The 57,671-nt window shown below is 66.7% G+C and carries 51 protein-coding genes and 1 pseudogene (1 of these 52 cut by a window edge); 25 read left to right on the top strand and 27 right to left on the bottom strand.

Features of this window, described 5'->3' with window-relative positions; genetic code table 11:
- Window positions 1-602: 602 nt before the first annotated feature.
- From ACQPW1_RS48755 to ACQPW1_RS48740, 4 genes and pseudogenes are all read left to right on the top strand, one after another.
- Window positions 603-680 (top strand): annotated as a pseudogene (locus ACQPW1_RS48755) (transglutaminase); the annotation flags it as partial.
- A gap of 850 nt (window positions 681-1,530) precedes the next feature.
- Entirely contained in the window at window positions 1,531-2,487 is a 957-nt protein-coding gene (locus ACQPW1_RS48750) for a ParA family protein (RefSeq protein ID WP_433665571.1), read from the top strand.
- A gap of 70 nt (window positions 2,488-2,557) precedes the next feature.
- Window positions 2,558-3,607, top strand: coding sequence for a ParB/RepB/Spo0J family partition protein (locus ACQPW1_RS48745; RefSeq protein ID WP_433660710.1), 1,050 nt, complete (start codon window positions 2,558-2,560; stop codon window positions 3,605-3,607).
- Between the two features lie 359 nt (window positions 3,608-3,966).
- Window positions 3,967-4,704: a GNAT family N-acetyltransferase gene (locus ACQPW1_RS48740; RefSeq protein WP_433665570.1), complete on the top strand. Its 738-nt coding sequence runs from the start codon at window positions 3,967-3,969 to the stop codon at window positions 4,702-4,704.
- A 63-nt stretch (window positions 4,705-4,767) separates the two neighbouring features.
- On the opposite strand, the gene ACQPW1_RS48735 is transcribed toward ACQPW1_RS48740, so the two are convergent.
- The 6 genes from ACQPW1_RS48735 to ACQPW1_RS48710 all read right to left on the bottom strand — a co-directional run bounded on the left by ACQPW1_RS48735 (window position 4,768) and on the right by ACQPW1_RS48710 (window position 13,209).
- Window positions 4,768-5,961 (bottom strand): N-acetylmuramoyl-L-alanine amidase, encoded by a 1,194-nt coding sequence (locus ACQPW1_RS48735; protein WP_433660709.1) that lies wholly within the window; start codon window positions 5,959-5,961, stop codon window positions 4,768-4,770.
- A 188-nt stretch (window positions 5,962-6,149) separates the two neighbouring features.
- A complete protein-coding gene (gene trxA / locus ACQPW1_RS48730) occupies window positions 6,150-6,488 on the bottom strand; it encodes a thioredoxin (RefSeq protein WP_433660708.1) in 339 nt (112 codons plus the stop codon).
- Between the two features lie 63 nt (window positions 6,489-6,551).
- On the bottom strand, window positions 6,552-7,538 hold the full coding sequence (gene trxB, locus ACQPW1_RS48725) for a thioredoxin-disulfide reductase (RefSeq protein ID WP_433660707.1): 987 nt from the start codon (window positions 7,536-7,538) through the stop codon (window positions 6,552-6,554).
- A 153-nt stretch (window positions 7,539-7,691) separates the two neighbouring features.
- Window positions 7,692-8,483 (bottom strand): hypothetical protein, encoded by a 792-nt coding sequence (locus ACQPW1_RS48720; protein ID WP_433660706.1) that lies wholly within the window; start codon window positions 8,481-8,483, stop codon window positions 7,692-7,694.
- 102 nt (window positions 8,484-8,585) lie between these two features.
- Window positions 8,586-9,146 carry an RNA polymerase sigma factor SigM gene (gene sigM, locus ACQPW1_RS48715; RefSeq protein WP_433660705.1) on the bottom strand — a complete coding sequence of 187 codons (561 nt, stop codon included), beginning with the start codon at window positions 9,144-9,146 and terminating at the stop codon, window positions 8,586-8,588.
- A 328-nt stretch (window positions 9,147-9,474) separates the two neighbouring features.
- A complete protein-coding gene (locus ACQPW1_RS48710; protein WP_433660704.1) occupies window positions 9,475-13,209 on the bottom strand; it encodes a lipid II flippase MurJ in 3,735 nt (1,244 codons plus the stop codon).
- Between the two features lie 104 nt (window positions 13,210-13,313).
- On the opposite strand from ACQPW1_RS48710, the gene ACQPW1_RS48705 reads away from it, so the two are divergent.
- Window positions 13,314-13,772, top strand: coding sequence for a hypothetical protein (locus ACQPW1_RS48705; protein ID WP_433660703.1), 459 nt, complete (start codon window positions 13,314-13,316; stop codon window positions 13,770-13,772).
- A 424-nt stretch (window positions 13,773-14,196) separates the two neighbouring features.
- Here the strand turns inward: ACQPW1_RS48705 and ACQPW1_RS48700 are convergent, their stop codons facing one another.
- Entirely contained in the window at window positions 14,197-16,851 is a 2,655-nt protein-coding gene (locus ACQPW1_RS48700) for a DUF6049 family protein (protein ID WP_433660702.1), read from the bottom strand.
- Window positions 16,848-17,384, bottom strand: coding sequence for an NUDIX hydrolase (locus tag ACQPW1_RS48695; RefSeq protein WP_107659875.1), 537 nt, complete (start codon window positions 17,382-17,384; stop codon window positions 16,848-16,850). The genes ACQPW1_RS48700 and ACQPW1_RS48695 overlap by 4 nt, the downstream gene beginning before the upstream one ends.
- Before the next feature lie 99 nt (window positions 17,385-17,483).
- Between ACQPW1_RS48695 and ACQPW1_RS48690 the strand changes: the two genes are divergently transcribed.
- Entirely contained in the window at window positions 17,484-18,944 is a 1,461-nt protein-coding gene (locus ACQPW1_RS48690; protein WP_433660701.1) for a CCA tRNA nucleotidyltransferase, read from the top strand.
- On the opposite strand, the gene ACQPW1_RS48685 is transcribed toward ACQPW1_RS48690, so the two are convergent.
- Window positions 18,941-19,756 carry a hypothetical protein gene (locus ACQPW1_RS48685; RefSeq protein ID WP_433660700.1) on the bottom strand — a complete coding sequence of 272 codons (816 nt, stop codon included), beginning with the start codon at window positions 19,754-19,756 and terminating at the stop codon, window positions 18,941-18,943. The two genes, ACQPW1_RS48690 and ACQPW1_RS48685, sit on opposite strands and share 4 nt — an antisense overlap.
- A 165-nt stretch (window positions 19,757-19,921) precedes the next feature.
- Between ACQPW1_RS48685 and ACQPW1_RS48680 the strand changes: the two genes are divergently transcribed.
- Window positions 19,922-20,677 (top strand): LamB/YcsF family protein, encoded by a 756-nt coding sequence (locus tag ACQPW1_RS48680; RefSeq protein ID WP_433660699.1) that lies wholly within the window; start codon window positions 19,922-19,924, stop codon window positions 20,675-20,677.
- Between the two features lie 37 nt (window positions 20,678-20,714).
- Window positions 20,715-21,419: a 5-oxoprolinase subunit B family protein gene (locus ACQPW1_RS48675; RefSeq protein ID WP_433660698.1), complete on the top strand. Its 705-nt coding sequence runs from the start codon at window positions 20,715-20,717 to the stop codon at window positions 21,417-21,419.
- Here the strand turns inward: ACQPW1_RS48675 and ACQPW1_RS48670 are convergent.
- On the bottom strand, window positions 21,416-22,987 hold the full coding sequence (locus ACQPW1_RS48670; RefSeq protein ID WP_433660697.1) for a DUF4185 domain-containing protein: 1,572 nt from the start codon (window positions 22,985-22,987) through the stop codon (window positions 21,416-21,418). The genes ACQPW1_RS48675 and ACQPW1_RS48670 overlap by 4 nt on opposite strands.
- A 181-nt stretch (window positions 22,988-23,168) precedes the next feature.
- On the opposite strand from ACQPW1_RS48670, the gene ACQPW1_RS48665 reads away from it, so the two are divergent.
- Complete coding sequence (locus ACQPW1_RS48665; RefSeq protein WP_433660696.1) at window positions 23,169-23,705, top strand: hypothetical protein; 537 nt, start codon at window positions 23,169-23,171, stop codon at window positions 23,703-23,705.
- A gap of 28 nt (window positions 23,706-23,733) precedes the next feature.
- On the opposite strand, the gene ACQPW1_RS48660 is transcribed toward ACQPW1_RS48665, so the two are convergent.
- Window positions 23,734-25,056 carry an MFS transporter gene (locus tag ACQPW1_RS48660; RefSeq protein ID WP_433665569.1) on the bottom strand — a complete coding sequence of 441 codons (1,323 nt, stop codon included), beginning with the start codon at window positions 25,054-25,056 and terminating at the stop codon, window positions 23,734-23,736.
- 64 nt (window positions 25,057-25,120) lie between these two features.
- Window positions 25,121-25,585 (bottom strand): NUDIX hydrolase, encoded by a 465-nt coding sequence (locus ACQPW1_RS48655; RefSeq protein WP_433660695.1) that lies wholly within the window; start codon window positions 25,583-25,585, stop codon window positions 25,121-25,123.
- A gap of 338 nt (window positions 25,586-25,923) precedes the next feature.
- On the opposite strand from ACQPW1_RS48655, the gene ACQPW1_RS48650 reads away from it, so the two are divergent.
- Entirely contained in the window at window positions 25,924-26,685 is a 762-nt protein-coding gene (locus tag ACQPW1_RS48650; RefSeq protein WP_433660694.1) for a pirin family protein, read from the top strand.
- Window positions 26,686-26,862: 177 nt separating this feature from the next.
- On the top strand, window positions 26,863-27,351 hold the full coding sequence (locus tag ACQPW1_RS48645) for a DUF4190 domain-containing protein (RefSeq protein ID WP_433660693.1): 489 nt from the start codon (window positions 26,863-26,865) through the stop codon (window positions 27,349-27,351).
- On the opposite strand, the gene ACQPW1_RS48640 is transcribed toward ACQPW1_RS48645, so the two are convergent.
- Window positions 27,341-27,847 carry a hypothetical protein gene (locus tag ACQPW1_RS48640; RefSeq protein ID WP_433660692.1) on the bottom strand — a complete coding sequence of 169 codons (507 nt, stop codon included), beginning with the start codon at window positions 27,845-27,847 and terminating at the stop codon, window positions 27,341-27,343. The genes ACQPW1_RS48645 and ACQPW1_RS48640 overlap by 11 nt on opposite strands.
- 136 nt (window positions 27,848-27,983) lie before the next feature.
- Between ACQPW1_RS48640 and ACQPW1_RS48635 the strand changes: the two genes are divergently transcribed.
- The 3 genes from ACQPW1_RS48635 (at window position 27,984) to ACQPW1_RS48625 (ending at window position 31,337) form a co-directional block, all read left to right on the top strand.
- Window positions 27,984-28,835 carry a Scr1 family TA system antitoxin-like transcriptional regulator gene (locus ACQPW1_RS48635; protein WP_433660691.1) on the top strand — a complete coding sequence of 284 codons (852 nt, stop codon included), beginning with the start codon at window positions 27,984-27,986 and terminating at the stop codon, window positions 28,833-28,835.
- Window positions 28,836-28,845: 10 nt separating this feature from the next.
- Window positions 28,846-29,226, top strand: coding sequence for a DUF397 domain-containing protein (locus tag ACQPW1_RS48630; RefSeq protein ID WP_433660690.1), 381 nt, complete (start codon window positions 28,846-28,848; stop codon window positions 29,224-29,226).
- Between the two features lie 92 nt (window positions 29,227-29,318).
- Window positions 29,319-31,337 (top strand): M13 family metallopeptidase, encoded by a 2,019-nt coding sequence (locus ACQPW1_RS48625; RefSeq protein WP_433660689.1) that lies wholly within the window; start codon window positions 29,319-29,321, stop codon window positions 31,335-31,337.
- Window positions 31,338-31,383: 46 nt separating this feature from the next.
- On the opposite strand, the gene ACQPW1_RS48620 is transcribed toward ACQPW1_RS48625, so the two are convergent.
- The 8 genes from ACQPW1_RS48620 to ACQPW1_RS48585 form a co-directional block, all read right to left on the bottom strand.
- Window positions 31,384-32,463, bottom strand: a complete 1,080-nt coding sequence (locus ACQPW1_RS48620) for an ABC transporter ATP-binding protein (protein WP_433660688.1) — start codon at window positions 32,461-32,463, stop codon at window positions 31,384-31,386.
- A 69-nt stretch (window positions 32,464-32,532) separates the two neighbouring features.
- Window positions 32,533-33,861 carry an ABC transporter substrate-binding protein gene (locus tag ACQPW1_RS48615; protein ID WP_433660687.1) on the bottom strand — a complete coding sequence of 443 codons (1,329 nt, stop codon included), beginning with the start codon at window positions 33,859-33,861 and terminating at the stop codon, window positions 32,533-32,535.
- 16 nt (window positions 33,862-33,877) lie between these two features.
- A complete protein-coding gene (locus ACQPW1_RS48610) occupies window positions 33,878-34,690 on the bottom strand; it encodes a carbohydrate ABC transporter permease (protein ID WP_433660686.1) in 813 nt (270 codons plus the stop codon).
- Between the two features lie 50 nt (window positions 34,691-34,740).
- Window positions 34,741-35,670 (bottom strand): carbohydrate ABC transporter permease, encoded by a 930-nt coding sequence (locus tag ACQPW1_RS48605; RefSeq protein ID WP_433660685.1) that lies wholly within the window; start codon window positions 35,668-35,670, stop codon window positions 34,741-34,743.
- Window positions 35,671-35,979: 309 nt separating this feature from the next.
- Window positions 35,980-36,879: a L,D-transpeptidase gene (locus ACQPW1_RS48600; RefSeq protein WP_433660684.1), complete on the bottom strand. Its 900-nt coding sequence runs from the start codon at window positions 36,877-36,879 to the stop codon at window positions 35,980-35,982.
- A 300-nt stretch (window positions 36,880-37,179) separates the two neighbouring features.
- The gene (locus tag ACQPW1_RS48595) at window positions 37,180-38,568 is read right to left on the bottom strand and encodes a cytochrome P450 (protein WP_433660683.1); all 1,389 of its coding nucleotides are present in this window, start codon (window positions 38,566-38,568) and stop codon (window positions 37,180-37,182) included.
- A 42-nt stretch (window positions 38,569-38,610) separates the two neighbouring features.
- Window positions 38,611-39,819 carry a serine hydrolase domain-containing protein gene (locus tag ACQPW1_RS48590; RefSeq protein ID WP_433665568.1) on the bottom strand — a complete coding sequence of 403 codons (1,209 nt, stop codon included), beginning with the start codon at window positions 39,817-39,819 and terminating at the stop codon, window positions 38,611-38,613.
- A 115-nt stretch (window positions 39,820-39,934) separates the two neighbouring features.
- On the bottom strand, window positions 39,935-40,474 hold the full coding sequence (locus ACQPW1_RS48585) for a DUF6764 family protein (RefSeq protein WP_433660682.1): 540 nt from the start codon (window positions 40,472-40,474) through the stop codon (window positions 39,935-39,937).
- Between the two features lie 231 nt (window positions 40,475-40,705).
- On the opposite strand from ACQPW1_RS48585, the gene lppU reads away from it, so the two are divergent.
- Window positions 40,706-41,338 carry an LppU family putative lipoprotein gene (gene lppU, locus ACQPW1_RS48580; RefSeq protein ID WP_433660681.1) on the top strand — a complete coding sequence of 211 codons (633 nt, stop codon included), beginning with the start codon at window positions 40,706-40,708 and terminating at the stop codon, window positions 41,336-41,338.
- Window positions 41,339-41,398: 60 nt separating this feature from the next.
- A complete protein-coding gene (locus tag ACQPW1_RS48575; RefSeq protein ID WP_433660680.1) occupies window positions 41,399-42,850 on the top strand; it encodes an MFS transporter in 1,452 nt (483 codons plus the stop codon).
- 59 nt (window positions 42,851-42,909) lie between these two features.
- On the opposite strand, the gene ACQPW1_RS48570 is transcribed toward ACQPW1_RS48575, so the two are convergent.
- Window positions 42,910-43,584 (bottom strand): serine protease, encoded by a 675-nt coding sequence (locus ACQPW1_RS48570; RefSeq protein ID WP_433660679.1) that lies wholly within the window; start codon window positions 43,582-43,584, stop codon window positions 42,910-42,912.
- 561 nt (window positions 43,585-44,145) lie between these two features.
- Between ACQPW1_RS48570 and ACQPW1_RS48565 the strand changes: the two genes are divergently transcribed.
- From ACQPW1_RS48565 to ACQPW1_RS48525, 9 genes are all read left to right on the top strand, one after another.
- Window positions 44,146-44,964, top strand: a complete 819-nt coding sequence (locus tag ACQPW1_RS48565) for an ABC transporter permease (RefSeq protein WP_433660678.1) — start codon at window positions 44,146-44,148, stop codon at window positions 44,962-44,964.
- Complete coding sequence (locus tag ACQPW1_RS48560; RefSeq protein WP_433660677.1) at window positions 44,965-45,828, top strand: ABC transporter permease; 864 nt, start codon at window positions 44,965-44,967, stop codon at window positions 45,826-45,828.
- Window positions 45,829-45,867: 39 nt separating this feature from the next.
- Window positions 45,868-47,316: an MlaD family protein gene (locus ACQPW1_RS48555; protein ID WP_433660676.1), complete on the top strand. Its 1,449-nt coding sequence runs from the start codon at window positions 45,868-45,870 to the stop codon at window positions 47,314-47,316.
- Between the two features lie 73 nt (window positions 47,317-47,389).
- Window positions 47,390-48,433 (top strand): MCE family protein, encoded by a 1,044-nt coding sequence (locus tag ACQPW1_RS48550; RefSeq protein ID WP_433660675.1) that lies wholly within the window; start codon window positions 47,390-47,392, stop codon window positions 48,431-48,433.
- On the top strand, window positions 48,430-49,431 hold the full coding sequence (locus ACQPW1_RS48545) for an MCE family protein (protein ID WP_433660674.1): 1,002 nt from the start codon (window positions 48,430-48,432) through the stop codon (window positions 49,429-49,431). Before ACQPW1_RS48550 ends, ACQPW1_RS48545 begins: the two co-directional genes overlap by 4 nt.
- The gene (locus ACQPW1_RS48540; protein ID WP_433660673.1) at window positions 49,428-50,537 is read left to right on the top strand and encodes an MCE family protein; all 1,110 of its coding nucleotides are present in this window, start codon (window positions 49,428-49,430) and stop codon (window positions 50,535-50,537) included. Before ACQPW1_RS48545 ends, ACQPW1_RS48540 begins: the two co-directional genes overlap by 4 nt.
- Window positions 50,538-50,545: 8 nt before the next feature.
- Window positions 50,546-51,637 carry an MCE family protein gene (locus ACQPW1_RS48535; RefSeq protein WP_433660672.1) on the top strand — a complete coding sequence of 364 codons (1,092 nt, stop codon included), beginning with the start codon at window positions 50,546-50,548 and terminating at the stop codon, window positions 51,635-51,637.
- On the top strand, window positions 51,634-52,806 hold the full coding sequence (locus ACQPW1_RS48530) for an MlaD family protein (RefSeq protein ID WP_433660671.1): 1,173 nt from the start codon (window positions 51,634-51,636) through the stop codon (window positions 52,804-52,806). Before ACQPW1_RS48535 ends, ACQPW1_RS48530 begins: the two co-directional genes overlap by 4 nt.
- Window positions 52,807-53,013: 207 nt before the next feature.
- Complete coding sequence (locus ACQPW1_RS48525) at window positions 53,014-53,841, top strand: hypothetical protein (protein ID WP_433660670.1); 828 nt, start codon at window positions 53,014-53,016, stop codon at window positions 53,839-53,841.
- 79 nt (window positions 53,842-53,920) lie between these two features.
- Here ACQPW1_RS48525 and ACQPW1_RS48520 read toward each other — a convergent pair whose 3' ends face one another.
- From ACQPW1_RS48520 to ACQPW1_RS48500, 5 genes are all read right to left on the bottom strand, one after another.
- On the bottom strand, window positions 53,921-54,493 hold the full coding sequence (locus tag ACQPW1_RS48520) for a ribonuclease H family protein (RefSeq protein ID WP_433660669.1): 573 nt from the start codon (window positions 54,491-54,493) through the stop codon (window positions 53,921-53,923).
- A 10-nt stretch (window positions 54,494-54,503) separates the two neighbouring features.
- The gene (locus tag ACQPW1_RS48515; protein ID WP_433660668.1) at window positions 54,504-54,974 is read right to left on the bottom strand and encodes an SRPBCC family protein; all 471 of its coding nucleotides are present in this window, start codon (window positions 54,972-54,974) and stop codon (window positions 54,504-54,506) included.
- Window positions 54,975-55,154: 180 nt separating this feature from the next.
- A complete protein-coding gene (gene lhgO, locus ACQPW1_RS48510) occupies window positions 55,155-56,345 on the bottom strand; it encodes an L-2-hydroxyglutarate oxidase (RefSeq protein ID WP_433660667.1) in 1,191 nt (396 codons plus the stop codon).
- A 22-nt stretch (window positions 56,346-56,367) separates the two neighbouring features.
- Window positions 56,368-57,072 carry a hypothetical protein gene (locus tag ACQPW1_RS48505; RefSeq protein WP_433660666.1) on the bottom strand — a complete coding sequence of 235 codons (705 nt, stop codon included), beginning with the start codon at window positions 57,070-57,072 and terminating at the stop codon, window positions 56,368-56,370.
- A gap of 366 nt (window positions 57,073-57,438) precedes the next feature.
- Window positions 57,439-57,671: the 3' end of a TIGR03084 family metal-binding protein gene (locus ACQPW1_RS48500; RefSeq protein WP_433660665.1), read on the bottom strand. It continues 559 nt past the right edge of the window; 233 of the gene's 792 nt are visible here — the last part of the coding sequence; its start codon lies beyond the right edge, outside the window; it ends in the stop codon at window positions 57,439-57,441.

The following is a 57,671-nucleotide window of genomic DNA, read 5'->3' as shown; positions in this document are numbered from 1 at the left end:
AGATTGAGACGCAGATGCGCTTCCGGGGTGCCACGCAAACCTGTCGGAAGGTGCCTCACTTTCGCGTTCCTATCGGACATGCTCCAGCGCTTCAGCTCGTGCCGGGAAGCTCCCGGCGATCCCGGCGGCCGGGCAGTTCTCGCAATCCCAGCACCCGTCCTCTGTACGCACCGGCGACCTAGCGGCCCGGCGTATCCGCGACTCCCACATCCCGTCCGTCGCGACGAACGGGTCGTCGCGACGGAGTGGCGTCGCGGTATCTCACCGGCCCAAGCGACCCCTGGAGCCCGGCGTCTCGGCAGCCAGCTTCCGGCGAATCCACATCCACGCGGGCTCCGAAATCGGAGTGATTCGGCGACCCACGTCTTGGCAGTCCGTCGGCCCGGCGACCCGGCGACCCGGCGACCCGGCGGGCCCGGCGACCCGGCGACCGCACCTGGAGACGAGCCCGCACCTGGAGACGAGTAAGCCCACAACTCGGAGACCGGCGGACTCGCACCCCCGGCTTCTCTGCGTCTCGGGGCGGTAGCGCGTCTCGGCAGCCCTGCATCCCGTTAGGCAGTTCGTCGGAGAGATCTGGCGGATCCGGTTTCCGGACCCTCATCGAACGCGCGGTGGAGACGCTGCTGTCAGGTGCGGGCGTGTGCCGCGACTTCGTGCATCTGGTGGTGGCACTGCTGCCCGACGCGCCGGACGGGTAGCTCATCCCCCGCGCCTCGGGCCAGTGTCTCGACAACTTGGCATCTCTGCCCGCGGCACACAGTGGCTGGCTTCGTCAGCTGCATCCTCTGCGGACGGTTTCACATGAAACATCGGCACCGCTCCCCCTCGATATCTGACGGAGAGATCCACACGGGGGCGCGGCGCGCGGCATTCACGGATGTTGTGCGCACTCAACGGAAGCGGACTCCCGCGTGAATCAGCGCGTGAATCAGCGCGTGTTGCTTGGACAGGGATGTGGTCCAGTCGCTGATAGTCCGCGGGTTCCAGCTGACTGTATGCCGCCCGACTCACGCGGCCGCGATCCTCAATCGCGAGCGCACCCCCCGCGTCAGCTCGCTCGCAGCGGCTCACGCGAAGCCAGCGAATGACCAAGCAGGCGCGTTGGTTCCGAGCTGCACCCACCGATTTCGCACACTCGAACGCACCCGAATCACCCCGCAACCCCTTGCCGGACCCCGTGTTTCATGTGAAACATCGGGGATCGGTGGCTGAATAGGGACAGATTCGCGTGTCCTGTGGGCATTGCCGCGATTCAGCTTTCTTATCGCGCTGACTGCTGGCAAGCTAGTGAAGGTCGGGCGTGAGCGTAGGTGCCACGGAGGATTTGGTGTCGCGACGAGAGCTCCGCTCGGTTGATCGGGCGCCGCGAACCCGGTTGAGCATCATGTTCGTACCGACACCAGCTGTTTGATGACACGGCGCCGACGCTCGTCGGAAGCACGTGATCTGAAGTTCTCGGGTTAGGAGCTGTCTATGTCGAGCGGTCCGGCGAATGTTTCACGGGAAACTACGTCGCGCGTGCCGGGAATGCTGGACTCCAGCAATTTCGACACGGAGACATTCGGAAGCACACCGTTCGGGAACATCTCCCCCAGCGAGACCCCGATCGCGGCCGAAGCACAACGCGCCAGCCAGATTCTCCATCCAGGAAAGGTGACAGTGCAGAAACCGCACGAGCAACGCATCATCACCATCGCCAATCAGAAGGGCGGCGTCGGCAAGACGACCACCGCGGTTAATCTCGCGGCCGCCTTGGCGCATCAGGGGATGACGGTCCTCGTGATCGATCTGGACCCGCAGGGCAATGCCAGCACCGCCCTCGGTATCGAGCACCACTCGGGTGTTCCGTCCAGCTACGAACTGCTCATCGGTGAGGTGTCGGTCAAGGACGCGATCCAGCAGAGCCCGCACAACGAGCGGCTGCTGTGCATCCCGGCGACCATCGATCTGGCCGGTGCGGAGATCGAACTGGTGTCGATGGTGGCCAGGGAAGGTCGGCTCAAGGCCGCCATCCAGGAGGCGAACATCGCCGGCTACGACATCGACTACGTGATGATCGACTGCCCGCCGTCGCTCGGCCTGCTGACCGTCAACGCGATGGTCGCGGCGAAGGAGGTGCTGATTCCGATCCAGTGCGAGTACTACGCGCTGGAGGGTGTCGGCCAGTTGCTCCGCAATATCGGTCTGGTGCAGGCGCACCTGAATCCGGACCTGCATGTGTCGACGGTGATCCTCACGATGTACGACGGCCGGACCAAGCTGGCCGACCAGGTCGCCGAGGAGGTCCGTGGACACTTCGGTGACGTGGTGCTGCGGTCGGTGATTCCGCGCAGTGTGAAGGTGTCCGAGGCGCCGGGCTACGGAATGACGGTGCTCGATTACGATCCAGGTTCCCGGGGCGCGATGAGCTACCTCGATGCCGGACGTGAAATGGCGGCCAGGGCGACGGCGTTGGCGCATGCTGCGGCCGAAGCCGCGGAGTGATCTGGCTGGATGAGCGCCGGGTCGGCGAGACCCGGTTTGGTGGCGGAACGAGGAAGGGGTCTGTAGACCGATGAGTCAGGCGAAGAAGGGTGGGCTAGGGCGCGGTCTCGCCGCGCTGATCCCGACGGGACCGGCGACTGCGCCGGGGCTCAGCAGTCAAGCGGCCAGCGTCATCGGTCTGGATCCGATCGGGCCACAGCCCGCCTCGGCCTACCTGCATCGGGTCCCCGACCCGACCGACGACGATCTCTCGGTCGGCGGCGCGGTCTACCGCGAGATTCCGCCGGAGCAGATCGAGCCGAATCCGAAGCAGCCACGCCAGGTGTTCGAGGCCGAGGCGCTGGACGAGCTGGTGCACTCGATCAAGGAATTCGGCCTGATGCAGCCGATCGTGGTGCGTCGGGTCGAGCCGGGTGTCGACAAGTATCAGCTCGTCATGGGCGAACGCCGGTGGCGCGCTTCGCAGGTCGCGGGTCTGGCCGCGATCCCCGCGATCGTCCGGGATACCGCCGACGAGTCGATGCTGCGCGACGCCCTGCTGGAGAACATCCACCGGGTGCAGCTGAACCCGCTGGAAGAGGCGGCGGCCTATCAGCAGCTGCTGGAAGAGTTCGGCGTCACCCACGAGGCGCTCGCCGATCGCATCGGTCGTTCCCGCTCGGCCGTGACCAACATGATCCGCCTGCTGAAGCTGCCGATCTCGGTGCAGCGGCGGGTGGCGGCGGGTGTGCTGTCGGCCGGGCACGCGCGGGCACTGCTCGGGTTGATCGCGGGCGTGGATGCGCAGGAAGAACTAGCCAAGCGCGTTGTTGCGGAGGGACTATCCGTTCGCAGCACCGAGGAGGCTGTCATCCTGGCCAACCAGGAGACGCCGACGGAACCGGTGGCCGATCCGACCGAACCCCAGGAGCCGAAGCACAAGCCGTTGATCGCGGCGGGCATGCAGCGATTCGCGGAGCGGTTGGCCGACTCGTTCGATACGCGGGTGATCGTGAGCATGGGTAAGCGCAAGGGCAAGATCGTCGTCGAGTTCGGCTCGCTCGAAGATCTCGAACGCATTGCCAGCCTGATGGGCCAGAGCCCGCAACTTGTGACAGAAGTGACAGAAAAAGACTTGTGAAGGCGATAGGTTCGCCCCCTGGATCGAAACGTCACTGTGACGGGCGCGAGTTTTCCGCTAGTTAGCGGAGCGTACGATCCTCCGGACGGACCAACACAAGTTCTTAACCAACAGCACAGCGACGTGGAATGAGGCGGGTTCTCTTGATCGCTTATTCTTGCTGGCAAGAACATAGTGATGCGGTGTGAACGAACGCAGCGAGCGAACCATGAGCACAGCCGGGCACCCGCTCGGTCATGACGGCGAGGCGCGGTCATGAATGAGCGGACGATCGGCCAGGGTGCCTCGCGCATGCCGAGCGCAGGCGAGGCGCGGACATGAGTGTGGACGAATCGGACAGCTGGAGGCTGAGCAGAGCAGTGTCGACCAGCGTCACAGCCCTTACCCTCGGCGAGCTCGACAAGCTCCCCGCGCACTCCCGGCGTTGCGTGTTCTGGGAGATGGATCCGGCCGTCGCCGAGGATTCCCGCGGCTTCAGCGACCCGGTCTTCGAAAAGGAGGCCTGGCTCTCCACGGTGCTGTTGGAGTGGGGTTCCTGCGGGCAGGTGGCGAACGTCGACGGCAATGTCGCGGGGTGTGCCCTGTATTCGCCGCCGAGCGCCGTACCGCGCGCGACCCTCTTCCCCACCTCACCGGTAAGCCCGGACGCGGTCCTGCTGACCACGCTGCAGGCCGAATTCCCGTACCAGGACAACGAGGTTGCCCACCAGCTGATGCAGGCCGTGGTGGCCGATCTGGTGCGTCGTGGCGTGCGTGCGCTGGAGTCGTTCGGCATCCGCTCCGATCCGCCGTCGCAGGCACTGTCCGAACGCTTCGGCTCGATGACGCTGATGGAGCGGATCATCTCGCCGATCAACAAGGGTTCCGGTGCGAACGCGCCCGGTGCGATGACCGAGTGTTCGCCGGAAACCTGCATGATCGAGGCCGATTTCCTGGAGGAGGTCGGTTTCAAGGTGATCGCGCCGCACCACCGGTTCCCGCGGCTGCGCCTGGAGCTCGACTCCGATCACGGGTGGAAGGAAGACGTGGAGCGCGCGCTCGACCAGCTGCTCGCCGCCGCCGCGATGACTCCCCCGGCACGAGTCGGAGTTCGCTGAGGACTTCACAAACGAAACGCCCCTGCCGACCAGATCGGCAGGGGCGTTTCGGTTCAGCGCTGGTTACATGCGGTCGGCGGCGGCAAGTTCCTCCGCCAGCAGTTCCGCGAAAGTGTATGTGCCCGTTGGCTGATCGTCCTGTCCGAGCAGGTACAGCCGCTTGACCGAGATCAGGATGGCCTCGGCGATCACGTCGCGCATCCGCGGATTGGTGAGCACGGTGGCGTCGTAATCGTTTGTCAGATAACCGATATCGATCTGGACGGTCGGCATCTTGGTGAGCCGCAACAGATCCCACGTCCTGGCGTGCGTCCGGCAGTCCTGCAGCGAGGTGCGCGCGACGACCTCACGCTGGATGAACCCGGCCAGCACCTGACCGATCATCGACGCCGAGCCGTGCGAGTTACCGAAGTAGAAACCGGCCACACCGTTGGCGAGCGGGCTCGGATTGGTCGCGCAGCGCAGCGAGATCATCAGGTCGGCGTCGAAGGCGTTCGAGATCTCGGCCCGTTCCGCGTCGGTGTGGTTCTCGCTCCACGGCCGGGACAGGAAGGTCTCCATGCCGGTGGCGGCCATCCGGCCCTCGAGCCGACTTGCCAAGTCCCACAGGATTTCCGACTCGTAGACCTCGCCGAATTCGGTCGGCACCGGGTGTCCCTTGTCGGGCCCGCCGAGACCGGGGTCGATGACGATGCGCTTGCCGGTGAGCTGCGGCCCGGCCCGGTGCACCACTTCTTCCTCGGCGATCCGATGCGGGTTGCCGCCGGTGACGCGGGCGCCGAGCAGGTCGAGCGAGCGCAGCGTGTCCGGCCCGCAGATGCCGTCCGCGGCCAGCCCGATCTCCCGTTGGAAGGAGCTGAGGCCCTCGTGCGTGTGCGGGCCGAAGTAGCCGTCCACCCGATGCACATAGAAACCGAGGTCCTGCAGCTTGCGCTGCAGCGTCGCGACATCGTCGCCGTACAGCGGCGCGGACAGCTGATAGATCAGCGTGCGCGCACCGAGCCGGTAGGACGCCTCTTTCAGCGCACGATAGGTGGCCGGGCCGACCACACCGTCGACGAGCAGCCCGCGATGTTGCTGGAACGCGCGGACCGCCGAATCGAGCCGGTGGTCGAAGGAGGCCTCGGTGTCTTTCCAGTACTCGCGTGCGTCGGCGTGATCGGTATCGACGTGTGCGTGTAAGAACCCGAGACTTGCCAGGGTGCTCCGAACCTCTGCTACGGCTGGACCGCTATCGCCGTGACGAAGTCGGTGCATGCGTGAGAGCCCTTTCCTTCCGTCGATCCGGGTACCCACTCATGCGATGGGTTACACCCTGCGCACGACCGGCGTGGTCGATTGTCTCAGACCCGGACGGGAATTCGGCATTCCCGGGTCCAGGCATCCTACGGCGCGTCGATGGATCTCGACGGCCTTTGGCGCCTATGGCATTAGCGCGACGGGTGTCAGATCTCGCCGTCGAGTTCGCGCAAAAGGGCGGCTTTGCCCTTCGCACCGACGATCTGCTTAACCGGCTTACCGCCGCGGAACAGCATCATAGTGGGCAGGGAAAGGATCTTGTAATCGCGGGCGGTGCCGGGATTCGCGTCGACGTCCACTTTCGCGACGGTCAGCTTGTCCGCATGGGTGCCCGCGATCTCCTCCAGCACGGGGGCGACCATCTTGCACGGGCCGCACCAGGTGGCCCAGAAATCGACCAGCACGGGCTTCTCGCTGAGCAGCACGTCGTCGGCGAAGGTCGCGTCGGTGACGGTGATCGTCTTCTTGGTGGCACTGTCGGACATGGGTTCTCCTTGCTGAATGGCTACCGCCTCGGGTCCCGTCTGCTGGACGGGGACGAGAGGACGTCAGTTGGCGGGCACGGCGACCGTGTGGCCCGCGTGGTCCAGGGTGTTCGAGCTGATGTCGCCCTGGTCGGCGAGCCAGCGCTCGGCGTCGATGGCCGCGCGGCAACCGGTGCCTGCCGCGGTGATCGCCTGGCGGTAGGTGTGGTCGACCAGGTCGCCCGCGGCGAACACGCCGGGCACCTTGGTCGCGGTGGAGGGGTGCACGACCTGCACGTAGCCCTCGTCGTCCAGTTCGACCTGGTCACGGACCAGCTCGCTGCGCGGATCGTGGCCGATCGCGACGAACAGACCGGTCGCGGCCAGCTCCGAGGTCCCGCCGGTCTTGGTGTCGCGCAGCACCAGGCTGGTCACGCTGCTGTCGCCCTTGACCTCGACGATCTCGGCGTTGAGCCGGAACTGGATCTTCTCGTTGGCCTTGGCCCGCTCGAGCATGATGCGCGAGGCACGGAACTCCTCGCGGCGGTGCACGATCGTCACGGTGCTGGCGAACTTGGTCAGGAAGGTGGCCTCCTCCATCGCGGAGTCGCCGCCGCCGACCACGACGATGTCCTGGTTCTTGAAGAAGAAGCCGTCGCAGGTGGCACAGGCGCTCACGCCGCGGCCGAGCAGTGCCTGCTCACCGGGCACGTCGAGGTAGCGGGCGGCCGAGCCCATGGCGAGGATCACCGCGTAGGCCTGGTAGGTCTCGTCGCCGACGGTGACCGTCTTGATCGGACCGCTGAGGTCGAGGGCATCCACGTCCTCGGTGCGGATGTCGGCACCGAAGCGCTTGGCCTGCTCGCGCATCTCTTCCATGAGATCGGGGCCCATGATGCCCTCGCGGAAGCCGGGGAAGTTCTCCACCTCGGTGGTGGTCATCAACGCGCCGCCGAATTGGGTGCCTTCGAACACCAGCGGCTGGAGCTCGGCCCTGGCCGCGTACACGGCGGCCGTGTAGCCGGCAGGTCCGGAGCCGACGATGATCAGGTCGCGAACTGGCGCACTCATGAGGCCCTTTCGGGGGAGATATCAATGGACGTCTCGGTCAACAACAGGGTAATGGCTATTGTTCCTGGACCTGCCCGCTCCCACGTGAGGTTCGGCTCAGTGCCGCGACAGCGGCGTTCAGGTACCCGCGAGGTCAGTTGTCGCGTGCGTCACTCAACCGATGTCCTGTTGCGTGAGGTACTGCGGATCGTCTGTGCTGCAACCGGTTCCGACGACCAGCGCGGTGATCTTCGGGGTGCGCGGCCCGGTGAGCAGGATCAGCACCGCGTCCTTGCCCTGATAGCGGAAGTTGTCCGAGCCGAGGATGGTGCGGTCCAGTCCGTTGGCGTGCACGCAGCGTTCCCGGGCGGCCGCGCTGCCGAGCAGGCCGGTGGCGTCGTTGCGGCCGAGCGCGCTGAGCATCGCGGGCGCGTTCAGTTCGTCGCCGAGCTGGGTGCTGCCCGAGGTCGGCTGGGCCGAGGGGGTGGCGTCGTTGCCGCGCACCACGGTCAGCGCGATCGAGGCGCAGGCGACGACCGCTACCGCGGCGGCAGCGGCGGTGAACCAGCGCAGCCTGCTCCGGCGGCGGTCGTCGAGCGAGATCGGCGCGGCGGGTGGCGTGGAAACCGCAGTGGCTTCGGGGCTTTCGGGGGCGGCGGCGAGCGGCAGCCGATAGATGGTCGCGTCGGCCTCGGTGGGTTCCTCGGGCAGCTCGAAACGGTCGACGAACTGTTCCAGCTGGGCGGCGATGTCGTCGGGCATCGGGTGGATGACGCGGTCGCTGCGGCCGAGTGCGCGCAGCTCGGCGCTGACGTCGTCCAGGGCGTGTACGAAGCGCAGTGCTTCGCCGTCGCGCCGGACCACGGGCCACAGCTGTTCCCGCAGCTCGGGTGCCACATTGTCGGCGTGCAGGTCGGCGAGCAGCTCGGCCGAGAACGGAGGCTGCGGCATGGACCTGGTTGCCATCGCACCTCCAGTGTTCTCATCTGACATCGCGGGGAACCCCTCGGGATGGGGAACTACATGGACATCGTCTACGGGTTCGTCACTATTAATGACGCATCTCAACTACTTCCGGTTCCCCGGATCGCGCAGAAATTCCAGTCGTTCTTGTAGACGTTGTCTCCCGCGGGCACAGCGGCTCTTGATCGTGCCCTCCGGAACACCGAGCATAGCGGCGGCTTCGGCCACGCTATACCCCTCGAGATCGATGGCAACGAGTGCGGTCCGCTGGTCCGGCGGCAGCGCGAACAGCGCGTGATCGACCACCAGCGACATCTCCAATTCGGCCACCGCGTCCCGGCCATCGCGTGGTTCCGGCATCGATTCCGGGGTGAGCGAGACGGCCTTGCGGATCTTGTTGCGCCGGATCCGGTCGAGGCAGGCGTTCACCACGATCGCGTGCAGCCAGCTGCGCACCTCGGCCTCGGCCCGGAATGAGGCGGCCGTCCGGTGGGCCGAGAGGAGCGCGTCCTGAAGCGAATCCGCCGCGTCCTCGCGCGTGTACGAGGTGCGCAGGGCGGTCTGCCACAGGTGGTCGTTGTGCCGACGCAGCAACTCGGCGAAGGCGTGCCGCTGGCCGCGCACATGCGCCTGCAGCAGCTCGACATCGCTGTAGTCATCGCCCACGAAAGATCGTTCGCGGTACGCGACAGGCCGCGATGTCCCCCCGCGGAAATCCTCGTTCGATTCGGACGACAATGCCAACCCCTTGGACAGCGCTCACGGTGGCAACGGACATGGATGACCATCACCGAAATTTCGCAGCATCCAGGATCGATAACACCAGAACCCGGGAAGCTCCCCTGCTGAGAGCGCGAGGAGATCATATCGTCACTCGCGATTGCGCAGCAACCAAACCGGGGGGATCGGGATCAGATGCGCGACGCGACAGAAGGCGTCAACGCGTGGCCTGCACGGTTTCACGTCACGTGCGGCGGGCAGTGGAACGGGTGTACTAGGGAGCTGCGTCGAAGCGTATATCCGCGATAGAAGTTTGGAACTGACCACCGGAGTTGCCCAGGCCGGTGATCCAGACGAGCACGTAGCGGGCGGCTTGATCGGTGCGTACGGGGATGTCGGTGACCCCGTCACCCAGCTTGGCCGTGCCGATCAGCTGGGTCTGGTCCAGCGTCGGTGACGCGGTCGGCGAGGTGCGGATCTCCACCGCGGTACCCGGGCTCGGCGAGTTGATCGAGACGTTCGTCAGCTTGGCCGGGCTGGGTAGCGTCGATAGCAGCCCGACTCCCTTCTTGAGCGCCGGGAATTGCTGGAAGTACTGATCCGTGCGCCACAGCGTGCCGGGATTCTGATCGAGCACCGCGTTGACGTTGCCGACACCGTCCGGGGTGCCCTCCGGCGAGAACACCGACACACCGGTGACCGGAACCGGCACGCCACCCGACGCGGTGGTCGGTCCGGCCGCCGCCGGTGTCGCCGGCGCGCTGTTGTTCGTGGTGAGACCGATGTTGCGCTGTTCGTTGAGCGGCGCGTCGGAAGCGCCCGGCGCGAACACGCTGACCATCCACCAGATCACGATGCCGACCACCAGCGCGGCCAAGATGCCGAGGCCGACCATGATCCACATCATCCGCTGCGATCTCTCGCGTTCCGCGGCCATCAGTTCCGGGTCGGCGAGCGACTCGTCGGGGGCCGTCGGCGGACGCTGGCCGAGCCGGAGTACCGGGATGAAATCGGTCTTCTGGTCCACCACCGACGCCTGCTCGAGCACGTGCTGCACGGTCGCGGCGGTGCGCACGCCCTTGTTCGACTCCAGCGATCGCACCGCGACCGCCGAGATCTCGAAGGGCACCTCGGGTCTTATCTGGCGCGGTTCCACCGGGGTGCCGTCCGGGCCGAAATCGGCGAGCCGCAACCCTCCGACGGTTGCGGCGGTACCGGTGACACCACCGGAGCGAATCGGCCAGCGAGCGGTGATCAACGAGTAGAGCATGGCGCCGAGACCGCGCACATCGGATTGCGCGTCCGAATCGGCCAGGGTGCCGGGGAAGGCGAGCACCGCGTCGCCGGTCGCGCTGATCCGTACCCGGTCCGGGTGATCGATGGACAGCGAACCGCCGCCACGATGAGCCAACTCGGCCGCCGAGGCCAGCGCACGGATGGCCCGGGCCGCGCCGATCGGCGACGGCACGGTTTCGGCCATCTCGCGCAGCGAGCGACCAGGGGTCCACTCGGCCACCACGATGCCGCCTGAGCTACCGCGCACCACGTCGAGCACCCGGGCCAGGCCGGGCGAGTTGATCCGCCCGAGACGCAGCGTGCGGGACAGAATCGCCTGCGGGCCGTCGTGCCCGGAGTTCTCGCTCGACTTCTGGTCGGCGTCGACGAAGGTCAGTGCGACCTCACGGTCGAGCTTGATGTCGAGTGCCTGCCAGAACTTGAGGCCGCGGGCCCCGCCGTGTCCGGCCAGCAGCCGGTAACGGCCACCCGCCACCGACGCGCCGGGGATCAGCTTCGGACCGCGCGGCGTGCGCCGCGAGCCGAGGTTCTCGCCACCGAGCGGTGGCATCTCCGGCGACCCGATCGGGATCATGCCGGTGTCGTACATCGGATCGCGAGCCGGTATCGGACTCTGGCGATCGTGTGGTCCCTGCGGGGCCGCATCGTGCTCCGGCACAGCCGCATCGTGATCCGGTGGACCGGTGCCGGTCTCGCGGTTCGCGTACGCGGGATCCGACGGCTCTCCACCGGGAGGCGGAGCGTCCGTCGAAAGCCCGCCTGCCGTGGTGCCGGAAGAATCAGCGGCCGGGACGCCGCCCACCGCGTCGTCGCTCACCCTCGGTCCTCCTTCGCCCTGGTATGTCGAGGTTCCGGCGATTTCGCCACTTGTGCTTCTCTGCCGAACAGGGTACGGGAACTCGCCCATGCCGGTGATGTCAACGGCATCGGCTCGGATCACGGGCAAGACCATGGTCTGAGCATCCATGTACGGGTCGTACCCAGGGTATGCCAGATACGGATCCGGCCTGCGCAATACCTGCGTCGCGTAATCGTCGACCGGATCGTCGAGGCCGAGATCGGGCGCGGGCGGGGTCCAGCCGAGGCGCCGGGAGATGGCGACGGTGATGCCGACGACCTCGGGCACGCCCGCCAATCGCATCAGGCCGAAAGCTACTGCGAACATGACGATCGCGGTGATCGCCACCCGGATCAGCGAGCCTGGGCCTCCGAACGCGCTCGTCAGCCGCTCGAGCCCGAGTACCCGGTCCGCTATCCACATGACCGCGCCGCCGGCTAGCGACGACAGCACGACCCGGGTGACAGTGCGCCCGACGTTGGACATTCGTAGGTCGCCGAGGCTGCGATGCAGCAGGTATCCGCCGATCACGGCGCCTGCGGTGAAGCCGAGGCCGTTCGCCGCACCGAGCACGATCACGACCGAACCGCTGTCGCTCGCGATCATTGGCGCCAGCGCTGAGAGCACGATCTTTACCGTGGTGATGCCGAGGATGATCCAGGTCGGTGTCCAGGCCTGTTCCCTGGCGTAGAACACGCGCAGGTGAATCAGCACGAGCGCGTACGGGATCAGTGCAAAGGCCGACCAGCTGACCGCATTGCCGAGTCGCTGGGCGTCGCCGGCGAATCGGGCATAGCCGAACAGCGCCTGGCCGATTTGCGGTCCGGCGAGCGTCAAGAAGGTGACCACCGGGAACAGCGCGATCATCGTCAGCCGGGTCGCAACGGAGAGGTCGTCGACCACGGCTGGGGTATTGCCGTCGGCGGCGTTTCGGCTCAGCCGCGGCATGATCGCGGTGAGCACCGTGACACCGAGCACCCCGTACGGCAATTGGAGCAGCAGCCAGGCGTAGGAGTAGATCGCGGGGCCTGCCTCGTCCGCCGTCGACGAGATGTGGTTGGCGAAGATCAAGCCCAACTGGCTGATCAGCACGTACAGGACGATGGCGAGACCCATCATGCCGAACTGCTTCAGCCGGGTATCGACACCCCACAGCGGACGCAGGTTAATGCCTTCCCTGCGGATCGCAGGTACCAGGGTCAGTGCCTGGGTGAGTACGCCGAGCGTGATACCGACACCGAGGACGAGCAGTTTCGGGTCGCTCATCCGGACCGGGTCGAGCGTGATCTCGCCCGGCGTCAACGCGTAGAGGGCGAGGACGAGGAGCACGACCACGTTGTTCAGAACCGGCGCCCACGCGCCGGGTTTGAACACCTGTCTGGTGTTGAGGATCGCGGTGAACAGCGCCGACATGCCATAGAACAGGATCGCGGGCAGCAACAGGAAGGTCAGCGCGGTGGTCAGCGCGGTGTTGACCTTGCCGTCGGACGCGACGAAGACATGTGTCGCCAGAATCGGCGCCGAGGCGATGGCCAGCAGCGTTGCCGCGGCGAGCACCACGAACGCGGCGGTGACCAGGCGTCGCACGAACGCGGCGCCTCCGTCGGCGTCTTCCTTCTCCGCGCGCACCAGCGTTGGCACCACCATCGCGGTGAGGACTGCGCCGAGCACCAGTTCGGTGATCATGTTCGGGATCAGGTTGGCCGAGGTGTACGCGCTGGCGATGGCCGGGCCGAGCACGGTCGCCAGCAGTAGCGTCTTACCGAACCCGGTGAGCCGACTGAACAGCGTGGCGATCGCCATCGAGCCGGAATCCTTGAGCAGCCGTGAATTCGGGCTTTGCTCGGGCTCTTTGGTCGCAGTGGTCGCGAGCATCTCCTGCGTCCGCGCACGCGGACGCTTCGCGGCCCCGGCCGGTTCCGGCCCTCGTGCGGCGGGTGGGCGGCGGCGCGGCGGGTACGGCTCGGGTCGAGCTTGCGGTGGGGCGTAACGCGGCGGTGGCACGCGGCCGGACTGTGCCGAGCCGACCGGTATCGGACCAGACTGGCCCGGCCCTGGCCTACGTGCGACCGGTGGTCCAGGCGGTGGCGAGCCGACCGGAATGGGACCGGATTGCCCGGGCGCAGGGCGCGGCGAGCTGGTCGGGATGGCGCCGGACTGACCTGGCCGCGGTGAGTTGGGCACTGGCCCAGGCTGACCGGGCGCGGGACGCGGCGGGCTGGCCGGCATCGCGCCCGACTGACCGGGCGGCGGGCCTGGCCGCTGGCCGGGCGGAATCGGACGGGGCTGCGCCGGTGGCTGCGGTGGCGCCGGATATTGCCGCTGCCCAGGGTGCGGTGCGGGTGCGGGACGTTGCGGCGGCCCAGGCGGCCGCTGCGGTGGCCCCGGCGGCATGCGCTGACCCGGCCACGGCTGTGGCGGTGCCGAGGGCCTGCTGATGTGCGGCACTCGGGGCGGCTGCGGTTCGTGCGGGCCCGCGTTCATGTCCGGGTCCTCGGCCTCCGTCTGCGGGGGTAGCCGTTCCCACGGCGCAACCGGCGCCCGACGGGCAGGCGACCCGTCGCGCCGATCGGATCGAGGCCGGGGCGCCGATGAGTCATCGTCGCTCATCATGCCTCCTGCGCCCGGCGCGACAGTGCAGCCCGGTCGGCTCGGCGAGCGGCGTCAACACTGAATCGCTCACCGTTCCTCCTGGTACTGCCCATTACTCACACCGCCCCTGCGCCGGTGCGAGCCTTCCGCGATTGTCCTCCACTCTGCCACTGTGGTTTGTCGGACGTGCAAATCCGGTAGACGCGGCCGGTGTCCGGGTGCCGGAATCGATCGATCGGTACACAACAGAGGGCGCTAGCTCACCGTCCCTCACTGTGCCTCCTGATGCTCCTGCTGGATGACTCGCTTCTTGGCTCGCCGGTATCGATTGACCCGGCGCCGGGTGCTCGGATCGAAACCTTCGTCGGCCGGATCCGGCTGGCCGCGGAACCGGCGCCACAAGCGGCGCCCGGCCAACAGGAAGAGCAGGAGTCCGGCACATCCGGTAATTATGGCCAGGGCCTGACCGTAGGCGTTCGAGCGCACGGAGACCGAGGTGGCATTCCCCAGCGGAATTCCGTCCGGTGTGCTAAGAGAGATCGGAATTACCAGGTTACGGCTGTCGCTCACCTCGGTCGGGATTTGGAACGAGCGTGTCCCCTTCGGGGGCAGCTGCTGTTCGCCGAGGTCGGTGATCTTCGCCTCATGCGGCGCCTCGATGCGGAACTTGATCCGGATCGACACCGGCAGATCGTTCCGCGCGACCAGCAGCAATGGGCTCTGCTCGGACGCGAGGGTGTACACACCGCCCGGCGGGAGCACGGTCACCGAGCCGTAGATGTTGTCCAGCGCGCGGGTGTTCTGATCGATCCGCCGCTGCGCGAAAGTATCGGCCTGGGCGGCGTCGCCGGTCCGTCGATCGGACAGGCTCAGCACCCGAATCAGGTCGTCGCGCAACGGGTCCAGGAACTGACTCGGCGTCGGATCGGCCTCCGGCACCTCGACCAGCGCGCGCATCAGCTCGCTGATCCGGCGACCCTGGTCGCGCACCGGCGTCACGAACTGGTCCGGCACCGCGTCCGCGGCGGCCTGCGGCAGATAGTCGAGCTCGTACGGCTGCGGGTCGGGCGGCTGTGCGACCAGCTGTTGGAACGGACGCGGCGTCGCGAGATTGCTGCGCACCAGCAACTCGAGCTGCCGCAGCAACGCCGTGCCCTCGTCCTTGCTCGCACTCCACTGCTGCGGCGGGACAAGTAATAAGGAGCGCGGTTGATTCGGCTGCGGGTTCAACGCGGACCACGAGAGGGCGCCGAGCGCGTCCTGCAACCGCGCGACGCGTGAGTCGTTGCTGACCTCGTAGCGGACCTTGGCGGGGGTGAATGAGGGGGTCGGCGGATTCGAGCCGAGCGCCGCGAGCGCGGTGGCGGACCAGATGTCGAACGTCGCGGCGTGCAGCGCCGGATCGACGGCCGGCGCGGCAGGCGCATTCCCGTTCGGCGGAGCCGGATTGATGGCGGGCGGCGCGGGCGCGGCAGGCGGTGGCGGCACGTCCGCGGTGACCTGCGGCAGCCGAACCTGATCCGGATCAGCGGCGTCCGCGGCCTGGTTCGCCGTGCTCTGATTCGTGGTGGTCTGTCCGTCGCCCCGCCCGGTGGACGGCTGCACGGCTTCGGACGTGCCGCCCGTGCCCTCCGGCGCGACGGCCGAATCGGCCAGCACGGCGGTTTCGAAACCGTGGCTGCGCAACAGGATTCCCGCGCCGTCGTCGATGCTGCCGGAATCCGGCAGGCTCACGCCGCGCACCGACTTGGTGGCCAGAATCGTGTTGACCAGCTCGGCGGGCGCGTTCATCGCCCTGGCCGAGAGGTCCGGATCGTTCACCGCCGCCAGCGCATCCAGGTCTACCTGCGCGAACGGCAGCGCCACGGTGCACATCGTCCCGGCGAGCGCGCGCAACCGGTCCAGCCACGTCTGTGCCTGCGCCGCACCGGTACCCGGCCGCGTCGCGCCGTCCGGATCGGACGGACTGGCCAGCACCTGGTAGCCGTTGGTCATCGCCTGCGCCGTGACCAGCAGATCGGGATCGACCGCGATGCACACCGATGCGGCGAGTGCGCGGTCCCGCGTGGGGGTGGAGTCGAAAACGGTCTCCAACGCACCGAGCAGTTGGTCGAGGCGCCCGCCCTTGGCGAGCGAGGCGGCCAACTCGTCGTCGGTGAGTTCGACCTTCCCGTTGGCCGATCCGGCTTTGCCCGCGACCAGGCGCGGCCGGTCGGCCAGCGGCCACAGCATGGTGGTCGCCACCGGCGCGTCGGTCGGCGCGGGCACCGCCGGGCTCGCGTCCGACGCATCGGTGCCCTTCGACGCGGGCGGCACGCCGAGCACCGGGAGCAGGAACCTGGCGTCGTCGAGTCGTGCCTGGTTGCCGTAGTCCGGTTTGCCGTTCACGTTCAGCAGCAGCGGGTACACACCCGGTTCGGTGATATCCAGCGATTGTTTGCCGGTGCCGCCGCCCGGACGCAACGGGATGGTCAGCTTGAACTTCGTGCGCTCGTCCTTGTCGAGCTTCGGCACGACGTCTTCGAAGTCGCCTGGCACGTCGTAGTTGACCTGATCCTGCTGCAACGTCGCGCGCAGGTCTCGCGGCACCGTGATCACCGCGCCGCGCTGCAGCCGGACGGTGACGTCCTTGACCGCGCGATCACCGATGTTCATGATCGAGCCCGAAACCGTGAGCGTCGGATCGCTGGTCGTGGTGATCGTGGTCGGCGTCACCGAATCCAGTGACAGCTTCAGGAACTTCCGCCCCGAGTCCGTCCCAGTTCCAGTGGGCTGCGCATGTGCGGCAGGGGACACCAGCATCGGCAGCGTTGTCGCCGAACCCAGGATGGTGAGGACCGCCAAGATGATCCGGCACAGGCCCACCCGTCGCCCGGCCACCACCCCCCACGGAATCGCTACGCGATGCCGAAAAGTCTGGGTCATCGCTTGCCGGTCTCCATCCGGTCGATCAGCTTGTTCGCCACTTCGGCCAATCGGCGTTCGTCCGCATACGCCAGTCGAGAATTCAACTCGCTCAACGGCACCCACGCCACTTGGGTGACCTCCACGTCGGCATCGGACAGTTCGCCGCCGGTGGAGCGCAGTAGATAATGATGCACGGTCTTGTGTACCCGGCGCCCATCGGTGACGAACCAGTAATCGATGCTGCCCAGTTCGGCCACCACGACACCGTTGATGCCGGTCTCCTCGGCCACCTCACGGATCGCGGTTTGCTCGGAGGTCTCCCCCTCCTCGATGTGTCCCTTCGGCAGCGACCACAGCAACCGCCCGCGCCGATCCGTGCGTCCGATCAGCGCCGCGCTGCGTTTCTCCCGCGGACCGTCCAAGCCGTCGACAACGAGCCCACCAGCTGAGGTTTCCCGCACCGTGCGCATGCGCGGTTTCGCCGCGTTGGCGGCCGAACCGCGGCGCCGAGGCTGGCGGCGTCGACTGTTCGCGCGATCGGCCGGAGACACCAAGCAATCCTACTGTGTTGGATTTGCGCAGACGCACGCCCCGCGCATCCGACACTGCGCTGGAATCTCGCTTGCCAGGGCTCGGTAAGCTGCTGATTCGTGGTTTCGACCGAGTCCGAGGACGCAGAGCTGGATAGACGTACCCGATTGCTGGCTGCCGCGGCGGTGACGCTTGGCAGGCTGTCGGATGTACTGGAACCGCTCGGCGAGATGTTCGCGGCGCGGGGCCATGAGCTGTACCTGGTCGGCGGCAGCGTGCGCGACGCGGTGCTCGGGCGGCTCGGCACCGATCTGGACTTCACCACCGACGCGCGCCCCGAGCAGGTGCAGGAGTTGCTGCGCGGCTGGGCCGATCATCTGTGGGACACCGGCGGTTTGGCGTTCGGCACCGTCAGCGGGTCCAAGGGCGGCCAGCAGCTGGAGATCACCACGTTCCGCAGCGACAACTACGACCGGGTATCTCGCAATCCCGAGGTCACCTTCGGCGACAACCTCGAAGACGACCTGGTGCGCCGCGACTTCACCGTCAACGCGATGGCCGTGCGGATCGGCGCGGACGGTTCGCTGGACTTCGTCGACCCGCTCGGCGGGATGGACGCGCTGCTCGCGGGCATGCTGGATACGCCTGCGGCGCCGGAGGATTCGTTCAACGACGACCCGCTGCGCATGCTGCGCGCCGCCCGGTTCGTCTCGCAACTCGGCTTCGAGCTGCATCCGCGAGTGCGCACGGCGATCACCGCGATGGCCGATCAGATCGAGCGGATCACCGCCGAACGGGTCCGGGTGGAGCTGGACAAGCTGATCGGCGGCGCGCACCCGATCGACGGCATCAACATCATGTGCGAGACCGGGCTGGCCCAGCGGGTACTGCCCGAGGTGCCCGCGATGAAGCTGGAGATCGACGAGCACCACCAGCACAAGGACGTCTACTGGCACTCGCTCACCGTGCTCCAGCAGGCCATCGACCTGGAGGAGGGCGACCCGGACCTGGTGCTGCGCTGGGCCGCGCTGCTGCACGACATCGGCAAGCCGGACACCAAACGCAACGAGCCGGGCGGCGGCGTCAGCTTCCACCACCACGAGGTGGTCGGCGCGAAGATGGTGCGCAAGCGGATGCGGGCGCTGAAGTACCCCAAGCAGTTCACCGAGGACGTGGCCCGACTGGTGTTCCTGCACTTGCGTTTCCACGGCTACGGCAAGGGCCAGTGGACCGATTCCGCGGTGCGCCGCTACGTCACCGACGCCGACGAGCTGCTCCCCCGCCTGCACAAACTGGTCCGCGCCGACTGCACCACCCGCAACAAACGTCGGGCCGCCGCATTGCGCGGCACCTACGACGAGCTGGAGACGCGGATCGCGAAGATTCAGGAGCAGGAGGATCTGGCCAAGGTCCGCCCCGACCTGGACGGCAACGCGATCATGGAATTGCTCGGCCTGCCACCGGGACCCGAGGTCGGCAAGGCCTGGCGGTTCCTCAAGGAACTGCGGCTCGATCGCGGCCCGATGACCCGCGACGAGGCGGAGGCGGCCCTGCAGGAATGGTGGAAAGCCCAGGGCTAGAAGACGATCAGCGTCGTTCCGGTGACGATGGCGGAACGGATCTGCGCGAGGTCGAACGACCCGATGATCTCCGGCAGCTCGATCCGGAAGCGAACCAGGTCGCCGTCGCGGGTGGCGTGCACGATGCGTGCCTGACTCGGTAGCTGTTCCAGCAGCAGCGCCGGTGTGCCGATCATCCGGCGCGGCATCCGCAGGCCGAGCCAGGTGGCTCGATGCAGATCGACGGTGACGCGGTTGTCCGTCACGGAGGCGTCCACCAGCGCGGTCAGCCGTCGGCGCCGGTGCTTGGCGCGGATCAGTCCGCTGTCATCGATGTCGAGCACCCAGTCCAGCGGCTGGCTGTTGATCCAGCCGACCAGCGCCGCCGTGGTGACGGTGCCCTCGAGATCGAGCTGCGCGGCCCGCACCTTCGTCGGCACGCCGGGAATCAGGCGCACGCCGTGCGCGATCACCGTCACGGCCTCGATCGGGTGGTTGTCCCAGCGCAGCCGGGACAACACCGTCTTGGTCTGGAAATGCGCGCCGCGCCGCCGCACCTTCAGCACCTGCAAGGTGGCGTGCAGGTCGTGCCCGAGCAGCGTGGCGCTGACCTCTTGCCCGCCGAACCGGCTCAGGATGCCTTCACTGAGCACGGTCATCAGGGCGTCCGGCATCAGCGCCGTGACGGTGCCCGCACCGAGGTCGGCGCCCGCGTCCACCCAGGAGGTGGTGACGGTGATCCACTGCTCCAGCCAGGACTGCTCGAACAGGCGCTTGCCGAGATCGACGGCCCGTAGCGGCGACCAGGACTTCGGATCGAAATACGTGGCCATGATTGGTCCGAGCGTACTTGCCGACGCTTAACTGGACCATCGTCCTGTGACCCAGGTCGCGTTGTCCGGTGTGGCCTATGCGCTGACCGGGCATTCTTGCTTGTGACACACCGTCGGAACCACAATCGGGTGCTAACTCCGACACCCACCACGGAAAGGGCGCATATGCCGCTGGATCTGAACAGTGATCTCGGCGAGGGCTTCGGTCCGTGGCGGATGGGCGACGACGCGGCGATGCTCGACATCGTTACCAGCGCCAACATCGCCTGCGGATTCCACGCGGGCGACCCCTCGATCATGCGCCGGACCTGCGCGCTCGCCGTCGAGAAGGGCGTCCGGATCGGCGCCCACGTCGGCTACCGCGACCTGGCCGGATTCGGCCGTCGCGAGATCACCATGGTCCCTGCGGAACTGCGCGACGAGGTGCTGTATCAGATCGGCAGCCTGGACGCGTTCGCCAAGGCCGCGGGCGATCAGGTGCGGTACGTGAAACCGCATGGTGCGCTCTACCATTCGGCGTCGCGGGACCGGCAGCTCGCGGACGCGGTGCTGGCCGCGATGGTCGACTACGACCCGGAGCTTGCCCTGCTCGGTCCCGCCGGGTCCCAGCTGGAGCAGGCGGCAGAGGCCGCGAAGGTGCGGTTCGTCGGTGAGGGATTCGCCGACCGCGCGTACACACCGGGCGGCACCCTCGCCGCGCGCGGTCTGCCGGGAGCTGTTCTCGGCACCAATGAGGCGGTCACGCAGGCGGTTTCGATTGCCATGTCGGGCACGGCGCGCACGGTCGATGGGTCCGGCGAGGTGACGGTCCGCGCGGCGAGCATCTGCGTGCACGGCGATACCCCCGCGGCCGTCGAGATGGCTCGACTCATTCGCACCGCCTTGGACGAGGTCGGGGTGCCGGTCGAATCGTTCGGCTGAGCATGACCGACGGCCGTTCGACGAGTGGTGAGGCGCGGTGACCGATTCCGCGCCGGAGGATTTCGACCCGGATCAGCTGATCCGGGCGGCAGGCGATCACGCACTGCTCGTACTGCCGTCCCACCACGACCAGGTAGCGAAACTGGTTGCGGCCCTGCGCAGCCGCACGCCCGACGGCGTGCAAGACATCCTGCCCGCCGCGGAAACCGTTCTCGTGACGCTGCTTTCGCCGGTGCACGCGGAACCCGTCCGACACGAGTTAGCGACCCTGCTGCGCGAAGTACAACAGTCTGCGGCGGAGCAGGATTCGGACATTGTTTCCCGTGGAACACTGCCGGACAACGAATCTCCGGACAATCCGCTGGTCATCCCGGTGCATTACGACGGCGCCGATCTCGCCGAAGTCGCGCGTCTGCTCGGAATGACCGAAGCGGAGGTGGTCGCCGAACACACCGGAACGGTCTGGCGGTGCGCGTTCGTCGGATTCGCCCCCGGCTTCGGCTATCTGGAGTCGTCCGACGCCCGGCTGACTGTGCCGCGACGCCCGGAGTCCCGCACCACGATCCCCGCGGGTGCGGTCGCGCTGGCCGGTGGCTATTCCGCCGTCTACCCGCGCAGCACCCCTGGCGGGTGGCATCTCATCGGCACCACCGACCTGCGGATGTGGGACGTGGATCGCGATCCGCCTTCGCTGATTCGCGCGGGCGGTTTCGTCCGATTCGTCGCCGAGGGCTCCGGCTAGTTGGCCGAATCCAGCTGGGCGTGCATGAGATACACGTTATAGCTGTCCCAGGACGAAATGGTGAAGTACAGATCCTTGCCGGTCGACCACGGATGGACGAAGCCGCCGTACGCCTTCGGATAGTCGGCGGTGGAGAGCAGCTGGGCAGGTTCGGTCCAAATGCCCTGCGGCACCGCTGCATTGCGCACCACGATCGCTCCGCGACCGGAGTCGAGGTACACCATCTGCCACTGCGCGTTGTCCTGGTCGTAGCGCACGGACACCTCGCTGGCCAGTCCGGGAACCAGTGGGGTGGCCTGGTTTTCCGCCGCGGGCGCCCAGCTGCCGTTCACCCAGTACTGGTAGGCGGAGGTGTTGAGCACGTCGTCCTTCGGCACCCGCGCCAGCCCGATCACGCCGACGCGTCCATTGGGCGTGCCGAACATATAGACGTAGTCCCCCTGCGGCACCATCGCCGCGACCTGGAACCGGCCGACACCGAAGACGTTGTCCCACTTGGCGTGCTGATCCTTGGTCCAGGTGCGGCCGTTGTCGTCGGAGTAGGCGAGCCCGCCGTAGTTGTTCGACCAGATGCCGGGGATCCGGCTCCACCGATTCACCGACATGTAGCTCAGATACTGGCGATCCCCGAGGGCGAACCCGGAGGTCGGAATGGTGGTCGCCTCCCAGTTCTTGACCTTGCGGCTGCTGAGGATCTCGGCGGCGTGGCAGCGGCTGTCCTGCACCATGCTGTCCAGCGACAGTCCGTCGGACAGCTCGCGATCGGTGCTGTAACCCAAAACATTGCTGCGCCAGTCCTGGTCGTCGCGCCCGGTGCCGCCGACCTGCCAGCCTTTGCCGAAGGTATCGCCGAAGACCACGGCGACCTCGCCCGGCTTGGTCTCCCACATCACGCCGAGATCGGTGCCGTCCACCTGCCAGCGCAGGTCGGTCCGATTCTGCGAGCCGTGCCCGGTGACCTGGCCCGCCAGTTCCACCGATCCGACGCGCGGCTCGGCCACCGCCGCGGCCGCCGGACCCGGCTCGGCGGGATGTACTACCTGCGGCGGCGCGGGCTGTGGCGCGACACCGGGGCCGCCGGGCACCGGTACCGGGATGGGTTCGATCTCGGGTTTGAACTCGACGTGCGGAATCTTGATCGGCGCACCGGCGTCCGAGCCCGGCCGATCACCGGCTTTCGGGACCGGACTCGGATCAGGATCGGGCTCAAGTGGTTTCGAGATGTCGCGGACGTCGGGGCACGGGGTGTGGCACGGATCGGCGGCGAGCGGGGGCGAGTCGATCCTGGTGTTGTCGGGTTCCGGGCCGGGCACCGTGATCGGGGTGAGCTGCGGGATCGGCACCGGGATATCGATGCGATCCGGCAGTGGCGATGGCGGCGGCAGCGCGGGATCGCGTTCCCGGTTCAGCGGATCGAAACCGACCTCACCGCAGCTGTTCACCGGTGACGGCGCCCACGGAAACGGGGCCGCCTGTGTGACCGGGACGGGCAGGCTGAACAGGCCGCCGAGCAGGGCCCCGAACAATGCCGGTACCCAACGGGATCGGCTGCCGAATCGGCGCGTCATGTCGGGCGGGGCCGGCTAATCGGCGATCCGCGCGAGCGGATACGGCCGGGTTCCCCACCCGCCTAGTCGGTTTCGCATGGCTGACTGACTCCTGTCGAATCGGGCCGAAGCGAAATGAACGTACCGGAACAGCGGGCGGGAAATAGGGAACCGAATGTCGGTCGCGCGCGTCCAAACAGATATGAACGAGATCGAGTACGTGTTCGGAACGGGCGACGGCACGGTACACGTCTGGAACGGCCAGGCCGACCTGGAACTGGCCGGTTCCGCCTCGGCCACGGGCGACGCGGTGCGGCTCGACTTCGACGGCGACGGTTTCGCCGACGATGCCATGTGGGACACCTACGGTTCCGGCATCGCCGACGTGGCGGCCCTCGACCTGGACGACGACGGCGTCCTGGACCACTTCTATACCGACCCGACCGGGCTCGGCACCTGGAATCACCACATCACCGGCGCCGCGTCCGACGCCATCAGCGAACCGCTGGACTGGATCGTGCGCACCGATCACGCCGAGGCCGAGCAGCACACCGACACCGGTGCCGCACAGCCGGATTCGATCCCTGAGCCGACAGGGGTCGACGAGCACCGGATGGAGCATCCGGTGCTCAAAGACGCGCCACCGTCGCACCGTCCCCCGGACGACCTACCCGACTATCTGGCCCAGCGAATGAATCCCACCGCACGCCACCTCGACGACGATCCGATCATCACCTGAATTCCAGCTGACCGAATTCCATCGGCCCTCAGCCGATCTTCCGCCGCCGCATATTGAGCGCGATGGCGGCAATCCCCGCGCAATAGATTCCGGCGCCCGCCACAATCACCGGCAATGACCGCCCGTCGTCGGGGATAACCAGTGCCGCCACGGCAATCGCCAGGATGAACGCGATATTGAACACCGTGTCCTGCAACGCGAATACCTGCCCACGCCGCGCGTCATCGATATCGATCTGCATCGTCGCATCGCCGGTCAGCTTGATCGTCTGCCCGGCCAACCCGAGCAGGAACGCCCCCACCAGCAAGAGTTTGTGCGCGTGCGGCACCGCCGACCCCGCATCCGCGACGGCGATCGGCGTGACCAGCGTCAACTGCACCACCGTCGCGGTCAACAAGCCGACCACCACCGTCTTCGACCGGCCGAGTCGCGGAATCAACAGCGGCGCAACAACAGCGGCGACCAGCATGCCCCCGGCGATGGCGGCAATGGCCACGCCGAAACCGAGTAACCCGCTGTTCAGCGCGGAACCCTCGGCCGGTGTCTGCCGCAGCACGAGCACCATGATCAAGGTGTTGATGCCGAACACGATCCGGTGCGTGCCGATGCCCAGCACCGCGGTGGTCACCTGCACCGACTCCCACACCGCCGTCGCACCCGTGCGCAGACCGGTCGCGATGGCGCGCAACGTGCTCTCGCTCTCCGTCGCACTCGCGTCCGGCCCGAGCACCCGCGGCGCGAACCCGGCCGCCAACGCCGCGCTGACCACCGGCCCGATGCCACTCACCGCGACCGCGACCGCCGAGGCGAAATCCCCCGCGCCGATCGACCCGATCACCGCCACCGAGGTGGCCGCGCCGAGCCCGGCACAGCCCGAGGCCACCGTGGCCAGCACCGAGTTCATCGGCACCAGCCAGTGCTGGTCGAGCACCCGAGGCAGGGCCGCCGACACGCCCGACAACACGAATCGGCTGATCCCCACCACCGCCAGCGCGAGCAACAGCAGCGGCGTCTCGCCGATCCCGGCCAGCAGCCCCGCGCAGACCAGCGCGATCAGTACCGCCCGCGCCACATTCGCGACCAGCAACACGGTGCGCCGATCCCACCGATCCAGCAGCGCCCCCGCATACGGCCCGATCAGCGAGTACGGCAACAACAGCACGGCGAACCCGGCGGCAATGGCCAGCGGATCGGTCTGCCGCTCGGGATTGAACAGAATCGCCCCCGACAGCGCGGCCTGGAACATCCCATCGCCGAACTGCCCGGTGAACCGCACGATGGCCAAGCGCAACACACCGGGACTTTCGCGCAGCGCCGTCCACAGCGGCTCCGGCCGCTCATCCGAGGGAATGGAGCTCTCCGAGCGACCAGTGGACACGCCGCGAGGGTACTGGTCGCGGCGCTGTCGCGCCGAATCAGTGCGAGTCGGTGACCAACGCGCTGACCGCGTCACGCATATCGGGTGACATCGGCAGCTCATCGAGGGCATCGGCGTCGATCCACGCGTACGCGTCGTGTTCGCCGGGTTCCAGCGCTACCTCGCCCGGTTCGACGTCCACCAGGAAGCTGTATTTGCGCACCCTGGACTTGGTTCTGGTGGCGTAGTCGATGCCGCCGAGGAAGTCGGTGATGGCGCGCACCCGCAGGCCGGTCTCCTCGAACAGCTCACGCTCGACGCATTCGGCGAAGGTTTCGCCGGATTCGACACCGCCGCCGGGCAGTTCGTACAGGCCGCCGTGATAGTCGTCCGGCACGCGGCGCACCACCAGGAGTTTGCGGTCGCGGAACACCGCGACGCCGACGACGAAATGCGCGATGCCGTCGCGGCGTGCCTCGCCGCGGAGTTGTCGCTCGATGCGCGCGAGTGCCTCGGGTCGCATCTCCTCGTCACCTCCGGTTGCTTTGCGGCGCATCATTTTACGAATACGGCACCGGCACATGCCATAGTCACCGTCGAGTTCGCCCGCCGTTTCGACGTACCGGTTGGTTCTGCTCGCCTGACGTTCACCCGCTGGTCGCTCGCGTAAAATGCCGAGTGCAGGACAATTTACTAGGAATGTGGAGTACCGCGACGTATGTGCTCCTACCCTGAAAGGTGATCGGTGCACGGTCCCGAGAGGAGGACTTCGATGTCCACACTCAAGCCTGCGCCTCGCTGGCGCTCGGCTCCGGCTTGCGCGCCGCACGCTGTGACATGACTCGCTCTCTCCGTTCGCTCATGACACCTCACATCGACGTCCATCGAGCAGGCGACCGCATGAAGACGCGGGTGTCCTGGCTGGATTCGAAGCATTCGTTCTCGTTCGGGGAGCACTACGATCCCGACAACACCCACCACGGTCTGTTGCTTGTAAACAACGACGATGTCGTCTCCCCTGGTCAGGGCTTCGACACGCATCCGCACCGGGACATGGAGATCGTCACCTGGGTGCTCGGCGGCAGCCTGGTGCACCAGGACTCGCTCGGCCACAGCGGCATCATCTATCCGGGTCTCGCGCAGCGGATGAGCGCGGGCACCGGCATCCTGCACTCGGAGAAGAACGACGCCTGGCGGATCGACGGCGCCGAACACGACGAGCCGGTGCATTTCGTGCAGATGTGGGTGGTCCCCGACGAGCCCGGCCTGACCCCCGGCTATCAACAGCTCGAGATCGATGACGCGCTGTCGACCGGCGGCCTGGTGACGGTGGCCGCGGGCCTGCCGCGCTACCGCGATCGCACCGCCATCGCCATCAACAGCAGCCACGCGGCGTTCCACGTGGCCCGGATGACCGGCGACCCCGAGCAGGTCATCGACCTGCCCGACGCACCGTACCTGCACGTCTTCGTCGCCAACGGCGAGGTGGAGATGGAAGGCGTCGGCACCCTGGACGAGGGTGACGCGGTCCGGCTCACCAGGACCGGTGGCCAGCGCGTCATCGCCCGCAGACCGTCGGAGATCCTGGTCTGGGAGATGCACGCCCGGCTCGGCGCGCAGTAGGCAAATCACTCGGGCCAGGCACGTCCAGGGAACGGAGCGCGCTGGGTTGCGACAAAATGGGCATACCTCGCATTAACATCCGCCCGTAGCGCGGGCGATCAGTAGGCGATCCCCGCGCACCCGCCGGACCACCTGGTCCGGATCGAGCGGCGCGAGGCACCGACGGAGAGGAAGTCCATGTCGCAATATCCGCCTCCCGGCCAATACCCCCCGCCCTCCGGGTATCCGCCGCCTGGCCAGCAGCCCGGTCAGCCCACGTACTGGCAGGAGTCGCCGAAGGGCAAGGGTCTGGCGATCACCGCGCTGGTGCTCGGCATCCTCGCGCTGCTGAGCTTCTGGACGCTGGTCGGCGGTTACCTGTTCGGCGCCTTCGCCATCATCTTCGGCATCGTCGCCATGGTGAAGACGCGGTCGGGTCGCGCGGGCGGCGCGGGCATGGCGATCACCGGCCTGATCCTCGGCGCGCTCGGCCTGATCGGCGCCATCGTGGTCACCGTCGTCGGCTACAGCTTCTTCGTGAACAGCGGCGGCAAGGACTTCGTCGACTGCGTGAACAAGGCGGGCGGCGATCAGACCAAGATCGACCAGTGCGAACGGGACTGGAATCAGCGGCTGGAGGACAAGTTCAGCGTCACGCTGACACCGCCTCCCGCACCTACTCGCTGATCGCCGCGCAGGCCCGGGTAGCGGCCAAGACGTCGCCCATTTCGGGACGAAAGTCGCTCTCGGGCGCGGCGATCCACTTCCGATAGCCGCTGCCCTCGTCGGTCGGCGAGGGCAGCACGATGTGACTGCCGGGCAGTGCCACCGAGGCGCAGACCCGGAACAGGTCGGCGAACAGTTCGGTGTCCAGATACGAGTTGTCGGTCGGGCCGGTCAGAAAGGTCCACCGGTCCGAGCGTGGATGCCCGACGATCGGTCCGGCCCGATCGTCGGGTGCCGCCTCGGTGAGCCGCACCCGCACTCGTCGCCCGAGCGCGGCGGGCATCACGACCGCGCCGACCGCGCCTACTTCCAGCATGATTCGTCCCAGCGCCGGGTCCACGACGCCGTACAGGCCGTGTTCCTTGCGGTAGCGGCGGCAGCGCGCGATGGCGTCCTGCATCGGCGTGTAATCGGAGGACGCCGGATAACTGCCTGACTCAGTGCGGGACAAACTCATGACGAACCTCGCCTCGATGCGGGTGGATCGCGTGAAGGGGGAGAGAATCGACCGCTGAAACCCGACCCTAATGCCGCACAACTGGGTTGACAATAGTCACACGCCGGTGAGTCGACCCCGCGTACGATCGCCTGTCATGGCACCCGTCTCGCCCGCCGTCGCGCGCTGGGAACTGGTGCTACGGCTGCGCGAACTGCGCGAACAGCGCGGCTTCGATTCGGCGGGTTTCGCCAAGCGGGTCGGTTTCACCCCGGCCAACTGGTCGCACGTGGAGAAGGGCCGCCGCGTGCTCACCACCAACACCATCGGCCCGGTGCTTGAGCTGCTCGAGGTGGAGGCCGAGGAACGCGCGGAGTTGCTCGCCCTGCTGGACGCGAGCAAGCAGCGCGGCTGGTGGACCAAGTCGTCCGCGCTGATCGGCCCGGAGCTGCAACGCCTCTACGGCATGGAATACGGCGCGCACAGCATCCGCAGTTACGACAGCCTGGTCGTGCCTGGCCTGCTCCAGACCGAGGCCTACGCCCGCGCGCTGATCAGTGCCGATGTGATGATCCGTCCGGTCCAGGTGGAACAGCTGGTCGCGATTCGGCTGCGCAGGCAGGAGCGGCTGCGCGGTGCGGAGCCGGTCGAGCTCACCGCGGTGATCGGCGAGGGCACCCTGCTGCAGCAGACCGGCGGCCCCGCCGTGCTGCGCGCGCAGTTGACACATCTGGCCGAGCTGATCGACGAACTCGACACCGTCGAGGTGCGCGTCATCCCGTTCGCCGCCACCGCGGGCGCGGTGCTCGGCGGGTCGAGTTTCCATCTGATCGACTTCGCCGGCGAGCAGTTGCCGACCTTCGGCTGGGCGGAGAGCGCCGTCTTCGGCGGGGCCGTCGACGACCCGGAACTGGTGCGTGATCTGAGCTTCGCTTACGTTCGCGCACAAGAACAATCGCTGGACCGTGTCGAGTCATCGACCCTGATCAGGACCTATGCCCGAGTGTAAAATCCTGCCCATGGCCACCACCGCTACTACCCGGTCGGTTTTCACTGCCTGGTTTCGGTCGACGCGATCGAACAATGGCAACCAATGTGTCGAGGTCCGCTTCGATGGCGACGCGGTACTCATCCGAGACAGCAAGTATCGCCGCGATCCCGCCAACCGTCCCGCCGACGAGCCCATCATCACCGTCACCGCTCGCGAGTGGACCGCTTTCCTCGAGACGCTCCGCGCGCCGGACCGAACGCCCGGCGCGCTGACCGCGCACACCGCCGCCGACGGCCGGACCACCCTCCGGCACGGCACGACCGTCCTCGGCTACACCGCGCCGGAGTGGGACGCCTTCCTGCTCGGCGTGCACGACGGCGAGTTCGACCGCATCGCACTCACCGTCTGAACGACGCACTGAACTCCTCGAACGACTGACCGCTCCCCCCGGCCGTCCGCGGCCGGGGGCCGACTTTTGCGCTCATCTGCATACTGGACATCGTGACTTCCGAGCTGAGCAGTCCCTCCGGTATTGATCTGTCCTACCTCGACCGGGACGTGCGAGTGCAGGACGACCTGTTCGCGCATGTCAACGGCAAATGGCTGGACGACTACGAGATACCGGCCGACCGCGCGGTGGACGGCGCCTTCCGCACGCTGTACGACCAGGCCGAACGCGACGTTCAGGCGATCATCGAGGGTGCCTCCGCCGAGGCCGCCGAGCCGGGCAGCGATGCCCGCAAGATCGGCGACCTGTTCACCAGCTTCATGGACACCGACACCGTCACGGCCGCCGGGCTCGCCCCGATCGCCGCCGAGCTCGCCGCGATCCACCAGGTCGCCGATCGGAGCGCGTTCGCCGCGCTGCTCGGCAAGCTGCAGCGGACCGGCGTCGGTGGCGCGGTCAACTTCTACGTGGACACCGATGACAAGGACTCCACCCGCTACCTGGTGCACGCCACCCAGTCCGGCATCGGCCTGCCCGACGAGTCGTACTACCGGCAGGACGAATCCGCCGAGATCCGCGCCGAGTACATCGCGCACATCGGCCGGGTGTTCGCTATCGCCGTGGCCGATCCGCAGGTCGCCGAGCTGCTGCCGCAGGATCTGGACACGGTCGGGCAGCGGGTCTTCGAGCTGGAACGCAAGCTCGCGGCCGGGCACTGGGACGTGGTGCGCCGCCGCGACGCCGAACGCAGCTACAACCCGACCACCTTCGATGCGCTGGTCGCCGACCATCCCGAGTTCGACTGGGCGGCCTGGACTTCCGCGCTGGCCGAGCACGTATCGGCGTCCGGCCCCGAGGTCTTCGCCGAAGTGGTTGTCCGGCAACCGGATTACCTGAACACCTTCACCCAGGTGTGGACGGCGGAATCCCTGGCGGACTGGCAGGCCTGGGCCACCTGGCGGCTGATCCGTTCGCGCGCACCGTATCTCACCGACGCGCTGATCGAGGAGAACTTCGGCTTCTACGGCCGCACGCTGACCGGCGCCCAGGAGAACCGGGAACGCTGGAAGCGCGGCGTCTCCCTGGTGCAGGAGCTGCTCGGCGAGGCTGTCGGCAAACTGTATGTGGCCGAGCACTTTCCACCCGAGGCCAAGGCCAGGATGGTGCAGCTGGTCGCCAACCTGCAGGAGGCTTACCGCCGCAACATCGCCCAACTGGACTGGATGGGTCCGGATACCAGGGCGGCCGCGCTGGCCAAGCTGGAGAAGTTCACCCCGAAGATCGGCTACCCGGACAAGTGGCGCGACTACTCCGACGTGCGGATCGACCCGGCCGACCTGGTCGGCAACTACCGCAACGGCTATGCCGCCGACCACGATCGCGACCTGAACAAGCTCGGCGGCCCGGTCGACCGTGCCGAATGGTTCATGACACCGCAGACGGTGAATGCCTACTACAACCCCGGCATGAACGAAATCGTCTTCCCCGCGGCCATTCTGCAGCCGCCGTTCTTCGACATGAACGCCGACGACGCCGCCAACTACGGCGGCATCGGCGCGGTAATCGGCCACGAGATCGGCCACGGCTTCGACGACCAGGGCGCCAAGTACGACGGCGACGGCAACATGGTCGACTGGTGGACCGACGACGACCGCACCGAATTCGGCAAGCGCACAAGGGCGTTGATCGACCAGTACAACGTGCTCTCGCCCAAGGAACTGCCCGACGAGCACACCGTCAACGGCGAATTCACCATCGGCGAGAACATCGGCGACCTCGGCGGCCTGTCCATCGCGCTACAGGCCTACAAGATCTCCCTCGACGACGGCGCGGCCCCGGAGCTCGACGGCCTCACCGGCCTGCAACGCGTCTTCTACGGCTGGGCCCAGGTCTGGCGTACCAAGGCGCGCAACGAGGAAGCCATCCGCCGCCTCACCATCGACCCGCACTCGCCGCCCGAATTCCGTTGCAACGCAGTGGTCCGCAACATCGACAGCTTCCACGAGGCCTTCGAGGTGAAGCCCGGCGACGCCCTGTACCTGGAACCGGCGGAGCGCGTCAAGATCTGGTAACTCAACGAGCCGAGGGCATTACCGTCCAGGTAATGCCCTCGCTCGCTCAGCGCAGCCGTTCCTCGGTTGTCGCGTCGAAGAAGAACACATCGTCGAGCTTGGGCCGCAGGCGCAGTTGATCACCCAGAGTGACCTGGAACCGCCGGTCGACGCGGGCAACCACCTTGCCCGAGCGGCTGTTCCAGCCCTCGGCGACCCCGTGGCTGTAGACGAACGACTCCGCGCCGAGCTCTTCGAGTAGTTCGGCCGCCACCGTGAGACCACTGTCCTCGGTGGTCACCTCCCACGATTCCGGCCGAATGCCGACGATCACCCGATCACCGGTCTTCGCGGTGCGTGGCAAGGGGATTCGCAGCTCGTCCAGGACCGCGGCCCCGTCGCGCACCGGCGCCTCCAGCAGGTTCATCCCCGGCGAGCCGATGAAACCGGCGACGAAGGTGTTCACCGGATTGTCGTAAAGCTCACGGGGCGCGGCGATCTGCTGCAGCTTGCCGTCGAGCAGCACCGCGACCCGGTCACCCATGGTCATCGCCTCCACCTGATCGTGGGTGACGTACACCGTGGTGGTGCCGAGCCGCTTCTGCAGTGCGGCGATCTGCGACCGGGTGCTGACGCGCAACTTCGCGTCCAGGTTGGACAGCGGCTCGTCCATGCAGAACACCTGTGGCCTGCGCACGATCGCCCGGCCCATCGCGACCCGCTGGCGTTGTCCACCGGACAGTTTCGCCGGTTTGCGGTCGAGCAGGTGCTCGAGTTCGAGCATCTTCGCCGCCTCTTCGACCCGGACCAGGGTGTCGGCCTTGTTCATGCCCGCATTGCGCAACGCGAAGCCCATGTTCTCCGCGACGGTCATATTCGGGTACAGCGCGTAGCTCTGGAACACCATCGCCACATCGCGGGCCCGCGGCGGCAGCCCGGTGACGTCCTTGCCGCCGATCAGGATTCGACCCGCCTCGACCGATTCCAGCCCGGCCAGCATGCGCAGGCTGGTCGACTTGCCGCAGCCGGATGGGCCGACGAGAACGATGAATTCCCCATCGGCGATGTCGATTTCCAGGCTGTCGACCGCGGGTGTCGGCGCACCGGGATACAGGTGCGTCACCCCGTCGAACTGCACTGTGGCCATGGGCGTCGATCTCCTCGTGTGAACTCACGGTGGCGGCCACGCGGGGTGGCCGCCACCGGGGTGCGGGTATTACTTGGGCAGCTTCGGCGTGATCTGCCGGTCGATGATCGCCTGCAGCTGGCTGGTGACATCGGCGAATACCGTTGCCGGATCGGCGTTCTGCAGACCGATCTGCTCGAGCCCGGTGCCGATGATTTTGTCGCCGCCCGGCACGAACACGCGGGCATAGTCCTGCGACTTGGTCAGCGGCAGCTGGTCGATGGCGACCTTCGCGTTCGGGTTCTTGGCCAGGAAGTCTTGCTCGCTCGGATCGGTGACTGCCGACTTGCGCACCGGCATGTATCCGGTGGCCTGTGAGAAGTACGCCGTGTTGGTGGCGTTGGTGATGAACTCGATGAACTTGAGCGCGTTCACCTTTCGCTCATCGGAGATCCGCGCCGGAATCGCGAGGCCGGCGCCACCGGTGGTGACGCCGGGTCCGTTCGGGTGCGGCAGGTTAGCGGTGCCGAACTGCAGCTTGCCTTCCGCGTTCTGTTTGATGCCCTTGAGGTCACCGGTGGAGGCGATGGTCGAGGCGATCACGCCGGTGCCGAAGTCGACGGCGATCTGCGGCTTGATGCCCGCGTACTTCTTGGTGTGGATCATGTCGCGCAGGAACTGGCCCGCCGCGATGGTGCCCGGATCAGTGAACTTCAGCTTCCACTGGTCGGAGTAGGCACCGCCGAAGGTCCAGTTCGGACCCTGGAAGGTCCAGGCCAGGTAGTTCTTGGCGTCACCCCAGCCGTGTGCGAGCTTGCCGTCGCCGACCACTGCCTGAATCTTCGGGCCCCACTCGTCGAACTCCGGCCAGCTGTTCGGACCACGGTCCGGCAGACCGGCTTTCGCCCAGACGTCCTTGTTGTAGTAGAACAGCGGCGTCGAGCGGGAATACGGCAATGCGTAGTGCTTGCCGTTGAACAGGTAGTCGGCGGCCAGCGAGTCGACGTAATCGTCGAGCTTCACGCCTGCGGCGCCGAAGTGCCCGTCCAGCGGCTCGATGGAGCCGTTGAGGGCGTAGTTGAACCACCAGACGTCGGACAGCACAACGACATCGGGCAGTGCGCCACCGGAGAGGGCAGCGTTGAACTTCTGCGACACCTCCTCGTAGTTCTGGCCCGCGTCGATCAGGTTGACTTTGAGATCGGGGAACTTCTCCTGAAACCGCTTGATGAGCTCGGTTTCCTGTTCCTTCGACGTGCCGGGGTGGCTGGACCAGAAGTTGATGGTGTTGGCGTCGCCGGACTGCTTCGAGCCACCGCCGGTGCCCGCGCATGCGGTGAGTGCCGCGCCCGCGGCGACGGCGCCGGCCAGCCCGATGAATCCGCGCCGGGACAGCGCGGGGAACTGAGAAGTGGACACGTGGTTTCTCCTGTATCTAACCCTTGACCGCACCAGAGGTGAGGCCTTTGATCATGTGGCGTTGCAGCAGCAGGAACACCGCGAGAATCGGCAGCATGGTCAGCAGCGTGCCCGACATCACCGGCCCCCAGTTGGTGACGCTCGGATTCTCGGTGTTCTGCAAGAGGGTCAGGCCGACCGGCAGTGTGGCGGTCTCGGGACTGTCGGACATCAAGAACGGCCAGAGGTATTCGTTCCACTCGTTGACCAGCGTGACCACCGCGAAGGCAACCATCGTCGGCCCGGACATCGGCAGCACCACCCTGGTCAGCAGTCGCCACCAGTTGGCGCCGTCCATCCTGGCCGCCTCGATGACCTCCGACGGCAGCGACAGGAAGTGGTTACGCATCAGGAACGTGCCGAATGCCACGCCGCAGAGCGGAACGATGATGCCGATCAAGGTGTTTCGCCAGCCGAGCTGCGCGACCAGCGCGTAGTTGGAGATCACGGTGATCTGGTTGGGCACCATCAGCGCCGCGATGATCACCAGGAAAACCACCGACTTACCGGGGAACCGCAGGAACACCAGCCCGTACGCGCTCAGCACACCGAGCACGAACTTCACTGCGGAGATAACTGCCGTGACGATCAGTGAATTGCGGAAAAAGGTCCAGAACGGCAGCGCGGTGGTGGCGTCTCGATAGTTCTCCGGATGCCAGCTGTGCGGCCAATACACCGCGGGCTGCACGTAGATGTCAGGGCGCCCCTTGAACGAGGTGATGATGATCCAGAACAGCGGGACGCCGACGATGATCAGCACGCACACCATGGCGGCGTAGCCGAGCAGCATCACCCCAAGTTGGCGCCGCCTGTAGGAATCCGTTTCAGCGCCTGCGCTTTTCACTGCTCATTCCGATCCATGACGCGAACCTGCACCAGGGTGACGACCAACAGCACCACGAACATGATGGTCGCCACGGTCGCGCCGTACCCGGCGCGGAAATTACGGAAGGTTTCCTGATACACCTGATAGACCATCGTGGTTGTGCCGGTGCCGAGCGGCCCACCCCGTGTCATCACATTGATGATGTCGAAGACCTGTAACGAGTTCAGCAGCACGGTGATCGACAAGAAGAACGTGGTCGGGCGCAGCTGCGGCAGCAACACCTTGGTGAAGGTGGTCCATCGGCTGGCGCCGTCCATCTCGGCCGCCTCCATCAGCTCGGCCCGAACCCCTTGCAGCGCGGCCAGATAGATGACGAAGGCGTAGCCGAGGTTCTTCCAGATGTAGGTCACCGTCACCATGAACAGGGCCCAGCGCGGGTCCTGGTAGAAGTCCGGCACATTGTCGACGCCGATGCGGTGCAACAGATCCTGGACCAGGCCGAAGCTCGGGTCGAAGAGGAATTGGAAGGCTACGCCGATGGCGGCGCCGGAGATGACGAACGGCGCGAAGATCGCCGAGCGGACCACGTTGCGGCCGAACAGCTTCCGGTCGAGCAGCAGGGCAAGCGCCAAACCGAGCACCATGCTGCCGACCACTGCCGCCAGGGTGAACACCACCGTGTTGGTGACGACGTCCCAGGAGTCCGACCGCCCCCACCATTCCCGGTAGTTGTCGAACCCGATGTAGGTGACCGCAGCGTCGGAGATATTCCAGTCGGTGAACGAGAGTCGAATGTTGTCGAGCAACGGCCGATAGACGAACAGCGTCAGCAGCGCGAGATTCGGTACCACGAGCACTAAGAAGAGCGCGTAATCCTGCCAGGGCCGGTTCCGCAAACCGCGTCCGCGCGGTTGGGGTAGTACTCGTTCCGGCTTCGCTCGCACGTCGCGCACTCTACGGACGGGGGCAAACAACCGGTTAACGCTATCCGTAGGGACGCTGAACTTCTCGAGCACGCGCCCAGTGAATCAAAAGCCCAGGGGCTCGATCGGCATTTTGCCGCAATTGATCATAAAGTGCTCAACGGTTGCCTAATCGACGATCGAGTTACCCACGTGCGCAACGTGACTGCTGATTTCGTGCGCACATGGGTAACTCGTCGGGTACCGGCTAACTCATCCGCTACCCAACCGTCGGCCGCCAACGCAACTGTTGGCGCACCTAGGTCTGGCCTGAATTCGCGGAGAGGCGGGCTAGTTCCAGTCTCCGGCGAGGCCGTCGCTGGTGCCGATCGAGCCGCCCTTGGTGTTCTCGATGACCACCGGGTCACCCTTGCGTGAGTTCTCCATGAACCACTTGGCGTTCTCGGTGCTCACGTTGAGGCAGCCGTGGCTGGAGTTGGAGTTGCCCTGCTGGCCGACCGACCACGGCGCGGCGTGTACGAAGATGCCGCTGTTGGAGATGCGGGTCGCGTACTCGACCTCGAGCTTGTAGCCCTCGGGGTCGGTGGTCGGCACCCCGTAGGTGGACGAATCCATGATCATCTTGCGCAGCTGCTCGCCGACGACGTAGGTGCCGTTCGGGGTCTCGTGCTTGGTCTTGCCCATCGAGGTCGGCATCGTCTTCACCACCTCACCGTTGCGGGTGATGGTGATGGTGTGCGTGTTGTCGTCGGCGGTGCTGACGAACGCGTCGCCGATCCGGAAGGCGCTGCGCGTGCCGCCCGCCTCGACCTGCACGTCGGTGTTGTCCGGCCAGAACTCGTTCGGCCGCCAGCGCACCTGCTTGTCGCCGCGCCAGTAGAAGTGGCCCGGCGCGGCCTTCGCCGAGGTGATCTTGATGAACTTCTCGGCGGCGCCGTGATCGGGCACCGGGTCCTTGAAGTTGATGATGATCGGCTGGGCGACGCCGACCTCTTCGCCGTCGGCGATGTTGATCGACGGCGGTGCGAAGTTCGGCTGCTGCGGCGCCGGGTCCTGCGCGGAACCGGCGGAACCGGAGCCGAACGGGAACGGCTCGGCGCCGGCGGGCGCGACCAGCAGGACGCCCGCCGCGAGCGTCGCGGACAACAGGGCGCCGGCCCGCAGCCTGCGGGTTAGCTGGGCTCCCCTGCGGTGGGCGGGTAGCGACCCGGTGTGCGAAGCGACATGCATAGGTTTCTCGTCCATTCCATCTCTCGGCGCACCCGCGCAGACGCGCACGTGTCACGAGATCTCTCATCGGCGTGAAGTGGGCAGAGCTCACCCCACGGGTATTGACGGCCCGACCCCCATCCTTCTTACCGTCCCGGTGCGGCCCGAAGCCAGTTGCGTTTCAAAATGATTCGTTCATACCGCTCGGTGTGGTAGCCGTCACATAACCTGCGGGCAGTCGTTCGGTTCCCCGGAAGGTACCGGTCACGTCGGCGAGTCCGGTGTGTGGATCGATGCCGCAGGTAGGTCGCTATGCCGGTGTTACCAAACGCGTTCGTGATGTAAATCACTCTCGATGTCGAACAGAATGGGGCGATGCGGACCGGTTGCTATGTTGTGCGGCACCGACATTGGCGCACGGCCGTTCGCATCGCGCGGGGCCAGTCGCAGCCGCACTCGGCTCACGATGGTAGCCAACGCGATTCGCAGTTCGTAGTCCGCCAGCGAGGCGCCGATGCAGCGCCGATGCCCACCGCCGTAGGGCGCGAACTCGAACGGTCCGTACTTGCGCTCGATGAACCGCTCCGGCTGGAATCGTTGCGGGTCGGACCACACTTGCGGATCCGAGTGCAGCAACGGCACCGCGACCCCCATCGTGTCGCCCGCCGCCAATGCCACGCCGCGCAGCGTGCACGGCGCGGTCAACCGGCGCACCACGATGGGCACCGCGGGGTGCAGGCGCAGCGTCTCCTGACACACGGCGTCCAGATAGGGCAGACCCGCCAGCTCGACCGGTCCGACCTCGGGTCCGGCCGCACGCAACTCCGCGCGCAGCCGTGCCAGGGTGGCCGGCTCGCGGTGCAGGTGGAACAGTGCCCAGACCAGCGTCGTCGCCGTGGTCTCGTGCCCGGCGACCAGCAGCGTGCGCAGTTGCTCGCACAGATCGTCGTCGGTGATCGCGGTGCCGTCGTCGTAGCGCGTGCTCAGCAACATGCCGAGAATGTCGGTGGTCAGGCCGCCGCTGCCGGTCCGCCGGTGCGCGATGTCGTCGAGGATCAACCGATCCAGCCGAGCGCGGGCCGCCACGAACCGATCCCACGGCGCCTGCCCGAACAACCCGTGCCGCAACAGCGGCAGCAGCATCAGCGGTCCGGAGAACGTGGTGAGGAATTCGCCGACCGCCGCGGTGTATTCGGCCCGCCGCTCGTGGCTGTCCACCCCGAACACCGCCTCCAGGATCACCCGCAGCGTGATCGCCCGCGCCGCCGCCCGCGAGTCGATGCGGACACCCGGCCGCCACGCCTGGCCGGTGCCGCCCGCGATCTCTTCGAGCACCGAGTCCCGGATGATCTCCCCGTACGCGCGGATCCGCGCACCGTGGAAGGCAGGCGCGAGCAGCGCCCGATCGCGACGATGGCGCTCACCCGAGGCCAGGATCAGCGACGCCGTGCCGACCAGCGGCTCGATCGGATTCGGCCGCGGCGGTTCGAGCGCGTCTACCGGCGCGCGGAACAGCTCGCGCGCACCCGCGGCCGTGCCGGTGAACAGCGCCGACCCGAAGCCGGGGAAGCGCACGAAGAACGGATCGCCCTCGCGCGCCCGGCGCCAGCGGAAGTACCGCTCGAAATCGATGCCCGCGGCCAGCGCGTGCAGCACGACCAGCCGCGGTGCCCGCGGCGCGGCGACCGGCTCGGCTGTGCCCACGTCCATATCTATAGGTACGAAGTCACCACGCCGTGGGTTCGACGCGAGCTAGGAATCGGTCTCGTCGACGACCACCGTGGGCTTTGCTCTACGCACCGTGTTTCTCGCGGTCGCCGCCAGCCGGGCCAGTCGGGCGTCGCCGAGCGCGGTCACCGCGTTGCCGAGCCGGTTGGTGACGAAGGCGATCGACATGCCGAGCTCCGGATCGGCGTACGCGCCCGACCCGCCGACGCCGTAGTGGCCGAACGCCTTTCGCGGCTGCTGCTTGGACATCAGCACCGGGCGGTGATATCCGAGGGTGAACCGCAGCGGCAGCCCGAGCACGTAATCCCGGCTCTCCGCGGGCTGCACCTGGTTGATCGTCCCGATCGTCTCCGGCCGCAGGAACTGCACGGTCTCGCCGCCGTTGCGCGGCACGAAGACCCGGCCTTCGTTGGCCAGCGCCCCATACATCCTGGCCAGCGCCCGCGCCGAGAACACGCCGTTCCAGCCCGGCATCACCGCATCGTGCACCCGCGGATCGCGGACCAGCTCGTCGAAGCTCTCCGGCATGCCCGCCTCGGCCAGCCCGCGAATCGGGCGCACCCAGGACAGCACCGACGAGGCGGTGTTCCAGCGGATGCCCGGCGGGCTCAGGTGCGGGAAGATCTTGGCGATCCGATAGCGCTCGGATTCCGGTACCCGGAACCAGAATTCGTCGAGGCCCAGCGGCTCGGCGATCTCCCTGCGCACCACGTCGATGAACGGGTCACCGGTGACCCGCTGCACGATCTCGGCGACCAGCCAGCCGAAGGTGATCGCGTGATAGCCCGAGGTGCGGATGCGGCGCGGGTCCGGCGGGCTGTCGGCCAGCGCCCGGATCACGGCGTCGTAGTCGAGGATGCCCTCGCGGCCGGGCACCAGGCCGCGCACCCGATGCAGCCCGGCGCGATGCGAGAGCACATCGCGCACGGTGATGTCGTCCTTGCCGTGCGCGGCGAATTCCGGCCAGTACCGGGCGACCGGCGCGTCGTAGTCGATCAGGCCGCGTTCGGCCAGCCGGTGCACCACGGTGGAGGCGACGCCCTTGCCGGTGGAGAAGGTCAGCGCGACGGTGTCGCCGTTCCAGCGCCGATCCTTACCGGCCCAGCCGCCCCAGATGTCCACCACGGGCTTGCCGTCGAGATAGACGGCCAGTGCCCCGCCACCGCGGTTCGGCTGGGTGAACATGCCGAAGAATTGGTCGGCCAGGCGGATGAACCGCGGGTCGACCAGCATCTCTTTGGGCGCGGCGAGCTTGCCGTCCGCCGGGTCGGCGGCGTCGAAGCCGCCCGTTGCCGTTGCCGTTGCCATGGGGTCACCTCCTGACCACCGATCGCGGGGTGCGCGTTCCTCAGGGTAGCTGGTGCACCGGGGTCTGCCAGCGGCCGAAGGGCGTGCTCAGGCAGGTGTCGCCGGTCCGCGAATTCCACGCGAAGGCCCCGCCGCCGAGGCACACCACCGTGCGATCGGCGGTCTGCGCGCCTGCTCGCGATCCGTCGAGCGCCACCGACAGCGCGACGATCGGCACCCCGGGGCTCCGCGAAACCTCGTTGCTGTCAATCGAACTCAAGGCGATCGCGTCCTGACCGACGCCGATCGCGATCGGCATCCCGCCGGCCCCTTCGCTGGCGCCGACCCCACCGGCCATGCCGACGCCGACCGCCATCGCCCCCGCGGTGGCGTTCGCATAGCCGACACCGTCGATGCCCAGCGATTTCGCCCGGCCGACCGGGTCGGTAGCGGCGCGGCATGCGGTGCGCCCGTCGATGACTGTGATGTCCGTCCCGTTTTCCGAAGTGCAATGCACATCGGTAGCTGACGCGACAGCAGGAAGCACGAGAGAAGTAATAATCGCGGCGGCCGAACAGACGATCGCGCTGATCAGCTTCACCGGCAACTCCTCTCCAACTCTGAAACCCCACTGTACTCAGATCGGTTGCTGGAACCTCGATTCCAAAGAGCGCTTGCGAGTCGCGAATGCGCGAGGCCGCACGGTCGAGTCGACGTGTGCGCGTTCCATGGTGTATGCATGGCGTGTATTTCAAGCGCAGCTACGTTTTGTTTACTTCGGATTCTTACGGGGGCGTGAGTTCGGAGCGTTACAGCTCGGGAGGACTGTTACGTGTCTGGTCAACTGACCTGGGGTCGTGTCGCGTTTACGACATTCGTCGCGGCGGCCGCACTATCACTGGTCGGCTGTAGTTCCACCGTCAGCGGCCACGCACAGCCCGCAGTGAACAACGGCACCGTCGATGCCGTCTCGGTCACCAGCACGCCGAAGCCGTCGTCGGGCAAGCCATCCGGTCGGCCGACCACCGGCAAGCCGACGCCGACCAGCAAGGGCGGCGACACCGACTTCCAGGCCAACGAGGGCGATTGCGTCACGCTCGGCGGCACCACGTCGAACGCCACCATCGCGAAGGCGTCCTGCGGTAGTCGCGCGGCGAACTACAAGGTGATCGGCAAGGCGGCGAAGAGCACGCAGTGCGTGAGCGACGCCGACAACTACTACGCCGAGACCCTCAACGGCATCGAGCAGGGCGCGTACTGCCTGGACATCGACTGGGTCGTCGGCGGCTGCATGGACGTCGGCGGGGACGATCCCAAGCGGATCGACTGCATCGGGGCGTCGCCGGTCAAGGGCGTCAAGGTGGTCAAGCGGGTGGACGGTGCCAACGATGTCAACGTCTGCGGCAGCGGCACCGGATACGTCTACGAGCAGCGCCACTTCGTCGTCTGTGTGCAGGAGATCTGACACTTTCCGCCGAGCGGTGAACTCCCCTGAATCCGGATATCGGGCAGCTAAGTTGAGTCGGTGAGCACGACTGATCTTCCCCGGCTGAAATCGACCACCGGCCGCTGGATTCTGCTGGCGACCATCCTCGGATCGTCGGTGGCCTCGCTCGATGCCACCGTGGTGAACATCGCGCTGCCGCGGATCGGGGAGTCGCTGGACACCGACGTGGCCGGGCTGCAGTGGACGTTGAACGGGTACACGCTGACGCTGGCCTCGTTCATCCTGCTCGGCGGCTCGCTCGGCGACCGCCTCGGCAGGCGCAAGGTGTTCGTCTGGGGCACCATCGGTTTCGCCGCCGCCTCGGTGCTGTGCGGCGCCGCGCTGAACATCGAGATGCTGGTGTTCGCGCGCATCCTGCAGGGCGTCGCGGGCGCCATGCTGACGCCGGGCAGTCTCGCGCTGATCTCCTCGTCCATCGATCGGCGCGATCAGGGCGCGGCGATCGGCCTGTGGTCGGGCTTCGGCGGGGTGGCCGGCGCGTTCGGCCCGTTCCTCGGCGGCTGGCTGATCGAGCTGGCCGGCTGGCGCTCCATCTTCTTCATCAATGTGCCGCTCACCCTCGTGGTGGTGCTCGTCGCGCTGAAACATGTGCCGGAGAGCCATGATCCGAATGCCAAGGCGCGGCTGGACGTACCGGGCGCGGTGCTGGTCGCGCTCGCGCTCGGCGCGCTGACCTTCGGTTTGATCGAGACCATGCCGCTGCTGATCGTGGCGGGGGTGCTGCTGCTCGCCGCGTTCGTGGTGATCGAGATGCGCAGCGACCATCCGCTGGTGCCGCCGGTGCTGTTCGCCTCCCGGGTGTTCACCGCGGCGAACCTGGTCACCCTCGCGGTCTACGCGGCGCTCGGCGGCGTCTTCTTCCTGCTCATCCTGGAATTGCAGCTGGTGGCCGGGTATTCACCGCTGATGTCGGGCGTGGCCACGGTGCCGATCACGCTGATCATGCTGGTGCTCTCGGCGCCCGCCGGTCGCTGGGCGCAAATGCACGGGCCGCGCATTCCGATGACGGTCGGCCCGCTGCTCGCCGCGGTCGGCCTGGTGCTGCTGCTGCGGATCGGGCCGGACACCGCGTACTTCACCGATGTGCTGCCCGGCGTGCTCGTCTTCGGCTTCGGCCTCGCGGCGCTGGTCGCCCCGCTGACCGGTGCCGTGCTCGGCGCGGTGCCGTCCAGCGAGGCGGGTATCGCGTCCGGGGTGAACAACGCCGTCGCGCGGACCGCACAGCTGCTCGCCGTCGCGGCACTGCCCGGCCTGGCCGGAATCTCCGGTGCCCTCGGCGATCCGGTCGCCTTCAATCATGGCTTCGGCACCGCGATGTGGATCTGTGTCGGTCTGTTGATCGCCGGTGCGGTACTCGCGGCGGCACTGCTGCGGCAGCCGCGTCGTCCCGCCACCTTGGACAGCGTCGACTGCATGCCGCAGTGCGCGGTGGCCGGGCCCGCGCTCGCACCTGTCCACAACGAGAAATGAGCGGGTGAGCCGGTTCGAAAACCGGGCACCCGCTCATTTCGCCTGTCTGGTGGAGACCGTTATATAGGCATGTAACCGGCGCCAACGCCGCCGCGGGCGTTGATGTCGTCGATGATCGTGCTCATATTGGTGCCGACCTCGGGACCGAAGCAGGCCATGGCGAGGTAGGCGTTCACCATGCCGACCAGGGTGGAGCCGATGACGACCGGCGCACCGGAATCGCCCTCGACGACACACATCTGGCTCCAGGTCTCCATGTTCGACCCGAAGACGTCGCCCCAGCTGATGCCGCAGGTGTTGCCGGTGGTGCGGCCTTCTTTGCACACGATGTTCGGGAACGCCGCGGGTGCGCCGAGCCCGGTGATGGTGACATTGCCGATCCGGTTCACCGGCACGATCTTGCCGGGCTCGAACTGGATGACGGCGTAATCCAGATCGTGGTTGGAATACACGAATCGGCCGATCACGCCTGCGCCACGGTTGGACTCAGCGAACACCTCGGCGCCGGGATCACCGCAGTGGCCCGCGGTCAGGCCGACGAGCCGCCCGGCGTTGTCGTGGCCGACGGTGGTTACGGTGCACTCGAATTGGTTGTCGATGACGATGCCGGAACCGCCGCCAACGACCGGCGGGCCGGGGTCGGCCTGAGCGGCCCCCGCGCCCGTCCCGAGTAGCGCCGCACCGAGGGCTACGGCGAAGGCGGCGTTGGCCACCTTGGCGAGTTTGCTGAACATGTCCCTCCAGACGTCGGAAGCCCGCACGATATCAATCTGTCGCACCCATCGTGTCAGTATTCGGGCCCGGGCGCGTCATCTACTGCGGGGTGTCCACGGCGGGCGAGCCTTAACCCCATTTTCGACATAAGAGCCATTATGTCTCTTATTTGTAATAATAGCGACCGGCTATCAGAATGGCCGCCGCCCTGTTCGAGTTTGTACCCGAACAGTAGTACAGCCGGTTCTGTTCGGTTCCGGAAACAAATGCGATTTTGAATGAACTCTTTCCGAATAAATTGCCGTGATGATCATGTGGGGGCGGTGGATTCACCCAGTTGACCTGTAACTTGTTCCAGCAGAACCCCCCGCTGTTTTGGGCTGTGACCCAATGCTGGTGGCCTGCGTCATACCGTTTAGAGCACAGTGACCGAGGTCTATGACTGCAATCACACGAGGGTGGTGTGTTCTGGCTTACTACGTAGTAAGGTGCGTCAAGCAAACAAGTCGTCGGGGCAGCCAACCGGCGTCGAGAGGGGTTAGCCAGTGCAGTCGACCAAGAGTCCTCCAACAGGATCACGGATGAGTGATGCGGTCGATTGGACCAAGGGTTACTGGGCCGACCATCCGAAGGCTTCGCTGGAGACCTTCGGCCGCCAGATCACCATGGGGATCGCCGCTGTCGCCGAACTGTTCATCGCAATCTTTCGGCGCCGCTTCCCTTTCCGTGAGTTCGTCCGTCAGTGTGCGTTCATGGCCAGCGTCTCGGCGGCACCCACACTGCTGGTCGCCGTGCCGATCGGTGTCATCGTATCGATCCAGGTCGGCTCGATCGCCGGGCAGGTCGGCGCGACCTCGTTCATCGGCGCGGCCAACGGCCTCGGCATCATTCAGCAGGGCGCTCCCCTCGTCACCTCGCTGATGATCGCCGGCGCGGTCGGCTCCGCGGTGTGCGCCGATCTCGGCTCGCGCACCATCCGGGAAGAGATCGACGCGATGAAGGTGATGGGCGTCGATCCGATGCGCAGGCTGGTCGCCCCCCGGCTCGGCGCGGCGATGCTGGTCAGTGTGCTGCTCTGTGGCTTCGTCGTTTTTGTCGGATTCTTGACCGGTTACATCTTCAATATCTTCGCGCAGAACGGAACGCCGGGTTCCTACATCGGCACGTTCTCCTCGTTCGCGGTTACTACCGATCTCTTTGTCGCACTGGTCAAATCGCTGATTTTCGGGCTACTCGCCGCAATCATCGCCTGCGACAACGGATTGAACGCTCGTGGTGGCCCCGGTGGCGTGGCCAACGCGGTGAATTCCGCGGTGGTGAGTTCCGCCATCATGTTGTTCGGCGTGAATCTCGTCATCACCCAGGTGTACAACGCACTGTTCCCGTCACAGGTGGTCTGAGTGTCGTCGACATATGTTCCCCCGCTGCTGCGGCCGTTCCAGCAGCTTCGCAAAACCGCGAACGCGCCGGTCGATATGCTCGCCAAGCTGGGCCACCAGGTGTTCTTCCTGTTGCGCTCGATCGGCTCGATCCCGTTGGCGCTCAAGCACTATCCCAAGGAAGTGTGGCGGCTGCTCTCCGACGTCTCCTGGGGCAACGGGAATCTGGTCGTCGGCGGTGGCACCATCGGCGTGGTGGTCATCCTCAGCGCGTTCGGCGGGATGACCGTCGGCATCCAGGGTTACAACTCGCTGAATCTGTTGGGGCTCAGCCCGATCACCGGCGCCATCTCCGCCTTCGCCACCACGCGTGAGCTCGGCCCGCTGCTCGCGACGATCGCCTTCGCCGCACAGGCCGGCTGCCGGTTCACCGCGCAACTGGGCGCCATGCGCATCTCCGAGGAGATCGACGCGCTGGAGTCCATCGCGATCCGGCCGCTGCCGTACCTGATCAGCACCCGGATGTTCGCGGCGATGGTCGCGATCATCCCGCTGTACTGCCTCGGCCTGGCCATGGCCTACATCTCCTGCTCGCTCACCGTGCAGCTGATCGGCGGCACCGCCAGCGGTACCTACCAGCACTACTTCTACCAATTCCTGGTGCCGACGGACGTGATCTACTCGCTGCTCAAGGCGATCCTGTTCGTCGCGATCACCACCTTCATCCAGTGCTACTACGGCTTCTTCGCCTCCGGCGGACCGGAAGGCGTCGGCGTCGCGGCCGGCCGGGCGATCAAGGTGTGCATCATCGCGGTCGTCTTCGCGAACCTGTTCATGACTTTGGCGATCTGGGGCATCAACCCCGGCATCAGGATCTCGGGGTAGCACCAGATGATCATCGATCCCAGTGGGCGTGGACCCACGATGCGTCAGTTGCTTGTCGCGGGCCTGGCCGGGCTGATCGTGCTCGCGCTGGTACTCGGCTTCCTGACGCTGCGGTACCAGGGCTACTTCGTCGAGAAGGTGAACGTCACCGCGAACCTCACCACCACCGGTGACGGGCTGCCCTCGCAGGCCGACGTCAAGTTCCGCGGTGTGCTGGTCGGCGCGGTCAAGGACGTCGAGGTCGCGGCCAAGGGCGAGCTGCAGAAGGTGCAGATCGAGGTGAAGCCGGAGTTCGCCAAGGGCGTGCCCGCCAACGTCACCGCCCGGGTGGTGCCGAGCAACCTGTTCGCCGTCACCTCGGTCGAACTGGTCTTCAACGGCCCCGCCGACCAGTACCTGCACGAGGGCTCGATCATCGAGGAAGACCGCAGCAAGGGCACGCTCGCGCTGCAGGACACGCTCACCACGGTGCGCAACATCCTCGACCGGATCGACCCGGTGCAGTTCGGCCGCGTGGTCGGCACGCTGTCCCAGGCGCTGGACGGCAGCGGCCGGATGCCGGGCTCGACCATCGAGCGGTTCGACCACTGGCTGCAGTCGGTCGACGACTCGATCCCGAACCTCGGCGTGATGCTCGGCGACTTCTCCAGCTCGTTCCACGCGCTCAACGAATCCTCGCCGGAACTGCTCGACGTGCTCGGCACCTCGGTGCAGACCGCACGCACCATCGCCGATAGGCGCAGCGAGCTGGTCGCGCTGATCACCGGGACGAGCAGCACGGTCGACATCGTGAACGATCTGTTCGCCCGCAACGGCGACGTGGGCAAGCAGGTCACCGCGGGCACCAGCGACATGTTCGGCGCGGTCGCCGCGGATCCCAACGCGATCACCCAGACGATCCTGAATCTCAGCGAAACGACCAAGCGGATGGACTCCACCTTCACCTGGGGTCCGCAGCATCAGCAGCGATGGGACGCGGGCATCACGCTCACCCCGTACAAGCCGTACACGGTGGCCGACTGCCCACGCTACGGCGAGCTGGCCGGACCGAGCTGTGCCACCGCGCCCGCGGTGAACGAGCTGCCGCCGCTGCCGGACAACCTGAAGCCGAGGGCGCTCGACTCGGCGGCCGGACTGCCGCCGGTGGTGCCGATGCCAGGGCTGCCGGTGATTCCGGGCGTCACCACGCCGGACTCGCGCCCCGCCGATGCGCTCGTGCCGCGCGCGCCGCGGCCGTTCGCGGGCACCCCGCTCGAGGGTCTGTTCCCGATGCTGCCCGGCCTCGGGCAACCTGCTCCGGCGCCCGCCCCGGCGCCGGGACCGGTGGCTCCGGCAGGCACACCGTCCGCGGGCGAGATCTCCTACCAGGGTGACGCGGCAATCGCGACCTTGCTCGGCCGCAAGCCGACAACCGCCGAATATCTGCTGCTGAGCTCGATTTTGAAGGGCGGGACCATGCACGTGGCCGAAAAGCGGGTAGGCCCATGAGTGAGCGAAGCGAACGAATCATGTGCCAGTGCGCCATGCGCATGACGGAACCGAGCGTCAGCGAGGTGGAGTCATGAGCATTCGTAAACCGCTGATCGGGTTCGGTATCTTCGCGATCGTTTCGATTCTCGTCACGGTTGTCGTATGGAATACGTTGGCGCGCATCGTTAATGGTGACACCAACACCTATTCGGCGACCTTCTCCGACGTGCTCGGTTTGCACGAAGGTGACGACGTGCGAATGGCGGGTGTCCGGGTCGGCAAGATCGAGAAGATCGAGCTGGACCGGGACGCGAAGTCGAAAAAGCAAGTGGCCAAGGTGACTTTCATCGTGCAGCGGGAGCAAACGCTGTTCGATGACACCAAAGCCCTTGTCCGCTACCAGAATCTGATCGGCCAGCGCTATGTGGCATTGGCGCCGGGCAAGTCGTCCAGCCCGGCGCAGCTGAAGAACAACGCGTCGATCCCGCTGGACCGGACCGAGCCGTCGTTCGACGTTTCGGGCTTGCTCAACGGTTTTCAGCCGCTGTTCCAGGCGCTGCAGCCCGAGCAGGTGAACCGCCTCTCCGAGACCTTCATCCAGGCGTTGCAGGGTGACGGAGTCTCGTTGAGCGCGTTCATCGTTCAGGCCGCACAGCTGGCCACCGACTTCCAGCGGCGGGATGCGATCCTGTCCGATGTGATCTCCAACCTTTCCGGCGTGATGGCGGGGTTGGCCAGACGAGGTGATGAATTGGAGACCCTGGTGACCCAGACCCGGGCCTTGATCGGCGGGTTGTACGAGCAGGGCCAGTCGCTGCAGACCTCGACGGTGCAGATCGCCAACGCGACCAGCTCGCTGGTCGGCATGGTCGGTCAGATCCAGCCGAAGCTGCAGACCGCGCAGAACTCCACCAGCGCGGCGCTGACGCTGCTGCTGGCCAACGGCGCCAAGCTGGATCAGGCCGCGATCGACCTGCCCAACCTGCTGTCGGCCGCGGGCAGACACACCTCGGAGGGCGGTTACGCCAACGCCTATCTCTGCGGCTTGGACGTCTCGCTCTACGGCGTGCTGTTCCCGCGCGGGCTGTTCTCGCAGATCGGTGGCACTTCGCACTCGGCGGTGTGCCGCCCATGATGACGAAACTGCGGGCAAGGTTCGCCGCCAACCGCTACTTCTGGCTCGGCATCCTCGGTGGTGCCCTGATCGTGGTGCTGCTGCTCGCGTCCGGCCTGGTCAAGCTGGTCGGCGTCGGCGAGCAGACGATCAAGGCCGAGTTCGTGCAGGCCGCCGGGATCAAGGTCGGCGACCGGGTCAACGTCGCGGGCGTGACCAGTGGCCGGGTGGACGGCGCGAAGCTCGAGGGTGACCACGTGCTGCTGACGCTGAGCGTCGACAACGGCGTAAAGCTCGGCCCCGACGCGCACGCCTCGATCAAGATGGCCACGTTGCTCGGCGCCAGGTACGTCGACCTGGACCCCGGCGACGGCTCCGGCCTGAAGGGCGGCCGAATCCCGGTGTCCAACACTGCGGTTCCGTACAACCTGGCCGACGTGGTGCAGGAGGGCACGCCGAAGTTCGAGGCCCTCGACACCAAGAAGCTGTCCGAGTCGCTGAACCTGATCAACCAGCAGATGGGCGATTCGCCGCAGCTGATGGCGCAGGCGCTGGACAGCGTCGGCGCGCTGGCCAAGGTGATGGACACCCGCAAGGCCGAGGTCGACAGCCTGCTCAAGGATCTGAATCGGGTCACCCAGATTCTCGGCGACAACCGCAACAGCGTGCTGCTGGTGATCACCCAGGGCGAGGCCATCGCGAACCGGGTGATGGAACGCCAGGGTCTGCTGCGTCAGCTGCTCGACAATGTCGCGTCGCTGACCAGGCAGTTGCAGGAGATCGGCGCGCAGAACGACAACCAGCTCGGCCCGACCATCCAGCAGCTGAACACGATGTCCGCAGGCTTGCAGAAGAACAAGGACAACCTCGATCGACTGCTCTCGCTGATGCCGCCGACGGTGCGCTACCTGGCGAACTCGTGGGGTGGCAACGGACCGTACGGCAGCGTCGGGCTGCCGTGGATCTTCCCGGACAACTGGCTGTGCTTCGCCCAAGTAGTAGAGGGGTGCCAGGGATGACCTTCCCCACCGCCGCCAAGGTAAAGACCCTGGCCAAGATGCTCGTGGTCAGCGCCGCCGCGCTCACCATCGGCAGCTGCTCGCTGGTGCCGTCTTCGGTCAACAACGCGCTCGGCCAGACGATTCAGGTCACCGCGGACTTCGAGAACATCGCGGGCATCTTCGAGGGCAACCCGATCACCGTGCTCGGCCTCGACGTGGGCAAGGTCGAGAAGATCGTGCCCAAGGGCACCTTCGTCGAGGTGCACCTGTCGATCAACAATGACGTGAAGATCCCGAAAGACGCGATGGCCGCGATCATCTCGCCGTCCATCGTCACCGACCGGCACGTCGAGCTGACCCCCGTCTACACCAAGGGCGACACCCTGGCCGACGGCGCGCACCTGCCGCTGGCGAAGACCAAGACGCCGGTCGAACTCGACACGATGATCAAGACCATCGATCAGTTCGCCGCCGCGCTCAAGCCGGAACCGGGCACCGAAGGCATCGGCCCGCTCTCCGGCCGGGTGCTCTACCCGATGGTGAACGGCAACGGCGAGAAGATGCGCGACACCCTCAACGCGCTGTCCGGCGCGCTGAAGGTCGGCGTGGACAACAAGGACGCGGTCTCCAACATCATCATCAAGCTCAACGAGCTGACCACGATGCTGGCCGACAACGACCAGTCGGTGCGCGACTTCAGCAACCGGATGACCCAGATGACCGGCCTGCTCGCCGATCAGTCCCCCGGCCTGGCGGCGACGCTGAATCAGATCAACGACTTCCTGGCCAACACCAGCACCACCCTCGCGCAGCATCAGGACGAGCTGGCGGGCAGCCTGGCCGGCTTGACCAATGTCACCCAGCAGCTGCGCGACAACGCCTACGGCATCACCGAAATCGTCGACGTCGCGCCGATGGTCTTCCAGAACGTCGACAACATCATGAACCGCGAACACGGCTACGTCCGGCTGAGCGCACTCATCGGCACCACGCTGAGCGGCGAGCTGATCAGCCTGTTCTGCGAGCGCATCCAGATGAAGGCAGACGGTTGCCGCACCGGAAACATGCACGACTTCGGACCCGACTACGGCCTTACCGCAGCGCTGCTCGGACTGACGAAATGACGTACCGAATGACGATCAAGGCACGCCGCGCGCTGATCGCGGTCGCGGCGGTTGCGGGTGTCGGCATCACCTCGGGCTGTGGTCTCACGGTGGAGAAGCTGCCGTTGCCCAAGCCCGGTGTTTCCGGCGAAACCTATACCGTGCATGCGGTATTCGAGAACGCGCTGAACTTGCCGGACCAGGCGAAGGTGAAGATCGGTGGCTCGGATGTCGGGGTGGTCTCCAACATCAAGACCAAGAACTTCCAGGCGGTCGTCGACCTGACGATCAGCAAGGACATCGAGCTGCCCAAGGACAGCACCGCCGAACTGCGCCAGGCCACGCCACTCGGTGACGTGTTCGTCGCGGTGTCCAAGCCGAAGACCGAACCGGGCACGCAGGTACTGCGCAACGGCGACACCCTCGGTCTGGACAAGACTTCGGCGGGTGCGACTGTCGAGCAGTTGCTGATCTCGATCTCCATGCTGTTCAACGGTGGTGGCGTCGCGAGCCTGAGCAAGCTGACCTCGGAGCTGGATTCGATCGTCGGCGGGCGCGGCGGTCAGTTGTCGCATCTGATCACCGAAATGACCGGGGTGGTCGGCAGTTTGAACGACAACTCCGCCAAGGTCGACGGTGTGCTCAACGAATTCGGCGCGCTGGCCAACACCATCGAGGCCCGCCGTGGTGAGCTCGGTCAGGTGGCCGACACGTTGCCGCAGATGATCGGCGCGATCGCCGAGAACAACAGGGCTATCGGCGATCTGCTGACGAAGTTGTCGACCACCAGTGCCGCGCTCGGTGACTACTCCGATACCTCCGGTCAGCAGTTGGGCAGCCTGCTCGACAACACCCACCAGCTGATGGACGCGCTGGCCAACACCGGAGACAACCTGGGCATCCTGCTCGATCGGTTCCGGGAGATACGCCCCAAGGTGGACAACACCTTCCGCGGCGGCAGCTTCGCCGTCTACGCCACCGCGACCAATCTCGACCTCAGCGCGCTGACCGATCCGCAGCACGGCGGATTCCAGGATCTGCGCGACCTACAGGATTTCGCGGGCAGCCTGATCCAGGTGCTGCAGATCGTGCAGAACCGAGTGCAGGGGGGCCACCGATGATGGCGAAACTGATGCAGCACAAGCTGGTGCTGTCGAGCATCGGCCTGGTGCTGGTGTTCCTGATCGGCGCCACCTACCTGATGATCAGCATCATGCGGGTCAACCCGTTGAAGTCCAGTTACACCGTCACGGTGAACCTGGACCGCTCGGGCGGTCTGCAGCCCGGCAACGATGTGACCCTGCGCGGCTACCGGGTCGGCAAGGTGACCTCGATCAAGCTGACCGATCGCGGGCAGGCCATCGCCGCGGCGGCGGAGATCGAGAGCAAGTACAAGATCCCGGTGGACACCGCGATCTCGGTGCAGGCCCTCTCCGGTGCCGGCGAGCAGTACATCGACTTCCGGCCGGGCAGCGATCAGGCGCCGTTCCTCGGCGACGGCGCGGTGATCAAATACGACGCGGCGAAGATCAAGACACCGACCCCGATCTGGTCGGTGCTGGACAACTCCAGCGCGTTGATCGCGCAGGTCGATCCGGACAAGTTCGGCGTCATCCTGCGCGAGCTGGACACCGCGCTCAGCGGTGGCCCGGATCAGTTGCGCGGCATGGTGAACGGCATCAGCCTGGCCATGGCCGGCTTCGACAGTCTGCTGCCGCAGACCACGAACCTGATCGCCAACCTGCGCACCATCGCCAACACCACCTCCAACGCCCAGCCCGACCTCGGCACCCTCACCCGCAATTCCGGCGCGCTGTTCACCCAGTTCAACAACGCCAACGCCGAGCTGCAGGGCATTCTCGAGCAGGCGCCGGGACAGCTGAGCAGCCTGGGCGCGGTGCTCGACAAGACCAGCGATCCGATCACCAGCCTGGCGACCAACTTCGCGGCCATGACGAAGGCCGCGCAGCTGCGCCTGCCCGCGTTGCGCGCGCTGTTCCCGTCGCTCGCGCTCGGCGCGTCCGCGCTGGGCGTGCCCGCGCACGAAGGCGAATTCCACGCGATCATCGACATCTGGCCGCGGCCGTACTGCACCTACAACACGCCGATGATCCGCAACGAAGTCGTCCAGGACGGCACGATTCCCAAGTGGAACTACTGCGAGAACACGCCTCCTGGCCTGGAAATCCGTGGTGCGGCGAACGCGCCGCGACCCGATGTGCCGAACAACGGCGCGCAGATGCCACCCGGTGTGGATCCGAACGAGCGGACCCTGCCCCCGGTGCGGTGAGTTGCCCCAGCGGCGTGAGCATCAGGCCCGGAGGAGGCAGCGCAGTGTCACCACGGAGGGCCCGTGAACGCCGCAGTTGGATACCGCCCCGCGGCGAAACCGTGGGTCCGGGCATACTCGCCGAGAGAACGCGTACGGTTCGCCCGAGATGCGGGCCCGTCAGTCGATCGGTGCGCCCGCGCGCCGGGAAAGTGCAGGTTTGTATCGATGTCCACCGACGACGCCGACACCAACAAAGAGACCACTGAGGACGCCTCGGTGACCGAGGGTGGCGCGGCCGACAAGGCCGAGGACGCCACCGCGGCGAAGCCGGAACTGTCGAAGGCCGATGCCGAGCCGGCGAAGGCAGACAAGGTAGCGGCCGACAAGGTCGACAAGGTAGCGCCGAAGACCGATCTCGGTAAGGACGCGGGCAGTCCGGCTGCCCCGGGCCGGTCCGCCTCGGTTCCGCTGATCGCCGCGTTCGTGGCCGGCGTGCTCGCGGTGGCGGCGATCACCGCGGTGGTCGTGTTCTTCCTGCAGGGCAAGGACCGCGGCGAAAAGCTCGACGCGATCCGGGATTCCACGCAGGCCGCCTGCACCTTCGGCAAGGACGTGTCGGTCTACGACTACACGAAGAACCTCGACGACTACTTCACCAAGGTGAAGTCCGGTGCGAGCGGCGAATTCCTCAAGGAGTTCGACGACGCGACCAAGGCGCTCAAGGACGCCATGGTGCAGGCGCAGGTGAAGTCCTGGGTCGACGACGTGCAGTGTGGTTACCAGTCCGGTGACAAGACCGAGGCGAAGGTGCTCGTCACGCTTACCCAGTACCGGACCAACTTCACCCAGACGACGCCGGAGCGGCAGTTCGTCGTGGTGATCGCGCAGTTGACGAAGTCCGGCGACAAGTGGCTGGTCGAGAAGCTCGATTCGCCGATGCTCAAGGGTGCGGGTACCGGCCTGCCCGGTGCTCCTGCCCCGGGTGCGCCCGCGCCGGGCGGAACGCCCGCTCCGGGTGGGCAGCCCGCGCCTGCCCCGCAGCCGGGCAACTAGCAACGAGTGCCTCCGGCGGTGGGCCGAGCCACCACCGCCGGAGGTCATTCAGGCAGTCAGTCTTCTTGTCTCCGACGGATCAGAACAGTGTCAGAGTCTGCGGCGCCGACGGCGCGGCCACCTTCCCCGCGGCCTGGTCGATCGGCGCTTCCGGCGCCGCCGGCGTTTCTTCCACAGTCACCGCGGGGATTTCCGCGGTGTTCGCCTCGGCGACGGCCGCTGTCGCGGCAGCCTTCCGAGCCGCCTCACCGGCAAGCGCGTCGGCCTGCTCGTTGAAGTAGTTGCCGACATGTCCACGGACCCAACGGAACCGGACGGGGCCGGGCCTGCTGGCGATCGCTTTGTCGATCTGCCGGATGAGTTCCACGTTCTTGACCGCGCCACCGGTGGAGGTGCGCCAGCCGTTGACCCGCCAGCTGGAAATCCATTCCGATGCGCACTTGATCGCGTAGAGCGAATCGCTTTCGATCAGGAGGGGTTCGGCGCCGGGATGGCCGAGAATCGCCTCCAGTACCGCGCGTAGCTCCGCGACCTGGTTGGTGCCGGACGGGCCGCCACCGCTCGATGAGGAGCCCTGATGATTGACCCAAGCCCAGCCGATGGCGCCGCCGGGGTTGCGGAGGCAGGATCCGTCGGTGCTCACGATGATCATGGCTGGCACCCTACGCAATCCGACCGACAAGATCGGTACCGTGGAATTCTTCTATCTCCCTTCGCAATTGGGACTCGGTGCGGCGGAGCGCCGATTTCACGGCGGAATCCACCAGACCGACACAGAGGCGCCCCAGCAAGCCATGCGGGGGGCTGTACTCCGCCTCGGACGTCAGCACCGACCGCCCGTATCCGAGCGGATCGAAGCGCAGCGTCAGGGTCCCGGACAAACGCCCACGCAGCGTATACCCGATCACCACGTTGCGACGATATTCGGTAACCTCGCATGTCATCGTCGGCCGCCAGAACACCAGGCGAGCGGTGGTCGTGAAGATCGCGCCGAGGCCGGCGTCGAGTTCGCCGGTCGGCTCGAAATCGGCGACCGCGAACATCCAATCCGGTACGAACAGATGGTTGTCCGTATAAGTAAAGGCCACCTCGACCGGTGCCCCGACGTCACTCGCGTACTTGATGTGGCCCATAGGCCCTCCCTGTTCCACGACTGGCGTTAAAAGTACTACAGCTCTCCTCTTTATTGGAGGGGTTGCGCGGTATTTGGTCTGCCGGTTTTCCACATTGCTACCGGGCGGTTGCTTGGTTGCTCGTCGCCGGTCAGTAGCTGTATTAGACCGGTCGGTCTTGTCCTGGCGTGCATTGTCGACTCACAGTTGATCGACGATGTGCTCCGCGATCGGCATGGCGGAGGTGGCCGCGGGAGACGGTGCGTTGAGGACATGCACGGACCGCGGGGTGCGTTCGATCATGAAGTCGTGCACCAGGGTTCCGTCGCGCATTACCGCCTGCGCGCGGATGCCCGCCTCGCGTGGCCGCAGATCGGCGAGGGTCAGCTCGGGACAGTACCGTCGGCATTCGGCCAGATAGCCGCGCTTGAACAGCGAATTGCGCAGTTCCCGCAGTCCGGTCCGCACGTTCGCGGCGGCCACCCGGTGTACGCCGGGGAAACCGAGCACCGCGCGCGCGTCCTTGGCGTCGAAACTGCCCTTGCGATATCCCTCCCTGGCCAGCCCGAGTACCGCGTTCGGGCCGACGGTGAGTGCGCCATCGATGGTCGGACTCAGGTGCACGCCGAGGAACGGCAGCGTGGGATCGGGGATCGGATAGATCAGCGTGCGCACCAGCCCGGCGCGCTCCGGCGGCAATTGGTAGTACTCGCCGCGGAACGGGACGATTCGGAAATCGTTGCGCAGACCAGCCATTCGAGCCAGTCGATCCGCCTGTAGCCCCGCGCACACCACCAGAGTGCGGGCCGTCCACGATCCCGTTGGACCGGCCGCGGTGACCGTGGCGTCGGTCTCGGCGATCGAGGTGATCTCGGCGCCGAATACCAGTTGCCCGCCCGCCGACCTGACCTCCTCGGCCAGTGCGGTGGTGATCGCGGTGTAGTCGACGATGCCGGTGTCCGGCACGAACAATGCGCCGACACCGTTCACTTTCGGTTCGCGCCGACGGAGTTCGGCGGCGTCGAGCAGTTCGACGGCGACACCGTTGGTGACCGAACGCTCGTGTAATGCCAGCATCCTGCGCTGCTCGGGCGCGTCGGTGGCGACCAGCAGCTTGCCGCACACCTCGAACGGAATCCCGTGCGCCGCAGCGAATTTCTTGGTCCAGTTGGCCCCGCGTCGGCACAGCCGGGCCTTCAGGCTGTCCGGCGGATAGTAGATGCCCGAATGGATGACGCCGCTGTTGTGCCCGGTCTGGTGGGTGGCCAGCGCCGCGGCCTTCTCCAGCAGCACGAGGGTCGCGCCGGGGTGGCGGTCCAGTATCCGATGCGCCGTCGCCACCCCGACGATGCCACCGCCGATCACACAGAAGTCGTACGTACTGTTCGGCATACCGAGAACAGTAGGCCGAGGGTTAAACCGTCACGGTCGGTTCCGCGCCGCGATGCGTGCTCGCACCGGGCGCGGTCGCCGGATCCGTCGCGGTCGTTTCGGGCGCCGTGGTCGACACGCTCTTGTCCGGCGCGGGTTTCGGGTTCGGCGCCGGGTTCCGGCTGAGCCGCAGATCGTGGTCGCCGAGGGTCGGGTCGGTCAGCATCAGCACCACTTCCCCACTGCGCGTGTCGAATTCGGTGCGCAACTGGGTGACGCCCGCAGCGGTCGCGCGGTCGTCGGGCTGGTGGCCGGTCAACACGGTCAAGGCGTTGGTGCCCACGGTGATCGCGATCGTATCGGTGCGTACGGTGCCCACCTGCGCGTCGACGTAGGCATCGCCGAGCCGCAGCTTCGCGCCGACGGTGCTCGGGTGCGGTATGAACGCCGAATCGGGGTGTGAGTCCGCCGCTTTCGGGGTCGGCACGACAACATCGTGCGGATGCCGGGCGAATACCGCGGGCAACTCGAAGTGGCCGCCGGTCAGCACGGTGTCCGCCCATCCGGCATCGCCCGTCGAGTCCTCGACGGCTTGCGCGGGCGGTGCGGCGTGGTCGGCGGGCCGGTTGAGCTCGGCCATCTGGTGCACGATGTACGAGCCCGCGACCACGGTGAGGCTGAGGCTGGCGGCACCCGCGAGGACGATCGCGGCGTGCCGAGCGATCTGGACATGCTTGTTTCTGGTCACGATGCGTTCCTTCCCTGCTCCCTGGCAGCGCGGCCCGCATCGTTGAAAGCCGTACGGTTGTCCAGGTTACGGCGCGGCCGTGCGGGGTATCGCACCGGGGAGAGCAGGATCACAATCCGCAGCGGGTCGGTCGGCGAAGCGTCGCCCAATCCGCGGGGTCGTTTATGTTTCCGGCACCTCAAGGGCGGGTAAATAACTGTCTAGCTGGCGAGCTTCATCCTCGACTGCCACATCGAGACACCCGGCCAACGGCGTCCGGCCGACACGAACGGCGCACCCAAGGTGGCGCTCGCCAGCTCCCGAATCATTGGATCGGGCCGGGTGCCGGCGACGGCCGGATGTTCGCATTCGGTCGTCGCTGCCGTTTCAGGCGAACTGACCCGCCGCGCGCCCCGCTCCGGTCGGTCCCGCGAAAGCCTGTGCGAGGGTGAGCCATTCTGCCGCGTCCTGGCCGATCGTCTCGATCACGAGGTCGTCGGGATGGCGGCGCTGAGTCACCAGCAGGCAGAAGTCGAGGGCCGAGCCGGTCACCCGTTGTTCCGCGTCCTCGGGTCCCCACGACCAGATGGTGCCGTCGGGTGCGCTGAGTTCGACCCGGA

The organism is Nocardia sp. CA-128927 (assembly GCF_050955855.1).
In the GTDB taxonomy this organism is placed as follows: domain Bacteria; phylum Actinomycetota; class Actinomycetes; order Mycobacteriales; family Mycobacteriaceae; genus Nocardia.
This window is presented reverse-complemented; position numbering and strand designations above follow the sequence as displayed.

Bases quoted from the DNA above. Each gene is read 5' to 3' on its own strand.
- ACQPW1_RS48525 (WP_433660670.1), top strand. From the start codon at position 53,014: ATGTCCACCGACGACGCCGACACCAACAAAGAGACCACTGAGGACGCC.
- ACQPW1_RS48570 (WP_433660679.1), bottom strand. From the start codon at position 43,584: ATGTTCAGCAAACTCGCCAAGGTGGCCAACGCCGCCTTCGCCGTAGCC.
- ACQPW1_RS48545 (WP_433660674.1), top strand. From the start codon at position 48,430: ATGATGACGAAACTGCGGGCAAGGTTCGCCGCCAACCGCTACTTCTGG.
- ACQPW1_RS48515 (WP_433660668.1), bottom strand. From the start codon at position 54,974: ATGGGCCACATCAAGTACGCGAGTGACGTCGGGGCACCGGTCGAGGTG.
- ACQPW1_RS48665 (WP_433660696.1), top strand. From the start codon at position 23,169: ATGAACGAGATCGAGTACGTGTTCGGAACGGGCGACGGCACGGTACAC.
- ACQPW1_RS48745 (WP_433660710.1), top strand. From the start codon at position 2,558: ATGAGTCAGGCGAAGAAGGGTGGGCTAGGGCGCGGTCTCGCCGCGCTG.
- ACQPW1_RS48530 (WP_433660671.1), top strand. From the start codon at position 51,634: ATGATGGCGAAACTGATGCAGCACAAGCTGGTGCTGTCGAGCATCGGC.
- ACQPW1_RS48735 (WP_433660709.1), bottom strand. From the start codon at position 5,961: ATGCACCGACTTCGTCACGGCGATAGCGGTCCAGCCGTAGCAGAGGTT.
- ACQPW1_RS48595 (WP_433660683.1), bottom strand. From the start codon at position 38,568: ATGGACGTGGGCACAGCCGAGCCGGTCGCCGCGCCGCGGGCACCGCGG.
- ACQPW1_RS48720 (WP_433660706.1), bottom strand. From the start codon at position 8,483: ATGGCAACCAGGTCCATGCCGCAGCCTCCGTTCTCGGCCGAGCTGCTC.
- ACQPW1_RS48670 (WP_433660697.1), bottom strand. From the start codon at position 22,987: ATGACGCGCCGATTCGGCAGCCGATCCCGTTGGGTACCGGCATTGTTC.
- ACQPW1_RS48550 (WP_433660675.1), top strand. From the start codon at position 47,390: ATGAGCATTCGTAAACCGCTGATCGGGTTCGGTATCTTCGCGATCGTT.
- ACQPW1_RS48700 (WP_433660702.1), bottom strand. From the start codon at position 16,851: ATGACCCAGACTTTTCGGCATCGCGTAGCGATTCCGTGGGGGGTGGTG.
- ACQPW1_RS48630 (WP_433660690.1), top strand. From the start codon at position 28,846: ATGGCCACCACCGCTACTACCCGGTCGGTTTTCACTGCCTGGTTTCGG.
- ACQPW1_RS48645 (WP_433660693.1), top strand. From the start codon at position 26,863: ATGTCGCAATATCCGCCTCCCGGCCAATACCCCCCGCCCTCCGGGTAT.
- ACQPW1_RS48540 (WP_433660673.1), top strand. From the start codon at position 49,428: ATGACCTTCCCCACCGCCGCCAAGGTAAAGACCCTGGCCAAGATGCTC.
- ACQPW1_RS48535 (WP_433660672.1), top strand. From the start codon at position 50,546: ATGACGATCAAGGCACGCCGCGCGCTGATCGCGGTCGCGGCGGTTGCG.
- ACQPW1_RS48555 (WP_433660676.1), top strand. From the start codon at position 45,868: ATGCGTCAGTTGCTTGTCGCGGGCCTGGCCGGGCTGATCGTGCTCGCG.
- ACQPW1_RS48600 (WP_433660684.1), bottom strand. From the start codon at position 36,879: ATGCATGTCGCTTCGCACACCGGGTCGCTACCCGCCCACCGCAGGGGA.
- ACQPW1_RS48710 (WP_433660704.1), bottom strand. From the start codon at position 13,209: ATGCTCGCGACCACTGCGACCAAAGAGCCCGAGCAAAGCCCGAATTCA.
- ACQPW1_RS48620 (WP_433660688.1), bottom strand. From the start codon at position 32,463: ATGGCCACAGTGCAGTTCGACGGGGTGACGCACCTGTATCCCGGTGCG.
- ACQPW1_RS48590 (WP_433665568.1), bottom strand. From the start codon at position 39,819: ATGCTGGTCGACCCGCGGTTCATCCGCCTGGCCGACCAATTCTTCGGC.
- trxB (WP_433660707.1), bottom strand. From the start codon at position 7,538: ATGAGTGCGCCAGTTCGCGACCTGATCATCGTCGGCTCCGGACCTGCC.
- ACQPW1_RS48640 (WP_433660692.1), bottom strand. From the start codon at position 27,847: ATGAGTTTGTCCCGCACTGAGTCAGGCAGTTATCCGGCGTCCTCCGAT.
- ACQPW1_RS48565 (WP_433660678.1), top strand. From the start codon at position 44,146: ATGAGTGATGCGGTCGATTGGACCAAGGGTTACTGGGCCGACCATCCG.
- ACQPW1_RS48635 (WP_433660691.1), top strand. From the start codon at position 27,984: ATGGCACCCGTCTCGCCCGCCGTCGCGCGCTGGGAACTGGTGCTACGG.
- ACQPW1_RS48655 (WP_433660695.1), bottom strand. From the start codon at position 25,585: ATGCGACCCGAGGCACTCGCGCGCATCGAGCGACAACTCCGCGGCGAG.
- trxA (WP_433660708.1), bottom strand. From the start codon at position 6,488: ATGTCCGACAGTGCCACCAAGAAGACGATCACCGTCACCGACGCGACC.
- ACQPW1_RS48520 (WP_433660669.1), bottom strand. From the start codon at position 54,493: ATGATCATCGTGAGCACCGACGGATCCTGCCTCCGCAACCCCGGCGGC.
- ACQPW1_RS48750 (WP_433665571.1), top strand. From the start codon at position 1,531: ATGCTGGACTCCAGCAATTTCGACACGGAGACATTCGGAAGCACACCG.
- ACQPW1_RS48610 (WP_433660686.1), bottom strand. From the start codon at position 34,690: ATGCTGCTCGGCTACGCCGCCATGGTGTGCGTGCTGATCATCGTCGGC.
- ACQPW1_RS48685 (WP_433660700.1), bottom strand. From the start codon at position 19,756: ATGGCCACGTATTTCGATCCGAAGTCCTGGTCGCCGCTACGGGCCGTC.
- ACQPW1_RS48650 (WP_433660694.1), top strand. From the start codon at position 25,924: ATGACACCTCACATCGACGTCCATCGAGCAGGCGACCGCATGAAGACG.
- lhgO (WP_433660667.1), bottom strand. From the start codon at position 56,345: ATGCCGAACAGTACGTACGACTTCTGTGTGATCGGCGGTGGCATCGTC.
- ACQPW1_RS48680 (WP_433660699.1), top strand. From the start codon at position 19,922: ATGCCGCTGGATCTGAACAGTGATCTCGGCGAGGGCTTCGGTCCGTGG.